At 69.9% G+C, this 48,951-nt stretch carries 46 protein-coding genes and 7 pseudogenes; 28 read left to right on the top strand and 25 right to left on the bottom strand.

Going from position 1 to position 48,951, the window contains the following annotated elements; genetic code table 11:
* The first annotated feature begins 497 nt into the window (after nucleotides 1–497).
* Nucleotides 498–1,319 (top strand): NAD(P)H-binding protein, encoded by an 822-nt coding sequence (locus ACZ6R6_RS44690; protein WP_470103112.1) that lies wholly within the window; start codon nucleotides 498–500, stop codon nucleotides 1,317–1,319.
* 690 nt (nucleotides 1,320–2,009) lie between these two features.
* On the opposite strand, the gene ACZ6R6_RS44685 is transcribed toward ACZ6R6_RS44690, so the two are convergent.
* From ACZ6R6_RS44685 to ACZ6R6_RS44675, 3 genes are all read right to left on the bottom strand, one after another.
* Nucleotides 2,010–2,336, bottom strand: coding sequence for a hypothetical protein (locus ACZ6R6_RS44685; protein ID WP_470103110.1), 327 nt, complete (start codon nucleotides 2,334–2,336; stop codon nucleotides 2,010–2,012).
* Between the two features lie 173 nt (nucleotides 2,337–2,509).
* Nucleotides 2,510–3,478 carry an AraC-like ligand-binding domain-containing protein gene (locus tag ACZ6R6_RS44680; protein ID WP_470103108.1) on the bottom strand — a complete coding sequence of 323 codons (969 nt, stop codon included), beginning with the start codon at nucleotides 3,476–3,478 and terminating at the stop codon, nucleotides 2,510–2,512.
* Between the two features lie 33 nt (nucleotides 3,479–3,511).
* Complete coding sequence (locus ACZ6R6_RS44675; RefSeq protein WP_470103106.1) at nucleotides 3,512–3,865, bottom strand: hypothetical protein; 354 nt, start codon at nucleotides 3,863–3,865, stop codon at nucleotides 3,512–3,514.
* A gap of 380 nt (nucleotides 3,866–4,245) precedes the next feature.
* On the opposite strand from ACZ6R6_RS44675, the gene ACZ6R6_RS44670 reads away from it, so the two are divergent.
* The 3 genes from ACZ6R6_RS44670 (at nucleotide 4,246) to ACZ6R6_RS44660 (ending at nucleotide 7,033) form a co-directional block, all read left to right on the top strand.
* On the top strand, nucleotides 4,246–4,758 hold the full coding sequence (locus ACZ6R6_RS44670) for a hypothetical protein (RefSeq protein ID WP_470103104.1): 513 nt from the start codon (nucleotides 4,246–4,248) through the stop codon (nucleotides 4,756–4,758).
* A 240-nt stretch (nucleotides 4,759–4,998) separates the two neighbouring features.
* Nucleotides 4,999–5,793: a hypothetical protein gene (locus tag ACZ6R6_RS44665; RefSeq protein WP_470103103.1), complete on the top strand. Its 795-nt coding sequence runs from the start codon at nucleotides 4,999–5,001 to the stop codon at nucleotides 5,791–5,793.
* A gap of 25 nt (nucleotides 5,794–5,818) precedes the next feature.
* The gene (locus tag ACZ6R6_RS44660; protein ID WP_470103101.1) at nucleotides 5,819–7,033 is read left to right on the top strand and encodes a low temperature requirement protein A; all 1,215 of its coding nucleotides are present in this window, start codon (nucleotides 5,819–5,821) and stop codon (nucleotides 7,031–7,033) included.
* A gap of 89 nt (nucleotides 7,034–7,122) precedes the next feature.
* Here ACZ6R6_RS44660 and ACZ6R6_RS44655 read toward each other — a convergent pair whose 3' ends face one another.
* Nucleotides 7,123–8,052, bottom strand: coding sequence for an RNA polymerase sigma-70 factor (locus ACZ6R6_RS44655; RefSeq protein ID WP_470103099.1), 930 nt, complete (start codon nucleotides 8,050–8,052; stop codon nucleotides 7,123–7,125).
* Nucleotides 8,053–8,333: 281 nt separating this feature from the next.
* Here ACZ6R6_RS44655 and ACZ6R6_RS44650 point away from each other — a divergent pair, with 281 nt between their 5' ends.
* The gene (locus tag ACZ6R6_RS44650) at nucleotides 8,334–9,089 is read left to right on the top strand and encodes an SDR family oxidoreductase (protein ID WP_470103097.1); all 756 of its coding nucleotides are present in this window, start codon (nucleotides 8,334–8,336) and stop codon (nucleotides 9,087–9,089) included.
* Between the two features lie 43 nt (nucleotides 9,090–9,132).
* Nucleotides 9,133–9,570, top strand: a complete 438-nt coding sequence (locus ACZ6R6_RS44645) for a cupin domain-containing protein (protein ID WP_470103095.1) — start codon at nucleotides 9,133–9,135, stop codon at nucleotides 9,568–9,570.
* Nucleotides 9,571–9,680: 110 nt separating this feature from the next.
* Here ACZ6R6_RS44645 and ACZ6R6_RS44640 read toward each other — a convergent pair whose 3' ends face one another.
* The 3 genes and pseudogenes from ACZ6R6_RS44640 to ACZ6R6_RS44630 form a co-directional block, all read right to left on the bottom strand.
* Entirely contained in the window at nucleotides 9,681–10,574 is an 894-nt protein-coding gene (locus ACZ6R6_RS44640; RefSeq protein ID WP_470103094.1) for a GlxA family transcriptional regulator, read from the bottom strand.
* 11 nt (nucleotides 10,575–10,585) lie between these two features.
* Nucleotides 10,586–11,170: a cysteine hydrolase family protein gene (locus tag ACZ6R6_RS44635; protein ID WP_470103092.1), complete on the bottom strand. Its 585-nt coding sequence runs from the start codon at nucleotides 11,168–11,170 to the stop codon at nucleotides 10,586–10,588.
* Nucleotides 11,171–11,448: 278 nt separating this feature from the next.
* A pseudogene (locus ACZ6R6_RS44630) lies at nucleotides 11,449–11,685 on the bottom strand (PucR family transcriptional regulator); the annotation flags it as partial.
* Between the two features lies 1 nt (nucleotide 11,686).
* Between ACZ6R6_RS44630 and ACZ6R6_RS44625 the strand changes: the two are divergent.
* The 7 genes and pseudogenes from ACZ6R6_RS44625 to ACZ6R6_RS44595 form a co-directional block, all read left to right on the top strand.
* Nucleotides 11,687–13,640, top strand: a pseudogene (locus tag ACZ6R6_RS44625) (molybdopterin cofactor-binding domain-containing protein); the annotation flags it as partial.
* Between the two features lie 143 nt (nucleotides 13,641–13,783).
* Entirely contained in the window at nucleotides 13,784–14,725 is a 942-nt protein-coding gene (locus ACZ6R6_RS44620; protein WP_470103117.1) for a solute carrier family 23 protein, read from the top strand.
* A 114-nt stretch (nucleotides 14,726–14,839) separates the two neighbouring features.
* Nucleotides 14,840–15,184 (top strand): annotated as a pseudogene (locus tag ACZ6R6_RS44615) (XdhC family protein); the annotation flags it as partial.
* A gap of 17 nt (nucleotides 15,185–15,201) precedes the next feature.
* Nucleotides 15,202–15,456: pseudogene (locus ACZ6R6_RS44610) on the top strand (allophanate hydrolase-related protein); the annotation flags it as partial.
* 28 nt (nucleotides 15,457–15,484) lie between these two features.
* On the top strand, nucleotides 15,485–15,874 hold the full coding sequence (locus ACZ6R6_RS44605; protein WP_470103090.1) for a TIM barrel protein: 390 nt from the start codon (nucleotides 15,485–15,487) through the stop codon (nucleotides 15,872–15,874).
* A gap of 62 nt (nucleotides 15,875–15,936) precedes the next feature.
* Nucleotides 15,937–16,518 (top strand): annotated as a pseudogene (locus ACZ6R6_RS44600) (NAD(P)-dependent oxidoreductase); the annotation flags it as partial.
* 59 nt (nucleotides 16,519–16,577) lie between these two features.
* Nucleotides 16,578–17,907 (top strand): annotated as a pseudogene (locus tag ACZ6R6_RS44595) (thiamine pyrophosphate-dependent enzyme); the annotation flags it as partial.
* Nucleotides 17,908–18,029: 122 nt separating this feature from the next.
* Here the strand turns inward: ACZ6R6_RS44595 and ACZ6R6_RS44590 are convergent.
* Nucleotides 18,030–18,377 (bottom strand): winged helix-turn-helix transcriptional regulator, encoded by a 348-nt coding sequence (locus ACZ6R6_RS44590; RefSeq protein WP_470103088.1) that lies wholly within the window; start codon nucleotides 18,375–18,377, stop codon nucleotides 18,030–18,032.
* 65 nt (nucleotides 18,378–18,442) lie between these two features.
* Here ACZ6R6_RS44590 and ACZ6R6_RS44585 point away from each other — a divergent pair, with 65 nt between their 5' ends.
* The 3 genes from ACZ6R6_RS44585 (at nucleotide 18,443) to ACZ6R6_RS44575 (ending at nucleotide 21,589) form a co-directional block, all read left to right on the top strand.
* A complete protein-coding gene (locus ACZ6R6_RS44585) occupies nucleotides 18,443–19,015 on the top strand; it encodes a carboxymuconolactone decarboxylase family protein (RefSeq protein WP_470103086.1) in 573 nt (190 codons plus the stop codon).
* Nucleotides 19,012–19,881 carry a PhzF family phenazine biosynthesis protein gene (locus tag ACZ6R6_RS44580; protein WP_470103085.1) on the top strand — a complete coding sequence of 290 codons (870 nt, stop codon included), beginning with the start codon at nucleotides 19,012–19,014 and terminating at the stop codon, nucleotides 19,879–19,881. The genes ACZ6R6_RS44585 and ACZ6R6_RS44580 overlap by 4 nt, the downstream gene beginning before the upstream one ends.
* 388 nt (nucleotides 19,882–20,269) lie before the next feature.
* Complete coding sequence (locus ACZ6R6_RS44575; RefSeq protein ID WP_470103083.1) at nucleotides 20,270–21,589, top strand: aminotransferase class V-fold PLP-dependent enzyme; 1,320 nt, start codon at nucleotides 20,270–20,272, stop codon at nucleotides 21,587–21,589.
* Between the two features lie 65 nt (nucleotides 21,590–21,654).
* On the opposite strand, the gene ACZ6R6_RS44570 is transcribed toward ACZ6R6_RS44575, so the two are convergent.
* From ACZ6R6_RS44570 to ACZ6R6_RS44560, 3 genes are all read right to left on the bottom strand, one after another.
* Nucleotides 21,655–22,941, bottom strand: a complete 1,287-nt coding sequence (locus ACZ6R6_RS44570) for an MFS transporter (RefSeq protein WP_470103081.1) — start codon at nucleotides 22,939–22,941, stop codon at nucleotides 21,655–21,657.
* On the bottom strand, nucleotides 22,938–24,089 hold the full coding sequence (locus ACZ6R6_RS44565; RefSeq protein ID WP_470103079.1) for a PLP-dependent cysteine synthase family protein: 1,152 nt from the start codon (nucleotides 24,087–24,089) through the stop codon (nucleotides 22,938–22,940). The genes ACZ6R6_RS44570 and ACZ6R6_RS44565 overlap by 4 nt, the downstream gene beginning before the upstream one ends.
* Nucleotides 24,090–24,203: 114 nt before the next feature.
* The gene (locus ACZ6R6_RS44560) at nucleotides 24,204–24,659 is read right to left on the bottom strand and encodes a hypothetical protein (protein WP_470103077.1); all 456 of its coding nucleotides are present in this window, start codon (nucleotides 24,657–24,659) and stop codon (nucleotides 24,204–24,206) included.
* Between the two features lie 361 nt (nucleotides 24,660–25,020).
* Between ACZ6R6_RS44560 and ACZ6R6_RS44555 the strand changes: the two genes are divergently transcribed.
* Both ACZ6R6_RS44555 and ACZ6R6_RS44550 read left to right on the top strand, forming a co-directional pair.
* Entirely contained in the window at nucleotides 25,021–25,995 is a 975-nt protein-coding gene (locus tag ACZ6R6_RS44555) for a GlxA family transcriptional regulator (protein WP_470103075.1), read from the top strand.
* Between the two features lie 85 nt (nucleotides 25,996–26,080).
* A complete protein-coding gene (locus tag ACZ6R6_RS44550; protein WP_470103073.1) occupies nucleotides 26,081–26,683 on the top strand; it encodes an isochorismatase family protein in 603 nt (200 codons plus the stop codon).
* 293 nt (nucleotides 26,684–26,976) lie between these two features.
* Here ACZ6R6_RS44550 and ACZ6R6_RS44545 read toward each other — a convergent pair whose 3' ends face one another.
* On the bottom strand, nucleotides 26,977–27,726 hold the full coding sequence (locus ACZ6R6_RS44545; protein WP_470103072.1) for an SDR family NAD(P)-dependent oxidoreductase: 750 nt from the start codon (nucleotides 27,724–27,726) through the stop codon (nucleotides 26,977–26,979).
* 127 nt (nucleotides 27,727–27,853) lie between these two features.
* On the opposite strand from ACZ6R6_RS44545, the gene ACZ6R6_RS44540 reads away from it, so the two are divergent.
* Entirely contained in the window at nucleotides 27,854–28,597 is a 744-nt protein-coding gene (locus tag ACZ6R6_RS44540; protein WP_470103071.1) for a TetR/AcrR family transcriptional regulator, read from the top strand.
* Nucleotides 28,598–28,946: 349 nt separating this feature from the next.
* On the opposite strand, the gene ACZ6R6_RS44535 is transcribed toward ACZ6R6_RS44540, so the two are convergent.
* From ACZ6R6_RS44535 to ACZ6R6_RS44525, 3 genes are all read right to left on the bottom strand, one after another.
* Nucleotides 28,947–29,078 (bottom strand): hypothetical protein, encoded by a 132-nt coding sequence (locus ACZ6R6_RS44535; RefSeq protein ID WP_470103070.1) that lies wholly within the window; start codon nucleotides 29,076–29,078, stop codon nucleotides 28,947–28,949.
* A gap of 418 nt (nucleotides 29,079–29,496) precedes the next feature.
* Nucleotides 29,497–29,844 carry a hypothetical protein gene (locus tag ACZ6R6_RS44530; RefSeq protein WP_470103069.1) on the bottom strand — a complete coding sequence of 116 codons (348 nt, stop codon included), beginning with the start codon at nucleotides 29,842–29,844 and terminating at the stop codon, nucleotides 29,497–29,499.
* A 352-nt stretch (nucleotides 29,845–30,196) separates the two neighbouring features.
* Nucleotides 30,197–31,363: an FAD-dependent oxidoreductase gene (locus tag ACZ6R6_RS44525; RefSeq protein WP_470103068.1), complete on the bottom strand. Its 1,167-nt coding sequence runs from the start codon at nucleotides 31,361–31,363 to the stop codon at nucleotides 30,197–30,199.
* Nucleotides 31,364–31,416: 53 nt separating this feature from the next.
* Between ACZ6R6_RS44525 and ACZ6R6_RS44520 the strand changes: the two genes are divergently transcribed.
* Nucleotides 31,417–32,109 (top strand): TetR/AcrR family transcriptional regulator, encoded by a 693-nt coding sequence (locus ACZ6R6_RS44520; RefSeq protein WP_470103066.1) that lies wholly within the window; start codon nucleotides 31,417–31,419, stop codon nucleotides 32,107–32,109.
* A gap of 506 nt (nucleotides 32,110–32,615) precedes the next feature.
* Here ACZ6R6_RS44520 and ACZ6R6_RS44515 read toward each other — a convergent pair.
* Both ACZ6R6_RS44515 and ACZ6R6_RS44510 read right to left on the bottom strand, forming a co-directional pair.
* Nucleotides 32,616–33,764: a serine hydrolase domain-containing protein gene (locus tag ACZ6R6_RS44515; protein ID WP_470103064.1), complete on the bottom strand. Its 1,149-nt coding sequence runs from the start codon at nucleotides 33,762–33,764 to the stop codon at nucleotides 32,616–32,618.
* Nucleotides 33,765–33,862: 98 nt separating this feature from the next.
* Nucleotides 33,863–34,357: an FBP domain-containing protein gene (locus ACZ6R6_RS44510; RefSeq protein ID WP_470103062.1), complete on the bottom strand. Its 495-nt coding sequence runs from the start codon at nucleotides 34,355–34,357 to the stop codon at nucleotides 33,863–33,865.
* Between the two features lie 75 nt (nucleotides 34,358–34,432).
* On the opposite strand from ACZ6R6_RS44510, the gene ACZ6R6_RS44505 reads away from it, so the two are divergent.
* The 4 genes from ACZ6R6_RS44505 to ACZ6R6_RS44490 all read left to right on the top strand — a co-directional run bounded on the left by ACZ6R6_RS44505 (nucleotide 34,433) and on the right by ACZ6R6_RS44490 (nucleotide 38,490).
* A complete protein-coding gene (locus tag ACZ6R6_RS44505) occupies nucleotides 34,433–35,038 on the top strand; it encodes a TetR/AcrR family transcriptional regulator (RefSeq protein WP_470103061.1) in 606 nt (201 codons plus the stop codon).
* Between the two features lie 105 nt (nucleotides 35,039–35,143).
* Nucleotides 35,144–36,223, top strand: a complete 1,080-nt coding sequence (locus ACZ6R6_RS44500; RefSeq protein WP_470103059.1) for an NAD(P)H-dependent amine dehydrogenase family protein — start codon at nucleotides 35,144–35,146, stop codon at nucleotides 36,221–36,223.
* Nucleotides 36,220–36,732, top strand: coding sequence for a carboxymuconolactone decarboxylase family protein (locus tag ACZ6R6_RS44495; RefSeq protein WP_470103057.1), 513 nt, complete (start codon nucleotides 36,220–36,222; stop codon nucleotides 36,730–36,732). The genes ACZ6R6_RS44500 and ACZ6R6_RS44495 overlap by 4 nt, the downstream gene beginning before the upstream one ends.
* A 114-nt stretch (nucleotides 36,733–36,846) precedes the next feature.
* Entirely contained in the window at nucleotides 36,847–38,490 is a 1,644-nt protein-coding gene (locus ACZ6R6_RS44490) for a GMC oxidoreductase (protein ID WP_470103056.1), read from the top strand.
* Between the two features lie 223 nt (nucleotides 38,491–38,713).
* Here ACZ6R6_RS44490 and ACZ6R6_RS44485 read toward each other — a convergent pair whose 3' ends face one another.
* The gene (locus ACZ6R6_RS44485; RefSeq protein WP_470103054.1) at nucleotides 38,714–39,391 is read right to left on the bottom strand and encodes a hypothetical protein; all 678 of its coding nucleotides are present in this window, start codon (nucleotides 39,389–39,391) and stop codon (nucleotides 38,714–38,716) included.
* A gap of 755 nt (nucleotides 39,392–40,146) precedes the next feature.
* Here ACZ6R6_RS44485 and ACZ6R6_RS44480 point away from each other — a divergent pair.
* A complete protein-coding gene (locus ACZ6R6_RS44480) occupies nucleotides 40,147–40,707 on the top strand; it encodes a cysteine hydrolase family protein (RefSeq protein WP_470103052.1) in 561 nt (186 codons plus the stop codon).
* A 608-nt stretch (nucleotides 40,708–41,315) separates the two neighbouring features.
* Here the strand turns inward: ACZ6R6_RS44480 and ACZ6R6_RS44475 are convergent.
* From ACZ6R6_RS44475 to ACZ6R6_RS44465, 3 genes are read right to left on the bottom strand one after another with little or no spacing between them, the layout of a single operon-like run.
* Complete coding sequence (locus tag ACZ6R6_RS44475) at nucleotides 41,316–42,239, bottom strand: SGNH/GDSL hydrolase family protein (protein ID WP_470103050.1); 924 nt, start codon at nucleotides 42,237–42,239, stop codon at nucleotides 41,316–41,318.
* Nucleotides 42,236–42,811, bottom strand: coding sequence for a PadR family transcriptional regulator (locus ACZ6R6_RS44470; RefSeq protein ID WP_470103049.1), 576 nt, complete (start codon nucleotides 42,809–42,811; stop codon nucleotides 42,236–42,238). The genes ACZ6R6_RS44475 and ACZ6R6_RS44470 overlap by 4 nt, the downstream gene beginning before the upstream one ends.
* 4 nt (nucleotides 42,812–42,815) lie before the next feature.
* Nucleotides 42,816–43,205, bottom strand: coding sequence for a hypothetical protein (locus ACZ6R6_RS44465; protein ID WP_470103119.1), 390 nt, complete (start codon nucleotides 43,203–43,205; stop codon nucleotides 42,816–42,818).
* Here ACZ6R6_RS44465 and ACZ6R6_RS44460 point away from each other — a divergent pair.
* Nucleotides 43,131–43,505 carry a helix-turn-helix domain-containing protein gene (locus ACZ6R6_RS44460; protein ID WP_470103115.1) on the top strand — a complete coding sequence of 125 codons (375 nt, stop codon included), beginning with the start codon at nucleotides 43,131–43,133 and terminating at the stop codon, nucleotides 43,503–43,505. The genes ACZ6R6_RS44465 and ACZ6R6_RS44460 overlap by 75 nt on opposite strands.
* Nucleotides 43,506–43,507: 2 nt before the next feature.
* Nucleotides 43,508–44,731, top strand: a complete 1,224-nt coding sequence (locus ACZ6R6_RS44455; RefSeq protein WP_470103113.1) for a serine hydrolase domain-containing protein — start codon at nucleotides 43,508–43,510, stop codon at nucleotides 44,729–44,731.
* Nucleotides 44,732–44,833: 102 nt separating this feature from the next.
* Here the strand turns inward: ACZ6R6_RS44455 and ACZ6R6_RS44450 are convergent, their stop codons facing one another.
* Together ACZ6R6_RS44450 and ACZ6R6_RS44445 are read right to left on the bottom strand one after the other, a co-directional pair.
* Nucleotides 44,834–45,751, bottom strand: coding sequence for an aminoglycoside phosphotransferase family protein (locus tag ACZ6R6_RS44450; protein ID WP_470103048.1), 918 nt, complete (start codon nucleotides 45,749–45,751; stop codon nucleotides 44,834–44,836).
* Nucleotides 45,752–46,158: 407 nt separating this feature from the next.
* A complete protein-coding gene (locus ACZ6R6_RS44445) occupies nucleotides 46,159–46,995 on the bottom strand; it encodes an NmrA/HSCARG family protein (protein ID WP_470103047.1) in 837 nt (278 codons plus the stop codon).
* Between the two features lie 87 nt (nucleotides 46,996–47,082).
* On the opposite strand from ACZ6R6_RS44445, the gene ACZ6R6_RS44440 reads away from it, so the two are divergent.
* Complete coding sequence (locus ACZ6R6_RS44440) at nucleotides 47,083–47,721, top strand: TetR/AcrR family transcriptional regulator (protein WP_470103046.1); 639 nt, start codon at nucleotides 47,083–47,085, stop codon at nucleotides 47,719–47,721.
* 402 nt (nucleotides 47,722–48,123) lie between these two features.
* Here ACZ6R6_RS44440 and ACZ6R6_RS44435 read toward each other — a convergent pair whose 3' ends face one another.
* Together ACZ6R6_RS44435 and ACZ6R6_RS44430 are read right to left on the bottom strand one after the other, a co-directional pair.
* Entirely contained in the window at nucleotides 48,124–48,663 is a 540-nt protein-coding gene (locus tag ACZ6R6_RS44435; RefSeq protein ID WP_470103044.1) for a DUF1062 domain-containing protein, read from the bottom strand.
* Between the two features lie 117 nt (nucleotides 48,664–48,780).
* A pseudogene (locus ACZ6R6_RS44430) lies at nucleotides 48,781–48,951 on the bottom strand (IS5/IS1182 family transposase); the annotation flags it as partial.

Here is a 48,951-nt window from a genome sequence, read left to right as displayed (position 1 = left end):
GCGCTGTTCCTGACCACCGAGGCCGTCATCGCCGAGAAGCCCGAGAAGGCCGGTGCCGCTCCCGCCATGCCCGGCGGCGGCGACATGGACTTCTAGACCGGGTCACCCGGGGGATCCGCGCCCCCGGGGCCGGGTAGGACCGCCGCGGCGCCAGGTGGTCCTGCCCGCCCTGGACCAGGCGCGGTACGGCGAGCTCACCCGGCTGGTCCACCGGGCTCTGTTCCGTGGATCACTGAACGTCGGACGGCGCGGGCCGCGGCCCCGTCCCGATCATGCGGTCGCCGACAGGGGCCACAGCGCCCGCGCCGGCCGTACCTGTCCGCACCGGCGCGGGATCGGCGCGACCGTCCCCGATCGGCCGTGACCATCGTCTGGCCGCTGCTGTGGCATCAGACGACGCACAGAGCAGCATCTAGGACTGAAACTGTCCTAGTGGACCTCTAATGTCTTGGGCAGAGCGAAAACCAACCCGTTCCGCATAACTGGAGTGCATCACCATGACTTTCCTCGTCACCGGAGCCACCGGGACCGTCGGCCGCCTCGTCGTCGCCGAGCTGCTGGAAGCCGGTCAGCAGGTGCGTGCGCTCACCCGGAACCCGGCAAAGGCCGACCTGCCCGCGGGGGTCGAGGTGGTCGGCGGCGACCTGGGCGACCCCGGCACCCTGGGCCGGGCGTTCGACGGCGTCATCGGCGTCCACCTGATCAACTTCGCCGGTGACGACTACGCGCCCCTGCAACACGGCGGGCAGATCGTGGAGCTGCTCGCCGTGGCGGGCGTCAAGCGGGTCACCGTGCTCGGCGGGCGGGTGGACGGTCCGCTGGAGGCCGCGCTGGCCTCCAGCGAGCTGGAGTGGACGCTGCTCAACCCGGTGGAGTTCATGTCCAACACGCTCAGGTGGTGGGCCGACGGCGTGCGCTACCAGGGCGCCGTCCGCGAGCCGTTCGGCGGTCGGCTCAGCGCGATGGTCCACGAGCGCGACATCGCGGCCGTGGCCGCCAAGGTGCTCGTCGAGGGTGGACACGATGGGCGCACCTACACGCTGACCGGCCCCGAGGCGCTACGCACCACCGAGAAGATCGAGCAGCTCGGCGCGGCGATCGGCAAGGAGATCGCCTTCGAGGAGCTGACCGAGGCGCAGGCCCGTGAGATGTGGGCCGGGTTCGGCATGGGTCAGGAGACGATCGAGTTCCTGATCGACGCGCTCGGCAACACCCCGGAGGTCGGCTACACCGTGGTGCCGACCGTCGAGGAGGTCACCGGGCGTCCGGCTCGGTCCTTCGCCGAGTGGGCGCGCGAGAACGCCGAGTCGTTCCGCTGAACCCGAGGCCAGGTGTCCACGGCGTACGACGTCGACGGGCGGCGGGGGGGAGGGCCGTCCTCGGCGAGGAGGTGGGGCCAGAACCCGTTGGTGCCCAAGATCCCTCGAAGATCGAGAAGTGGGGCCAAATCGGTCCGTAGGTGGGTCCAGAACTCGGATCTGGCCCACATTTCGTGACGGATACGGCTCCGAGTTCACCTGCTCTGGGTGGCGAGCAGGACTCGTTTCCGGAGGAGCGGAAGGCCGGCGCGTCCGAACATCTGTCTTTTAATAATTTTGATGTGGTTGACGCCGATGTCTCCGTGACGTGCGTGTTGCGCTCGGCCCGGGCCAAGCACGACGCACCGCCGCGTGAGGTGCCCCGCATCGGAGTGATCCCGCGTCGCTGCGTCGTGGAGCGGACATATGCCTGGCCGGGCCGCTGTCGGCGGCTGTCTCGAGATAGCTTTTCAGACACCTTTCAGGCGGAGGTCGGATTCCATGGCGGGCAGCGCGACGTTCACGATCGACAACGCACGGAGACGCGGCCTCCACGACGGCAGTTCAGGGTTTACCGGTTCACGGTCAGGCCAATCCATGACGCTCTGTACCGGCCGATGGGCGTGCATGAGGGTACCCGCCGGATGCCGGCCAGGGATTGGGAGGAGTATTTAATCTCCCCCCAATCCCTGCAGGAAAAGCCCGTTCCGGTCAGCAGTTCTTGATGCCCGTAGGCTTGCCGCCGGTACCGGCGTAGTAGTTGTAGTTCGTGTACGTTCCACCTTCGGCGTAATGGCAGGCCGTATCAGGAGCCCAGGAGATGGCGACCTTCAAATTCCTGCTGGGGCCACAGTTGAGGATTTTGACGGATCCATAGCGGCCGATGGTGGTGTAGGAAACGATCTTCCGCATCGAATGGTCGTTGAAGCACGGCGGCTGGGGGTCTGCCAGCGCAGATGTCGCCCCCAGAGCCACAATCGCGGTAGCCATGGACAGGGCGGCAGCCGAAGCGGCCAGAGTCTTTCGCAGAATCGCCACGGGGGATTCCTTTCTTGTTTGAATGGAGAGGCTTCTCCGGTTGATTCCAAAGGGAGACGCACACCAGCTTGCTACGGCGGCGCCTCGCGGTCGTTAGCGGTGACTGCAGTCTTTCGTGACACTGCGCGCACACCGGCTGAGCGCTCCCGGGCACGGTGGAGGCCCAGCGGGGATCACGGGGAGTCCGGCACGGAATGGCGGTAGTCCCTGGGGGGCATCCCGTACGCCCGGCGAAAGGAGCGGCTGAAGTCCGTGGCGTGCGTGAACCCCCATCGGGCAGCGATGTCCTTTATGGAGTGCGCTCGCAGACGGGGGTCGGCGAGGTCCGCGCGGCAGTTCTCCAGCCTGCGTTGCCGAATCCACGCCATCAGGGTGGTCTCCGGCTGCTGGAAGAGCAGGTGCAGGTAACGCACGGAGATGTGGTGGTGGGCGGCTATGGCCGTGGGAGACAGGTGCGGGTCGGCGAGGTTGTGTTCGACGAAGGCCCGGATGCGTACTCTCAACGCCTGCTGCTGGGTCTCGGGCGGGAGGCGGTCCTGCGCGTTCAGGCGATGCGCGATGAAGGCCATGGCCAGATCCAGGGTGAGCGTCCCCAGCCGCCTCACGTCCACAAGCGCCATTGAGGAAGCCTGGCGGACCAGGCTCCTGAGGTAGTGGGCGAGGATCGCCGCCATACCTGCACGTGCGGGCATACGCCGGGCGAGGAGTTCGTCGACCTTCTTCCCGGGCAGAGACAGATGGGCTCTCGGCAGGTGCAGGATCGTCGCCCGCGAGGTTCCCTCGAAGGCACCCCCGTCATACGGGTGAGAGGTCTCCCACATGACCAGATCCCCGGCATGCATTCTGGTGTCCTTGCCCGCCTGGGAGATCCACATCCCGCCTCCCGTGATGAGGGCGAGTTCGTACATCTCCGGGTCGGAGCGGCGGATCAGCGCCGGGGTGCGCTCCGATCTCAGCGCGGGAAAAGACATGGTGGTGATCCGTAGGTCGCTCAGGTCCAAGGCCCCGGCGGTGGCCCTGAAGTCGTCGGTGTGATCGCTGGTGATCCGAGTGGGGGCCACGTCATGGCTGATCAGGTCGCACCACCAGTCGAATCGCTGACCGGGGGGCAGGTCCGTGCTCTGCACGGCGATGAAGGTCATCAAGCACCTCTGAGCGGGGGTTCGTCTGAGTGGTCAGGGACGACGGATCGCGAGGTCGCCGTTACCGGTGCGAGCGCGCACTTCAACGGTCTCGTCGGACGTTCGGGGTTGTCGTCGGCGTTCAGTGCGGATCGAGGTCATGACGAGATTGCCGTCGGCCGGCAGATCGGGCGGGTCGGGAGCGATCAGGTGGGGTAGCGCCTGGGCGGTCAAGACGTGTTCGGCGTGGACGTAGTCGGCGAACGGCGCGTAGTACGGGCTTTGATGGCGCCGCCTGGCTCTTGACGGTGAGCGGGTCGGCAGCGCGTCGCTCTTTAACTCGACCAGCTCTTCCAGGCCGACCGGGGCGCGCGCCTCCCGGAGGTCTCGCACGGCGGACAGGCTCAACCCATGCATCCTTGTCTTCATCAGCGGTGTCAGCCGATCGAGGAGGACAATAAGACATTCAGGGTCTCTGAAGTCTCATCACCTCCGCGGAAAATCCCGGAGTCCCAACCGGAGCCCAAGCGGAAGGCGCAGGTGGTCGCCGGTGCTCCGCCGCGTCCGCGGCCGGGGAAACCGGCGGTCGACATCTTCGGCGGGCTGACGTGGCCCGTCGTCTCCTGTGGGGGGCGGCGGGCTCGCTCACGAGCAGCGATCAGGTCGCCCCCACCCACACGCTTGTGGTCCCAGCTTGAACTTCGGCTATTCGGCGCTGCTATGTACCGGTAGTCAGTGATACTTTATACCAGTAGTTGGCATCACTGAGTAGCTGAAGGAGGTGTTCCATGGGCAAGCAGGTGACGGAGATGCTCAAGGGAACGCTGGAGGGCATCGTCCTGGCGATCCTGTCCGGCCGGCCCGCCGACGGGCCGAGCACCTTCGCCCCGTACGCCTTGCTGCGCAGATTGCGCGAGGTCCTGGCACGGCATGTCGAGTCCAAGAAGATTCCCGGACTTGTCGCCCTGGTCAGCCGTGCCGGACAGACGCACGTCGAAGCGATGGGGACGATGCGACCTGCTGACCTCCACGTTCGGGCTCGGCATCGATCTGGCAGCGGCGGGCTCTCCGATCATGACCGCAATTGCTGGGGCTTCGGGACGGCGGTACGTACCTACTGCGGCGACTACGCATCCATCGGCCAGTTCGGCTGGGACGGCGGAGCCGGCACCTCGACCTACGCCGACCTGGACAAGCAGCTCACCGGATTCCTGCTCACCCAGGTGGGGATGTCCACCCCGGATTCGGTGCAGGTCATCCACGACTTCTGGACCACGCTCTACCAGGCGATCGACGACTGACATCGAGCCTGGGCCCGGTAGGTCAGTCCTCACCCCGCGACACCCAACGGTCAAACCCATGGCGGGGCGGACCGGTCGACGTTTCCACGCGGGGTGAGGCCTTGGCCCTGTTTACCCAAGGGCCGGGGTCGCCCGAGGGTGCGACCTCCCGAGCGACCCCACCCAAGCAATCGAGATACCCCGGGCGCCGGCAGGACCGCATTCCGGCATGTTCGCTCAGATTCAAGGGAGCACACCACCGTGTCCGTCACTCTCACCGACCAGGACAAGCTCACCCTGCGCACCGCCATGTACGGCGCCCGTGACTCGGTCCTGCTCTGGACCGCAGCGATCTCCCTTGTGCCCGCGACCGCCATCCTGACATGGCAGACCGTTCGGGCGCACGTCGCGGCGGCAGGCGGCCACCCAGAGACGCTGCCCTCGCTCATGAAGGAGGACTTCGCCGGTCAGGTGCCCTCCCACCTGGTGATATGGCCGGGCAAAGCGCCGGGGATGGTCCTGCTCGTGATACCCGGCATCCGGGCCGCCAGGCGCCGGATCCTCGACGCCCCCGAGCAGCAGATGGCCTTGCTCCGCCGCGTCACCTTCTTCCTCGCCCTGGCCGTCGCCGGCAGGCTCCCGACGGCGCTCATCTCGGCCGGCGCGTGGACGACCGACTCGACCCGGCTGCCCGCGATCACGCACACGTTCACCGGTTACGCCGGCGGCCTCGCACTGGCCGCCGCCACCGGGTCGCCACTCGCCGAGCTGCGTCGATCGTTTCGATCGATCAGGCAAGTCCGCCGATTATCACGACCTCCGGGACGAATCTTGTCGGCGGGGCATCCGCTGCCATTCGGCTACCGGTTAGGACAGGACAGCCTGGCGGCCGGCGACGGCCCTACGAGAAGCGCCTGTGTGCGGCCGGCGACGGCCCTACGAGAAGCGCCTGTGTTGCGTACCCGGTGCCGCGTTGTCACAAATAGGGGGGCTGCCCTGTCTTTCCGGCAGGACGGACCTACGGAGCGACAGGAGCGAGACCTTGCCACCAGCTGACACCACCATCCGAATCCGCGTCCGGATGCGCGCTCGGCCCATCGACGAGCCGCACCGCGTGTCGAGCCAGCTGGAGCTCCTGTTCGACCTCACCTTCGTGGTCGCGGTCGCGGCCGTCACCGCCCAGCTCGCGCACGGCATCGCCGACGGTCATGGGCTCGCCGGACTGGTCCCGTTCCTGCAGGTGTTCTTCGCGATCTGGTGGGCGTGGATGAACTTCACCTGGTTCGCCTCGTCCTACGACACCGACGATGTCGTCTACCGGCTGCTGACCATGGTGCAGATGGCCGGCGTGCTGGTCCTTGCCGCCGGTGTGCCGGCCGCGGCCGGTCACGCCGATTACGGTGTCGTCACACTGGGCTACCTCGTCATGAGGATCGGCCTCGTCGCCCAATGGCTGCGGGCCGGTCTTGAGGACCCGGCAAGCCGTCGCACCGCGCTGCGCTACGCCGCCGGCATCACCCTCGTGCAGACGGGCTGGGTGCTCCGCCTCTTCCTGGCGGAGGCGGGCGTCCTGCCCCCGTCCTCCCAGCTGCCGCTGTTCGCCTGCCTGGTCGTCCTGGAGCTCGCGGTGCCACGCTGGGCGGAACGGGTCAGGGCCACCAACTGGCACCCGCACCACATCGCCGAACGCTACGGCCTGTTCACGATCATTCTGCTCGGTGAGAGTGTCCTGGCCGCGAGCAGGGGAGTCGCAGGGGCGCTCGAAGCGGACCAGATCAGTGGCCCGTCCGTGGTCATCGCCGTCTGCGGCCTCGTCCTGCTGTTCGCGCTTTGGTGGCTGTACTTCCTCGTTCCGGCGGGGGAAGGTCTCAGTGACCGCCGTCACCGGTCCTACCTGTGGGGATACGGCCACTACGGCATCTTCGCGGCGCTGGCGGCCCTCGGCGCCGGGCTCGAAGTGGCGGTGGAGCAGAGTGGACACGCCGTCGCGGCGTCACCGCTGACACTCGGCTACGCCGTCGCCGTCCCGGTCGGTCTGTATCTCGCTCTGCTGTGGGCGGTGCACGCGCTTGCCGCCGTGGAGCCCGTCATCTCTCCCGCCGCGGTCCTGGGCTGCGTCACCGTCATCCTGTCACTGCCGCTCGCGACGCCCCGGATCGGCGTGGCCGCCGTGGTCGCGGCGATCGCAGCCGTCTGCGTCCTGCTGGTCGCTCTCACGATGTGGACCGCGGCCGTCGGGGTCCGCGCCGGAGCGCGTCGTCATCGCCCGCCGTCCCCCGGCTCTGCCGAGTCCTGAAGCGGACCGAGACCTACCGGGCCGGACAGTCAGCCCCGGAGCCGTCGGGCGGCGCGGTCGCGGTCTCCTCCCCGCACGTCGGTGCAGGGTCATGGGCCCTGCGTGGCTCGCGGTGGGTCGGTCTCGACGGACATCGTGGTGATCTTGGCCGGGTTCATCATCCACAACACCTGGTCGATGCCCTGCGCCGAGGCGTTGACCGTGAGGACCGTGAAGACCTGTCCGTCGCGGCTGAGCAGGGCCGAGGTCTGACCGTTCGTGGCCGCCCAGGCCACGTCGACCCCGGTCCAGAAGTGGCCCGCGAACGCCTTGACGTACTTCGCGACCCGCGATGCGCCCACCACGGGGAAACGAGAGGCGCGCACGCTGCCTCCTCCGTCTGAGTAGCTGGTCACGTCCGCGGCGAAGAGCTGTTCCAGCGCGGTCAGGTCGCCGGAGCGGGCGGCGGTGACGAAGGCGGTCAGCAGTCTGCGCTGCTCGGCTCCGGTCACGGGCGTGCGACGCTCGACGAGCACGCGCTTGCGGGCCCTGCTGACCAGCTGGCGTACGGCCGGCTCGTTGAGCCGGATGATGTCGGCGATCTGTCGGTAGGGGTAGTCGAACGCCTCCCGCAGCACGTACGCCGCCCGTTCGGTGGGCGAGAGCCGCTCCAGGAGCAGCAGCACCGCGAACTCCAGAGCCTCGCTCCGCTCGGCGCCGAGATAGGGATCCGCGCCGGTGTCGACCGGTTCGGGAAGCCACGGGCCGATGTAGGTCTCGCGGCGGACGCGCGCGGACTGGGCGGCGTTGATGGCCAGCCGCGTGGTCGCCGTCGCCAGGAACGCGGTCGGGCTGTCCACCGTGGCACGGTCGTAGCCCTGCCAGCGCAGCCAGACCTCCTGCACCAGATCCTCGGCCTCGGCTGCGCTGCCCAGCATCCGGTAGGCGATCCCGAACAGGCGAGGTCGCGCACCGGCGAACACCGCCGCGGCCTGCTCGAGATCTTCCGGACCGCCTGATCCGGCACCCGCCACCGCCATCGCCCCCTGCCGGGCCGGTGTCCCGCGCTCCGTCGGCAGGCCCGTTCTCCGGCCCCACCCTGGACTGCCACCTGCCGTCTGCTCACTTGAGCAGCAAGGATAACCCAGCGGCAGATGACAGCCCGGGTGCCGCTCCTCCCCGCGGAAATCTCGATCGTTGTCGATGGCATCGTCCGCGGCCCGGAAAGAATCTCGCGGCGGCTGTCACAAGCGGGGAGGCTGCCCGGTCTTAGCTGGTACCGGTTGGCAGTAGATGCCCCGGCGGACAGAAAGGGTTTGTCATGAAGATCGTGGTGATAGGCGGAACCGGCCTGATCGGGTCGAAGCTCGTGACGGGGCTGGGCGAGCACGGTCACGAGGTGGTGGCCGCGTCGCCGAATACCGGCGTCAACACCCTCACCGGCGAAGGGCTGGCCGAGGTGCTGGTAGGCGCGCAGGTGGTGATCGACGTGTCGAACTCGCCGTCGTTCGAGGAGAAGGCGGTGCTGGAGTTCTTCGAGACCTCCACCCGCAACCTGCTCGCCGCGGAGGCCGCGGCGGGCGTCAGCCACCACGTCGCGCTGTCGGTCGTGGGAACCGAGCGGCCGCCCGGCAACGCCTACTTCCGGGCGAAGACCGCCCAGGAGCAGCTGATCGAGAAGTCGTCGATCCCGTTCTCGCTCGTGCACGCCACCCAGTTCTTCGAGTTCGTCCGGAGGATCGCCGACGAGGCCACGGACGGCGACAAGGTGCGGATGGCGCCTGTGCTCTTCCAGCCCATCGCGGGCGACGACGTCGCGCAGGCGGTCGGCAGGGTCGCGGTGGGGACGCCGTTGCACGGCAGAGTCGAGGTGGCCGGGCCCGAGCGGTCCCGGATGGACGAGTTCTTCCGCGACGTGCTGGCCTCCTGGGGCGATCCGCGCCAGGTGGTCACCGACCCGCACGCGCACTACTTCGGGGCCGAGCTGCTCGAACGGTCGCTGGTGCCGGACGACGGCGCCACCCTCGGCCGGATCCGCTACCGCGACTGGTCCGCCCGGAACGCGGCCGGCAAGTAGCACACCCGGCCCGAAGCCTCCACAGGCACGAAAGGTGACTCCGATGTCCGACAACGACCCGGGACCCGCCGGGGCCAAGCCGAGATCGACCGCGTGGCAGACGGCGCTGACCATGCTGCAGGAGGCCGAGCCGCCGTTCATCCCGCAGGGCGCGCACGCCATGACCGTGGTGATCGAGTTCCCGCCCGGCGACCCCGGCACGCCGCCGCACCGGCACTCGGGGCCGGCGTTCGGCTACGTGCTGGAAGGCGAGATGCTGCTGGAGGTGGAAGGCGAGCCGGAGCGGGTCGTACCCGCCGGGGAGGCGTTCTGGGAGCCGGGCGGCGACGTCATCCACTACCAGGACGGCAACAACCGCGACGACGTCCCGCTGCGGTTCATCGTCACCATGCTGTGTGAGCCCGGCAAGCCGATGCTCACCCTGGTGGAGGAAGAGGAGCTCGCCCGGCGCAAGGACCGCCGCGCCCCTCGCCCGTCCTGAGCACGGATGGATCTCTCGCCGCATGACGACGGCAGCGCGGGTCCGGCCGAGGCGTGCGAGCTGTTTCCGGGAAGGAGGCTGCTGGGCGTGGGTGCGGAACCTCTGCCGGCCTATGTCCGGGCGCGCAGGCGACGCAGCATCCGTGGGTCGCCGAAGCCGGCCTCACGGGCGGCCGTCTCAGCCGTCGCGCCTTGCCCGAGGAGGTGTTCGGCCCGTTCCAGCCGCAATGCGGTCTGGTAGGCCAGAGGCGTGAGGCCGGTCGCGTGCCGGAAGAGCCGGGTGACGGTCCGTTCGCTGCATCCACTGGCGTCGGCAAGCATCGAGAGCGTGAGCCGTTGGGTGAAACGCGCGTCGATCAGGTCCTGGATGTGGTGCACGGTCTCGTCGTTGTGACTGCGGTGCCGGAGCATCGCGCTGATCTGTGGCGAGGCTCCTTGCCGGGGGGCGTACACCACCATGGCGCGGGCCACCTGGCTGGCGGCGTACGGCCCGCGCCTGGTGCTCAGCAGGTGGAGCGCCACGTCGACGCCGCTGGCCACGCCCGCCGAGGTCACCACCCGCTGGTCCTCGACGTAGAGCGCGTCGCGCACGACCTCGGCTTTCGGATAGAGACGGGCGAGCTGGTCCTGGGTCGTGTGGTGGGTGGTGCAGCGGCGGCCGTCGAGCAGGCCGGCTCGGCCGAGCGCGTCGGCGCCCGCGCAGATGCCCGCCACGGTGCCGCCGGCCGCGTGGTGCTCGCGTAGCCGGTGCAAGGTGTCAGCCGTGGCCATGCGCGCCGGGCCGCGCCAGCCCGGCACGATGACGAGATCGTCTGGTTCCAGGCGGGGCCATGCACGCTCGGCGTGCAGGGGAAGTCCTTGCACGGTGGCGACGTGCGTGTCCTCGGCCACATACGACAGGGAGTGCTCGTAGCCGAGGTCGGCCGCCGTGGAGAAGACCTGGGCCGGCCCGGCCACGTCGAGTAGGTGCACTCGCGGGATGAGCAGGAAGACGACCCGGGGCATAGTCACCGAGCCTATGCCCCGGCCAGTTCGTCCACGGTGCGGATGGCGGCGAACCGGCCCGCGAGCGCGTATTCGGTGCGCGCGATGACATCGGCGACGCCCAGCGTCCGCGGGTCGCTCACCAGCCGCGAGAACGGCAGATCCTGCGGCGCGTCGCGGTGCGGGATGGGGGTGGTCGCGGTGGCGTCGGTGGCGAAGACGACGTCGAAGCCGAGGTCGGAGGCGACCCGGGTGGTGGTTTCGCAGCACTGCTCGGTACGGATGCCGCACACTGTCAACCGCCGGATCCCGCGGCTGGTCAGGATCTGGTGCAGGCTCGTGGTGGTGAAGGCGTTGTGCGCGGTCTTGGTGATGAGCGGCTCGCCCAGGTGAGGCTCGAGTCCGTCCATCAGGCGGACGTGTCCCCGTGCCGGATCGAACACGGTGCCGGATCCCGGCCGTGAGCCGAGCACCCACACCACCAGGTGGCCCTGGGCGCGGGCCGCGGTGACCAGACGGTTGACCTGACCGACGATGTCCGGCTGCGATACGAACTCCCAGTCCGGCAACTGCCGAAAGGACTCCTGGACGTCGATGACGACGAGTGCGTTGTTCACCCCTCAAGAGTGGAGCGGCGGAGGCGGGGGCTGAAGGTGTGAACCGGTCAGCCTGCGGAACGATCTGGTCAGCCACTCCGCTGCGGAGTGTTCCTGAAGACGCGGCGGGGGAGTCCAACCGCCCCCGGCGCCCGCTGACGGACGATTCCACACTCCAGCGGTACCTCCAGCGCCGATGCGCCCTGGCCGGCCCTCTCGCGGGCACCGTCACCGGGTCCGTGACGCTCCGGCTCCGCCGGGCCGAATCGCCAGGCAGGCCCCAGGCCCGTGCGAGCGTCTCACCCCAGTCGCAGCGCCAGGAAGGAGTCCACCCGATCCTCCAGGCGGGACAGGTTGCGGCCGGTCAGGTCCTGGATCCGCTGGATCCGGTAACGCAGCGTGTTGACGTGGACGTGCAGAATCTCCGCGCACTTCGTCCACGACCCCGACACCAGCAGGAACGCCTCCAGCGTGCGGACCAGGTCGGCCCGGTGCACCTGGTCGTAGTCGCGCAGCGGGTCCAGCAACCGGACCCGCCACCCGGAGACGGCCCGCCGGGCGCTGGAGAGGATCCGGATCGAGTACGAGGTCCTGGAGCCGCTCACCGACGCTCGCCGCGCTGCCTTCGACCCGGCGTATCCGCAGGTCCAGCCGCGTGGCAACCTCGCCCGTCACCAGCCCGTCCGGGCCGGTGACGTGGCGGCGGCCAAGACGCGGGCCGAGGTGGTGGTCCGCGGCGAATACCGGGTCGGCATCCATGGCCAGGCTTTCCTCGGCCCGGAGTCCGGCCTCGCCGTCCCGGCCGAAGACGGCGGCGTGGATCTCTACGTCGCCACCCAGTGGATGCACAACGACCTCAAGCAGATCGCCCCCTGTCTCGGCCTGCCCGAGGGGAAGGTCCGCATGACGCTGTCAGGCGTCGGCGGCGCCTTCGGCGGAGGTGAAGACCTGTCGATGCAGATCCACGCCGCGATGCTCGCCCTGCGCACCGGCAGGCCCATCAAGATCGTCTACAACCGGTACGAGTCGTTCTTCGGCCACGTGCACCGCCACCCGGCCGAGATGCGCTACGAGTACGGCGCCACCCGCGACGGGAAGCTGCTCTACGCCGATGTGGAGATCCTCCTCGACGGCGGCGTAGAGCAGCTTCGCGACGATGAACGTGGTCGGCAACGCGGCCTCGCTCGGTGTGGGACCGTACGTCATCCCGAACATCAGGATCGACGCCTACGGCGTCTACACCAACAATCCGCCCTGCGGAGCGATGCGCGGCTTCGGCACGGTCCAAGCGTGCTTCGCCTACGAGTCGATGATGGACAAGCTGGCCGACGCCTGCGGGCTCGACCCGGTCACGGTCCGGCAGCTCAACGCCGCCTCGGAGGGGAGCCGGCTGGCCACCGGCCAGGTGATCCGGGCTCCGCTGCCGATGGCCGAGATGCTCCAGCAGGGCCGTGAGCTGCCGATGCCCGCCCCGCTGGACGCCGGCGACATCCGCGACCTGCCCGGCGGCGCCTCGCAGACCACCCATGGCGAGGGCGTACGGCGCGGCGTCGGATACGGGGTGGGGCTGAAGAACATCTGCTTCTCCGAAGGCTATGACGACTACTCCACCGCCCGGGTCCGCCTGGAGGTCGTCGGCGGCCGGGCCACCGCGTCGGTGCACACCGCCGCCGAGGTCGGCCAGAGGCTGGTGACGTTGCAGGCCCAGATCGCCCGTACCGAGCTGGGCGTCGAGCGGGTCGTCATCCAACCGGCCGACAACCAGGTCGGCGACGCCGGCTCGAGCTCCGCCTCACGCCAGTCCTACATGACCGGCGGCGCGGTGATGACGGCCTGCCGGGCCGTACGCGAGGGTGTGCTCACCCTGGCCGCCGCCCGGTCCGGCCGTCCCCGCGACGGCCTGTCGCTCGTCGGCGGCGAGGTCGTCTCCGACGGCGAGGGCGTGCTCGCGACCATCGAGAACGTCCTCGGCGACGTCGTCGTCGAGGAGACCCGCGAGTACCGCCATCGGCCGACCACGGGCATGGACGCCGTGACCGGAGAGGGCGGCTCGCACACCCAGCTCGCGATGTGCGTCCACCGGGCCGTGGTGGACGTCGACGTCGAGCTGGGCCTGGTGAAGGTCGTGGAGCTCGCCGCCGTTCAGGACGTCGGGAAGATCCTCAACCGTCTCTCGCTGGAAGGTCAGATCCACGGCGGCAGCGCGCAGAGCCTCGGCCTCGCGATGATGGAGGAGATCGTGGTCTCCGGCGGAAAAGTGCGCAACCCGTCATTCACCGACTACCTGATCCCCACCATCCTCGACATGCCGCCGATGCGCCTGGAAATCCTCGAGAACGCCGACCCGCGCGCCCCATACGGGCTGCGCGGAGCCGGAGAGCCACCCACGCTCTCCTCGACCCCCGCGATCGTCGCGGCCATCCGCGACGCCACGGGCCTGGCACTGACCCGAGTGCCGGTCCGTCCGGAGCACATCACCGCAGGCCGTTGACCACCAGGGATGACCCCCACCTGAGAATGCATGGTCTTTCCGTGTTCAGGCGGACTGCCGTGCGTCTGTGACCCCACGCGGGCGGCTGCGACGCCCCCCCGCGACCGCACCCCCCTCGAACCGCGGAAGACCCGGATTCGGCCATCGGGGCCCCTCCCCGGGTCGACTACGCCCTTGGGAGGGCCCGACCATGTCCCAGCTGCAGACCAGGCCCTCCGGCGAGACCCCCGAGGCCTCCCGGACCTGGATCGACCGCTTCTTCGACCTCACCGGCCGCCGTGGCGCCCGTGGTGGCCTTCCAGGCCGCCCCGCACATGAGGTGGGACCAGGCCATGGGCCTGGTCGTGCTGGAGGGCGTGGTGATCGTGATCTTCGCGCTCACCGGCGTCCGGCAGCTCATCATGGACGCCATCCCCACCCCGCTCAAGCACGCCATCGGCGTCGGCATCGGCATGTTCCTCGCGCTGATCGGCCTGGTGAAGGCCGGGTTCGTCAGCCCGGACGGGGCGACGCCGCTGTCCATGGGCGCGACGGGCCACCTCGGCGGCTGGCCCGTCGCGGTGTTCTGCGCCGGCCTGCTGCTGATGTTCGCGCTCTTCTCGCGGGGGATCCCCGGCGCGATTCTGCTCAGCATCGTCGTGACCACCGTGCTCGCCATCGTGATCAACGCGGTCGCGGTGATCGACCCCAGGGCGTGGGATCTGATCGTCCCGAAGATGCCCGACCAGATCATGGCGGCGCCCGACTTCAGCCTGCTGTTCCAGGTGGACCTGTTCGGCGGCTTCGGCGCGGCCGGAGTGCTCACCGCGACGGTCGTACTGTTCACCCCGGTGCTCTCCGGCTGCTTCGACGCGATGGGGACCATCCTCGGCGTCGGCGAGGAGGCCGGTCTCGCCAAGGACGGCAGGATCCACAACCTCGGCAGGATCCTCACCATCGACGGCATCGGCGCCGTCGTCATCGCCTACGTCCTGATCAAGACCGCCCGCGGCCGGTTCGACCAGATCCACTGGCTGCTCTGGGTGATCAGCCTGGTGTTCGTCGGCTACTTCGGCATCGGCGTGATCGAGCAGCTCTTCAGCTGACGCCGTCCGCCCGGGCCGCGTCCCGCCGCCGTACGGCGGGCGGCCCGCCCCCGTCAGAGAATGGAGTCTTCCCCGATGCGTGAACTCGCCGACGACCTGCTCGGCTGCGGCGAGGAGGAGGCCGTCGTCTTCGTCGAGGCCCGCCCCCCGCCCCGCCTGCTCGTCTTCGGGGCCATCGACTTCGCCGCGGCGCTGACCCGGATCGGCCGCTTCCTCGGCCACCACGTCACCGTCTGCGACGCCCGGCCCGTCTTCGTCACCTCGCGCCGCTTCCCCGACGCCCACGAGGCCGTGGTCGACCGGCCGCACCGCTATCTCGCCCGGACCCGGGCGGACCGCCGGACCGTGGTCTGCGTGCTCACCCACGACGCGAAGTTCGACGTGCCGCCGCTGGAGGTCGCGCTCCGGCTCCCGGTGGCCTACGTGGGCGCCGTGGGCTCGCGCCGTACGCACTCTGACCTTGGGAGGAGCCTGCCATGGCCCTGATATTCCTCAACGGCGGCGCCATGCGGGGCGGCCCGCTGCACCATCTGCTCGACGACGCCCCGCTGGTGGCCGAGACCGTCACCGCGCCCAAGTACCGTTTCCACTCGGTGGCCGACCGCTGCCCCGGCCTGGCGCCGGTCTCGCACGGCGGCGCCGCCATCGAGGGCGAACTCTACGACGTCCCGATGGACGTCCTGCGGGACCGGCTGATGCCCGCCGAACCTCCCGAGCTGGAGCTGGGCGTGATCGAGCTGGTGGCCGTTCGCGGAGGCCGTGCCGGCGGACAGGGACGTGGACGCCTTCGTCGCCGCGGTCCAGGACGCGGGCGTCCAGCTCGTCGGCCTCAACTTCGCCGACGACATCGCAGCCGGAGGCCGCGGCCGCATCTCCCGTCCCGCCGACAGCGCGCGCTTGCACGACAACGTCGACGTCCTGGCCCGGATGGGCGAGGACCTGGAGGCTGTGATCGCCGAGCACGCGGCCCGGATCGGCCACGTACAGATCGCCGACGTCCCCGGCCGCGGCCGCCCCGGCACGGGCGACCTCGACTTCGGCACGCTCCTGTCCGTCCTGGAGCGGCACGGCTACGAGGGCCGGGTCGGCCTGGAGTACAAGGACGCCGAGCCGGACTTCGGCTGGAGCAGGGAGTTCGCCCGTGACTGAGCGGGCCGACGGGCACGGCGACGACGCGAACGCCCTCACCAACCGCTGGGCGAGGAGAGCACATGAGCAAGATCGGCTTCATCGGGCTCGGCGTCATGGGGTCACCCATGGCCGGGCACCTTGTCAGGGCGGGGCACGACGTCACCGGCTTCGATCTCAGCGAGGACTCCCTCGCCAGGCTTCGGGCCGCCGCCGGCAGCGTCGCCGAGGCCGTCGGGGACGCCGAGGTCATCGCCACGATGCTCCCGGCCGACCCGCAGGTCGAGGCCGTCGTGTTCGGCGAGAACGGCGTGCTCGACAACGCCGAGCCGGGCACGCTCTTGATCGACTTCTCCTCGATCACCCCGCAGACCTCGCGGAAGGTCGCCCACGAGGGCGCGGCCAGGGGCCTGCGCGTGCTGGACGCCCCGGTCTCCGGTGGAGAGAAGGGCGCGGTCGACGCGGTCCTGTCCATCATGGTCGGCGGATCGCAGGAGGACTTCGACGCCGCCGTTCCGATCTTCGAGACGGTCGGCAAGACCTACAGGCTGGTCGGTCCCGCCGGAGCGAGGCAGTACGTCAAGGCCGCCAACCAGCTCGTCGTAGGCGGCACCTACGCTCTCGTCGCCGAGGCCATCGTGCTGATGGAGGCCGCGGGCGTGAACGCCGCCGCAGGACTGGAGGTGCTCGCCGGCGGGCTGGCCGCCGGCCGCATCCTCGACACATCGTCGAGGTCGCCAAGCCCGTCACCAAATGGGCGGTGCAGATCAAGGAGGCCGCGACGGCCCCGTGGATCTTCCGCGAGGCTTTCCGCGTCGCGCGGTCGGGCCGTCCGGGCCCGGTCCTGATCGACATCCCGATTGACGTGGCGAGGGAGCTCATCGAGTACGATCCCGCGCTCGACGCCCCGCTGCCGATCGCGGCCGTCGAGCCGCACCCGCCACGCGTCGAGAAGGCACTGGACCTGCTGCTCGCCGCCGACAGGCCGCTGATCCTCGCCGGCGGCGGCGTGATCATCGCCGAGGCCGCCGACGTGCTGCGCGAACTCGGCCGAATACCTGAACGTCCCGGTTCAGGTCACCCTCATGGGCAAGGGCGCGATCGACGAGAACCACGAGCTGTTCTCCGGCATCACCGGCGTGCAGACCTCGCAGCGCTACGGCAACGCGTCCTTCCTGGAGTCGGATCTGGTGCTGGCCGTCGGCGCCCGCTTCGGCGATCGGCACACCGGCCGGATCGACGTCTACCGCGGTGAACGCACGTTCATCCACGTCGACATCGAGCCGACCCAGCTCGGCAGGGTCTTCGAGCCGGGCCTTGGCGTCGTCTCCGACGCCAAGCTGTTCCTGCAGGCCATGATCCAGGCCGCCAGGAAGCGTGGGGCGGGCCGCGCAGCGGGCGCCTGGGCCGCCAGGGTCCGGGAGCTCAAGGCGGGCCTGGGGCGCCGTGAGGACTTCGACACGATCCCGATCAAGGCCCCTCGCGTCTACAAGGAGATCAACGAGGTCTTCAACGAGGAAACCTACTTCGTCACCGCGATCGGCCTCTACCAGATCTGGGGCGGCCAGCACCAGAAGACCCACAGGCCGCGGCACTACCAGATCTGCGGCCAGGCCGGCCCGCTGGGCTGGGAGATCCCGGCCGCGATCGGCGTCAAGAAGGCGCTCAAGGACACCGAGCCCGGCGCCGAGGTCGTGGGCGTCGTCGGCGACTACGGTTTTCAGTACATGGTGGAGGAGCTCGCCGTCGGCGCACAGTACAACGTGCCGTTCGTCCTGATCATGATCAACAATGAGTATCTGGGCCTCATCCGCCAGGCCTCGATCCCCTACGACATGAACTACCAGGTCGACATCCACTACGACGGGTACGGCACCGACAACATCAAGATCATGGAGGCGTACGGCTGCTCCGGCCGCCGGGTCGTCGACCCCGCGGACATCCGTGAGGCCCTCGAATGGGCCCGGAAGCAGGCGCAGTCGACCAGCCGTCCGGTCCTCGTCGAAATCATGATCGAGCGGGAGGCGAACACCCCGCACGGCACGGCCATCGACGGAGATGTTCTACTCCTCCTGCCTGCGACGGCGCTCTCCACCTTGTCGGGAGGGCTTCCTCCGGCAGGGCTCACCGGCGTGCCCGCCTCGGGGAGCGGGTGATCCCGTCGGGCTCGACGCGGTCATTGCGCGGTGCCGCTGCCCATCTCCCCGGCCCATCGCCGGCTCCAGGCGTTCAGCGGCCCGAGCGCCTCGACGAGGTCCTCGCCGAGCCGGGTGAGGCGGTAGCCGTCGTCGTGCGGGGCGACCAGCAGGGAGCCTGTCAGCTCCTCGAGCCGGGTGCTGAGCACACTGGAGGACATGCGCTCGCATCGGCGCTGCAGCTCGCGGAAGCCGGCCGGGGCCTGGCTCAGCTCCCACAGGATGCGCATCGTCCAGCGCCGCCCGAGCAGATCGAGGGCGGCCATGACCGGGCGGCCCGACTCCGATCCCCGTACCGGCGTGCCCGGCCGAGGTGTCCTGGCTTCCATGTCGCCTCCTTGCGCTTCGCTTGTCGAAGCAGCATAGTGGTTCGAAAATCGAAGCAGGAGACCGAATGCCGCGCATCGAACCGCTCAGCCCGCCCTATCCGCCCTCCGTCGAGCAGGCGCTGCGCCGCTGGATGCCGCCCGGCGTGCCGCACGAGCCGCTCACGTTGTTCCGGGTGCTGCACCGCAATCCGGAGCTGGCTTCGCGGATGTTCGCACTCGGGGCCGGGCTGCTGGGCCACGGGCTCCTGCCGGCCGTCGACCGGGAGATCGTCATCGCCCGGGTGACCGCCCGCGCCGGCTGCGGCTACGAGTGGGGCGTGCACGCCGCGACCCTCGCCCGGCAGGCCGGGCTCAGCCCGGAGCAACTGCGCGCGACCGCCGTCGCGGGCGTCGACGCCTCGTGGCCGCCGCGCCACGCGGCGCTGCTCGACGCGGTAGACGAGCTTCACGAGACCGCGCGGCTGTCGCAGCCTGCCTGGGACGCCCTGCGTGTCCATTACGAGGACGCGCAGCTGCTCGAATTCCTCGTGCTGACCGGCTGGTACCGGACCATCAGCCACCTGGCGAACGGACTCCTCCTGGAGGAGGAGTCCTGGAGCACTCCCTTCCCGGCAGCTCACGGAGGGGACTGTCGATGAGCGGGTACGGCCTGCCCGTCGCGATCGTCCACTCGTGCCTGCGCGACGGCGGAGGCGGCAGTCCCACCGCGGTCATGGAGGAAGCGCCCTTGACCGACGACCAGCGCCGCCGCATACCGTTCCTGACGGGAACCTCTCACGCGGTCTTCGTCCGCGCCCACCACGGCCGAGCTGAAGATCCCGAGGTCTCCCTGCGCTTCTTCACCGCCGAGGGGGAGCTGCCCGCGTGCGGTCACGGGACCCTCGCCGCCCTGGCCTTCCTCGCCGAGCGTGCCGGGATCGAGGACTACCGGGCAACCCTCCACACGTCGGGGCGCGCCTTCGCCGGCTGGGCCGCGCGGGAGAACGGCCGGGTCAACGCCGTCTTCGACGCCGGGCCCGTCAGCCTGCGCGAGCCCACCGTGGCCGAGTGCGACCTCGTTCTGCGTGCGCTCGGCGTCACCTCCGACGTGCTCGCCCCCGGCGCCCGCGTCGCCGCGGTGGGGCGGCCGCGGCTGCTGATCCCCGTCACCACGCGCTCCGCTCTGGCCGCGCTGGTCCCGGATCTCGTACGGCTCCGCGCCGCCTGTGACCGGCTCGGTCTCCTGGGCTGCTACGTCTACTCCACTCCGACACACACCGGCCGGGCCGCGGCCCGCATGTTCGCCCCGTCGATCGGTGTCGCCGAGGACATCGCCAACGCCAACAGCACCGCCTGCCTCGCTGCGCACCTGGCTGGTCAGGGAGTCGCCGACCTCACCGTCGACATGGGCGACTCCCTCCGCACCCCCTCCACGATCACCGCCACCGCCCGGCACGGCCAGGCGGGCCCGCTGGTCCGGCTGGGCGGCGCCGCGGAGATCACACGCATCGTCCGCCTGCCGTAACCCCGCAGGCGCCATCCCCGTGCCGGTCTGCACGGCGGGACGACCGGCACGATTCCAGTGGATGCAGCTGGATGAATCAGATTGTTAATCTACAATGTAAAGGGATTCGGACTCCTGGCCGGGTTCCACCCACCGCGACGACGCTCGACCTCTCGCCGAGCGGCTCAGACGCCAGTTCCCAGCCGATCCCGCCGACTCCGCCGCACGTGCCCGGTCCACGACGGCGTCCACCTCGCCTCCGGCCGAACACCATTTCCGCCCACGCCACGCCCGTGCGGCGCGGGTGCTCACCGGAGCAAGGAGGTCGGCTGCACACTGGAACTCCGTCGTCGGCGCAGGTGGGGGCCACCGCGTGGCGGGTTTCGACCGATCGGTGCGGGGTGGTTGGATGAGCTTGTCCAGGCGTGAGATGGTCGCTGGGCTGGGCGCGCTGGTCGCGCCCCTCGCCCTTCCCCGGGCGGTTGCGCCGCCATCGGCCTCAGGCGGCGAGCCGCTCGTCGTTCCCGCCGGTGTCGCACCTGAACGGCTCGCCCGGGACGAGGATTTCTGGCGTTCGGTGGCACGGCAGTACCGGGTCAGCACTGACTTCGTCAATCTGGAGAACGGCTACTACGGGATCATGCCCGAGCCGGTGCGCCGCGCCTACCACCGCAACACCGACCACCTCAACGAGCGTAACTCGCACCTGCTGCGCACCGCCTACAAGGCGCAGGCCGAGCAGGTCAGGCAGCGCGTCGCCGCCGTCCTGGGCGTGCGCGCCGAGGAGATCGCCCTGACGCGGGGCGGCACCGAGGCCCTGCAACTGCTGATCGCCGGCTACCGGCGGCTACGGCCGGGGGACGCGGTGATGTACGCCGACCTGGACTATCACAGCGGGCAGTACGCGATGAACTGGCTGCGCGACCGGCGCGGGGCGCGGGTGGAGCGGCTGGTGATCCCGGAGCCGGCGACCCGCCAGGCGGTGCTGGACGCCTACGCCGCGGCGCTGCGCGAGCACCCGCGGGTCAGGCTGCTGCTGCTCAGCCACATGAACAACCGCACCGGGCTGGTGACCCCGGTACGGGAGATCGTCGCGATGGCCCGTGAGCGCGGCGCCGACGTGATCGTGGACGCCGCGCACTCCTGGGGGCAGCTGGACTTCACCATGGCCGATCTGGAGGCCGACTTCGGGGTGTTCTCCCTGCACAAGTGGATGGGGGCGCCACTGGGTGCGGGCTTCCTCCACATCCGCAAGGAGCGTCTGGCCGACATCGACCCGGCCTTCCGCGACGAGACCTACCCCGCCGACGACATCCGCTCCCGGGTGCACTCCGGTACCCAGGACGTCGCCCCCTTCCTGACGGTGGACATCGCTCTGGACTTCCACGAGGCTCTGGGCGGCGCGGTCAAGCAGGCGCGGCTGCGCTTCCTGCGGGACCGCTGGGTGCATCAGGTGCTCGACGTCCCGAATGTGGAGATCCTCACCCCCGAGGAGCCCGCCATGTACGGCACCATCACCGCGTTCCGGATCACCGGCCGCACCTCGGAGGCCGACAACGTCGCCATCACCACGGAGCTGATGGAGCGGTATCGGATCTTCACGGTGCGCCGCGGCGGGCCCGCCCGCGGTGACTGCGTGCGGGTGACACCGGCGCTGTTCACCTCGCGTGACGAGGTCGACCTGCTGGCGGCGGCGGTAGGCGACCTCGCGCGGCGGATGGGCGCCTGAACGGCCGTCGCCGGGACCGTTACGGGGTGCCGGACGGGCAGGCGTCCGGCACCCCGTGCGGGCGCCTACGTGGGCGCGGTCGCGGTTTCGGCCGAGGCCGTCAGGTATCCCGACCGGTCCAGGGCGCGGGTGGCCGCGGCGCAGCCGAGGCCGATCAACCCCAGCGCCAGCCAGGGCAGGCTGGGCAGGCCGGCGTGCGTGCCCAGATCCAGCGCCCACCCGGTGAGCAGGTTGCCCGCGGCGACGCCGATCCCGGCCAGGGTGCTGTAGAGGCCGTAATAGGTGCCCACCATGCGCTGGCCGCCGAAGGCGGCGATGGTCGCCATCTCGAACGGGTAGACGATCATCGTGGCCAGGCTGAGCAGCACCGCCGTCGCCAGGACCGGTATCAGCACCAGTGCCTGGGCGGCGCCGTCCGCCCCGCCGGCCGTGCTCGCCCACGGTGCGGCCACGGCCGGCGGGACGAACGACAGCCCCATCACGCCCAGGCCCCGGGTGATGGCCTGCGAAGGCCGCCAGCGGGCCTTCGCCCATGCTGTCAGGCGCGCCTGCCCGGCGATGGTCGTCACCGCGGAGATCACGAAGATGAGCGTGACGCCGAGCTCGCCGCCGCCGACCCGGCGCACCTCCAGCGGCAGGCTCAGATACACCTGGAAGTTCAGCACGTAGGAGCCGATCATGGCCAGGGAGAACAGCAGGAAGGGCCGGTTGCCGATCACCCGGCGCCAGTCGAGCAGCACGCCGCGCTTTTCCGGCGCCCCTTCCTGCGCTCCCGGTGCCGCTCGCGCGGGTAGGGTCCGAGCCTGGGCGACCGTCAGGACGGCGAACATCGCGCTCGCGCTCAGGCAGACGAGCTTGAAGCCCGCGACGTTGAGCAGCAGGCCGATCAGCGGCCCGATCAGGATGCCGAGCTGGTAGAAGGCGTTGAACACGGCGAACGCCTCAACCGTGCGGGAGCCGGCCTCGCAGGCGAGATGGGCGCGCACGGCGGGATTGAACAGCGCGCCGGCCAGACCGATCAGGCCTGAGGCGACCAGCAGGGCGGGCAGGGAATCGGCCACCGCCAGCAGCGCGAAGGCGACGGTGCGCAGCCCGCACCCGGCGACGATCAGGGGCTTGCAGCCGAGCCGGTCGGCCAGGGTGCCGCCGAGGAGGAACATGCCCTGCTGGCTGAGGTTGCGGACGCCCAGGATCAGGCCGACCAGCGCCGCCGGCAGCGCCAGCGTCCCGGACAGGTGACCGGCCAGATACGGCATCAGCATGTAGAAACCGGTGTTGATGGTCAGCTGGTTGACCAGCAGCAGCTTCACCGGCCGGTCGAAGGAGCGGGCCAGGGCGAGTGTGCCTGTCACCGCTGGGCTCCTCGCGCGGTGGGCGCCTGTCCGCCGGTGCCGGTGGGATCGAGCACCGTCGCGCAGCGCGTCCAGCGCGCTGGCTCTCGCTCGGCGGGGTGGCCGATCTCGTCAGGGCCGGCCGCCGGCGCCCAGGCGAGGCCGTGGGCGCGGCAGTAGTCGTCGTTGAAGACGGTGTCGAAGTAACGGTGCGGGCCGTCGGGGAAGATCGCCGCTATCCGGGTGTGGCCAGGGAGGGTCCGGGCCAGCCAGGAGGCCACCAGGGCCACCGCGCCGACGCTCCAGCCACCGGTGGCGTAACGCAGCGCGGCCAGGCGCCGGCAGGCCCAGACCGCTTCGGCGGGTGCGACCCAGTGCACCTGGCTGAAGGCCTCGTAGGCCACGTTGCGCGGGTAGATGCTGCTGCCCAGGCCCCGCATGAGCCGGGGGCGCGCGGGCTGGCCGAAGATGGTCGAGCCGATCGTGTCGACGCCGACCAGGCGCAGGTCGGGGTAGAAGCGCCGCAACGCGGAGAAGACGCCCGCGCTGTGGCCGCCGGTGCCCACGGCGCACACCAGGACGTCGATCCGCCCCAGCTGGCCGGCCAGCTCCATGGCCAGCCCGGCGTAGGCGGCGACATTGTCGGGGTTGTTGTACTGGTCCGGGCAGTAGGAGCCGGGCTGCTCGGCCAGCAGTTCCCGCACGCGCTGACGGCGGGCCTGCTGCCAGCCGCCGGCTGGGTGCGGCTCGGTGACGGTGACGACGCGCGCCCCGTAGGCCGCCAGCAGGCGGCACATCAGCGGCTCCATGCCTGGGTCGCTCACCAGCGTGACCGGGTGGCCGTGGACGATGCCGGCCAGCGCCAGACCCAGGCCGAAGGTCCCGCTGGTGGACTCGATGATGTGCGCACCCGGCCGCAGTTGCCCGCGTTCGCGCGCCCGCTCGACGATGTAGAGCGCGGAGCGGTCCTTGATCCCTCCTGGGTTGCCGCCCTCCAGCTTCGCCCAGAAGCCGTGCCCGGATCCCGCGGCGATCTCCGGGATCCACAGCACCGGCGTGTTGCCGACCACGTGCTCGGGGGCGTGGCAGGTGTTACCGGTGATCAGTCGGCTGAGCGGCGACGGCGTGGATGAGTTAGCTGTTTCTGCTGTTTTAAGCGTATATGTCATGATTCGTCCCCTGAGAATGCGATCTGGTTGACTCGCTTCTGGGCACGCTTGAGCGACGGCTCACGCCGGTCATACGGGGCGCGGAGTCGCCGGCGGGCGTGCCCGCGGGACGGCCTATATGCGGGAGACGGATTTGAGGATCAGCAGGGCCGCCCCGGACGGCGGGCGGACCGGCTGTTCGCGGCGCCAGAGCGGCACCGGTGGCGATGCCGTGGATTCCGGCTGGACCACCAGATGGCCGATGGCGGGCCCCGCCGGCAGGAGGGGGCGCGCGTCGGTGATCGGTGCCCCCGCCGCCGCGCCGCACAAGCTGTGATCATGCCCCGTGGGGGCGCAGGGGAGCGGCATGTGGTCGTGCGGTGCGGCCGTATCGACCGTGGTCGGGCGCTCGATGGCGATACCGGTGGCCGACTGCTGCGCACCTGGCGCAGAATGGTGCACCGCATGGCCGTGGGCGAGCACATGCAACGCCAGATGCAGCACCACGACGCTGCCGAGCACGGCCAGGCACAGCGCGAAGGCAGTGCCTCCGTGCTGAACAACCGGCCGCCTCGGGATGATCACGACCACAACCGTATATTACTCTAAGTAGTATGACAACTCCAGAAAGTTAATATGCATCGGCGGGTCGCCCTGCGGGCTGCGTGGTGTTTCGGAGGGGCACCGGCCGGGGTGGGGTGCGCTCGCTCGCGCGGTGCCTGGTCGACGCGGTCGGCAACGTCGACAGCCCGCTGGGAGGTGTCCCGCCTCGCTGGAGTCGGGACGGTCACGCTGATCGCGGGGCATCCGGCGGCTCGATGTCACCGGTCCGAGGCCCGGGTCGAGGAGCGCCGTAACAGCCTCGGCCTGGTCCGGGATGCCGCGGACGGTGTCCGGATGTGACAGAACCTCGTCATGGCGGTCACGAGGGTGTATTGGTGACAATTGGTGCATGTCCGCTCCGCACCGTGTCGTTGTCGCCGTGTTCCCCGATGTCGATCTCCTCGATGTCACCGGGCCCGCAGAGGTGTTCGCGGTCGCGAACCGGGAGATGTCCGGCCAGAGGCCCTACCAGGTGCTGCTGGCCGGGCCGGACGGCGGCCAGGTGCGCACCAGCGCCGGGGTCCGGCTCGCCACCGACCTGACCTTCGACCAGGTCGAAGGCCGGGTGGACACCCTCCTGGTGCCCGGCGCGGTGGACGGCGGCGGCGTGCCGATGATCGATCCGGACCTGGTCGACTGGATCGCCGGCACCGCCCGGCACGCCCACCGGGTCGCCTCGGTGTGCGTCGGCGCGCACCTGCTGGCCGCCGCGGGGCTGCTGGCGGGCCGGACGGCGACCACGCACTGGGCCACCGCCGACCGGCTGGCCGCCGACCACCCCGACGTCATCGTGGACCCCGATCCGATCTACGTCCGGTCGGGGAAGGTGTGGACGGGCGCGGGCATCAGCGCGTGCATGGATCTCACGCTCGCTCTGGTCGCCGAGGACCACGGCGAACGGCTCGCCCTGGCGGTCGCCCGGCAGCTGGTGATGTACCTCAAGCGGCAGGGCGGGCAGAGCCAGTTCAGCGTCCCGCTGTGGCAGGCCCCGGCCGAGCGCCGCGACATCGACGAACTGAGGGTGTGGATCACCACGGACCTCACCGCCGACCTGTCGGCGGCGGCGCTCGCCGAGCGGATATGCCTGAGCGAGCGGCACTTCACCCGGGTCTTCCGCAAAGAGACCGGCGCCACCCCGGCCGCCTACGTCGAGGCGGCCCGGGTGGAGGCGGCGCGCCGGTTGCTGGAGGGCACCGACGAGCCGCTCGACCGGGTCGCTGCAGCGTGCGGCCTGGGGTCAGTGGAGACGCTGCACCGGGCGTTCCGGCGGCGGCTCGGCACCACCCCGGCCGCCTACCGGCGGCGCTTCCGCACCGCCGCCTGATCTCTCTCCCTTCGGCCCGCCCGGCCCGACTCGGGCCGGCCGGTGATTCCCCATGCCCGGCTTTCCGAATTCCAAGGAGGACAAGATGACCGTTTCGACGACCTTGCGCGAGGTGATCGGCCTGGACGGCGCACTGCCGGCGCTGTCCGCCGGCACCCTGATCATGATCGACTTCCAGAACACCTACCGCACCGGCGTCATGGCGCTGCCGGACGCCGACCGTGCCCTGGACGCCGCGGCCCGCCTGCTGGAGCGCGCCCGCTCCGCCGGAACCCCGGTGGTGCACGTCGTCAACGACGGCGGCGAAGGCAGCCCGTACGACATCCGCGCCGAGATCGGGCGGATCGAGGCTCGCGTCGCGCCCCGGAACGGCGAGCCGGTCGTGGTGAAGGGCTTCCCGAACTCCTTCCACGAGACCGACCTGCTGGAGGTGCTGCGCCGGCTGGACGCCGGGCCGGACCTGGTGCTGGCGGGCTTCATGACCCACATGTGCGTCCAGTTCACCGCCCAGGGCGCGTTCAACCTCGGCTACCGGCCCACCGTCGTGGCCGAGGCATGCGCGACCCGGCCACTGATGGGCCCGGACGGCGCGCCGATCCCGGCGGACACCCTGCACGCCGCCGCCTTGACCACGATCGGCGACCTGTTCGGCCCGGTCGCCGCCCGTGTGGCCGACCTGACCGCCTGACCCACCCCGCCGAGCCGTCCCGGCGGCCCGGAGCCACCGGATCACCGGGACAGTGGCCCTTCCGCGTAGCCGCTAGGGAAGGCAAGGAGAACTGTGCCGCGTTCCTGGTCGACCTCGAATCGCCCGGCTGCACCGTCCGCGACGCCTCGACTCCCATGTCCGGGCGGCACATCGAAAGCGACATCGTCCTCGACGTTCGAAGCGATCAAACGCTACGCCCCCTACTCCTGGCGCCGGTCCATCACCACACCCTGGTCCGTGCGCAGCGCGCGGTCCGCCTCGGGTGGGTGGGGTCACATGGTTGTTCCGCCCGAGACGTCCAGGCGGTGTCCGGTCACGTAGCGGCTGTCGTCCGAGGCCAGGAACGCCACTGTGCCGGCGACGTCCTCCGGCGTGCCCAGCCGGTGGAGCGGCGTTTGGGACGACAGCCAGGCCAGCGCCTCGCCGACCAGACGCCCCTGGTGCATGTCGGTGTCGATGACCCCGGGTGCCACGATGTTGACCGTGATGCCGCGCGGCCCGAGCTGTCTGGCCAGCGCGGTGGTGAGCACGTCGAGCGCCGCCTTGGACATGGCGTAGTCGATCGCCCGGGGCATGGCCGCGCCCCGGGTGAGCATCGTGCCGACGGTGATGATCCGGCCGCCGTCCCGCAGCCGCGGCAGGGCGAGCTGCGTGATGAAGAACGGAGCGGTCGTATTGACCGCGAACAGCCGCTCGAAGCCCTCCCGCGTCACGCCGTCGATCTCGGTCTGGTCGCCGAGGATGCCCGCGTTGTTGACCAGGATGTCCAGGCCGTCGGCGTGGGCGTCGAAGCCGGCCCACAGCGCTTGGGCGTCTGCCGGCACGCCCAGCTCGGCCCGGACGGCAAAAGCCTGCCCTCCCGCCGTTTCGATGGCCGCGACCGTCTCCTTGGCCGCCGTCTCGTTGCTGCCGTAGTGGACCGCGACCCGGGCGCCCTCCCGGGCGAGCCGGATCGCGACGGCCCGGCCGATCCCTCGGCTGCCGCCGGTCACCAGCGCCGTCTTGCCGGTCAATGTCGTCATGTCGATCGTGCCTTCCTGCTGTGCGACAGAGGTCGGTTCTCCCGTTCCCCTAATTGCGTACTTCGTACTTGAAACGGGACCATACTCATTCGAGTACCATGTACGCAAGTAGGGGAGGGGTGGCGGGATGCCCGACGAGGAACTGATCAGCATCTGGATGCGGCCGGAACGCCGGGAGCGCTCGGGGCCCGGGCGGCGGCCCGGCTACAGCCGCGCACAGATCACCCAGGCGGCCGTCCGGGTCGCCGACGCCGAGGGGATCGACGCCGTCACCATGCGGCGCGTCGGCGGCGAACTGGGCACCGGCGCCATGTCCCTCTACCGCTACGTGCCCAGCCGCGACGACCTGTTCGACCTCATGATCGACACGGTGATGGGCGAGCTCGAGCTCCCGGAGAAGCCGTCCGGCGACTGGCGCTCCGATCTCTCCCTCCTCGCCCACCGGACCCGAGCCGCCGGCCTGCGCCATCCCTGGCTGATCATCCTTCTCGCCGGCCGCCCCACCCTGGGCCCGAACCTGCTGCGCGTGCACGAGTTCGCCCTGGGCGCGCTCGACGGGCTCGGTCTCGACATCGACGAGATGGCCGGTTTTGTCGGGATGGTGAGCGACTATGTCCACAGCGCGATCCGCCGCGAGATCGGCTGGCTGGAGGAGGCCCGCCGTACCGGCCTGGATCCGGAGCGGTGGAAACGCGACTACGTCGGACCATACGTGCGGCAGGTCGTCGAGTCGGGTGCCTATCCTCTGTTCGGCCGGTCCGTGCTGGAATCCGAGACCGCGCACCTCGCCCCCGCCGAGCGCTTCCAGCACGGGCTGGATCGCGTACTCAACGGGGTCGGCGCGCAGATCGCGCCGGACATCCCTCGATGACCGCGAACGCGGTGGGGGAGCGGGGGGTCATCCCCATCCGCGGAGCCGCCGTCCCGGCCTGCGGCACGAGATCCGATCGCGGCGCTGTCAGAGCGGGAGCGGCTACGGCGACGCCCGTGACCGGGGTTCAAGCCGTCCGTGGCGGGGTTCAGGAGGCGGGCCTCTCCCAACGTTATAAATCTACTTTGTAAAGGCGTGGCCGTCGTTCGAAAAATCAGTATTCGTAACCAAAACCTCAACCAACAGACGCAGCAGGAAACCGGGAGCGATCTATTGCGTCGCGTGCCGCGCCGGCCCGGGGTGTGGATCCCGGGCGGCTGTGCGGAGACCTCCGAGGTTCGTGATCTCGCTAGGCGGTACCGGCACGTAGGAAGAGCTCGCCCGGGTCGCGGAGGTGGTGGTGGAAGCCGAGGGGATGGGTGACGTCGAATTCCGCGCCCACCGCGGCGAGGATGAGCACCGGCCAGTCGAAGGCGTCCACCTGCGGTCGCGGGTGGCAGGAGCGGTCGTCGACGGGCTCAGCCCGGCCGCCGGGGCCGTATGCCCGGCCCGCGGTCGCCGGCGGCGCGTCAGCGCCGGGCGGTCGCCCGGCCTTGACCCCTGTAAGCGATTCGGCAACTGCTCGGCGGCCGGACACCAGGCGGAGAGCCGGAGACCGAGTCGGCGGACACGCAGTGCATGGCGGGCCGCGTGTCCGGCGGCAAGGGGTTGCTGGGGGCCGGGCTTGTCGGGCATCTCAAAAAGCTGCTGCATGATGTGCCCGGAAAGATTTCCTGATTGTGAATGAGCATCCGGCGCATTGGTCTGCTCGGACCAATGCGTTCGTCAAGTCGACGAAAGGCGGTTGAAGTTGTTTCTTCCGCCGTGCCCGGCCCCATACTCCGGGTCCGGTTGCCTTCTCAGTAATACATGAACGTTGCCAGCAGGCCGTTGCTCATGATCTGGGTGAGAAGCTCCCCTGGCCCGGCCCCCCATGCATTGGCGGCGTTGGCCAAGGCATAGACGTCCCCGTAGTTGCCCATCCAGTGCCATCCCGGGACCGCGGCTGCATTCGCTGCGGAGCACGCCTTGAAGAGCTCGATGCCCTGTTGAGTGGTCAGGACCTGATCACGAGCCGGCTCATAGCAGGTAGGGCTCGCGCTTGTCGACGCCTTCGGGGCAGGTGCGTCGGCCGACGCGGAAGCCGACAGGCCGATCAGTAACGCGGTGGAAACGGATACCAGAGCGAGTACGCGTAACCGGTTCAAGGTTTGACCCTCCTGTGAAATCCCGAGTGTTCGAGCCCGGACACCGGAATAATCTAACGACGGGCTGCCCGACGTCGATATCGCAACTCGAAAAAGAAACCAGTGAGACAAAACAATTTGGTGGTGCAGTTGGGGCGGACATCAACTGCACACCGATAACGCGGCGTCCACCAAAAATCAGATGGGTCGATCCCGGAAATGAGTCCCGGCACGGACTTCCGAGATTCGGCAGGAGAGGCCCGTAGAGATCCGGGTCCACTTCATGGCGGGGGTATCCGCCGGAAGGAACCGCGGCGGTGCCGTGCTGCCCCGTGAGGCCGTGGCGAGTTGCTGGTGCTCTCGCGCTTGGCAGTCAGGATGGCTGAACTTCGTCGAAGAGGGCGAGGGCTTCGGTGGGGTCCGGGCTCACGAGGCGTTCCAGACCGGCCGCCGTGATCTTCGCCCACCTGCCGGCCCGTGCCCACATCTGTTCCTCGAAGGCGCGGACGGCCTCGTCCAGATCGCCGGGGGCGGCGGCGACGGACTCGGCGAGTTCGGCGCCTTCCAGCATCGCGAGGTTCGCGCCCGCCCCCAATGGGGGCATCAGGTGGGCGGCGTCGCCCAGCAGCGTCACCCCGGGGACGTGGGCCCAGGTGTGGGACACGGGCAGGACGTAGAGGGGGCGGTGGACGAAAGCGGTGCCTTGGCGGAGGAGGTCGAGGACGGGGGCGGCCCAGCCGTCGAACAGCGCCAGCAAACTTGATCGCAGGGCCTCGACGTCGGCCAGGTCCAGGCCCGCGTCCAGGCCCGCGCGCCGGTTCAGACCCATATGCCGGTCCGGGTCCGTGTGCCAGTCCAGCGGCGCGCGGAACTGGGCGTACACCTTGACGTGGCCGCCGCTGTTGCGCTGGGCGACGAGGGCGCGGTTCACGCCGTACACAGCCACGGAACCGTCGCCGATCAGCCGGGCGAGGTCGGGGTGGCGGGTGTCGACGTCGTCCAGGGAGGTCTCGACCAGGGTGACGCCGGTGTAGTGCGGCGTCGCGGACGAGACCGCCGGGCGGACCCGGGACCAGGCGCCGTCCGCGCCGACCACGAGGTCGAACGTCTCCTGTCGCCCATCCGCGAAATGGACCAGCACGCCATCCCGGGTCCCCGGCACTACCTCCGTCACGCCCCGCCCCCACTGAACGTCCAGGGGGCCGAGCAGCAGGTCACGGAGTTGCCTGCGGTCGATCTCGGGATTGGCCCGGTCATCCGGACGGGGTTGCCAGTCGCGGAGCACGGTCCCGTCCGTGTCCAGGATGCGCATGGCCTGCCCCTCGGGGCGGGACAGCGCCTGGAACTCCGCCAGCAGCCCCGCCTTGTCCAGCGCGAGCTGGCCCAGCTTTTCTTGCAGGTCCAGCGTGCCGCCCGGAGGACGGGCGTCGGGGGCGGGATCGCGTTCGAGGACGGTGACGGGGTGATCGTGGCGGTGCAGGACGCGGGCGAAGGTAAGGCCGGCGGGGCCGCCTCCAATTACGGCGATGCGATGTCTCATGTCGATACACTGTATTTTGCCGAGACGGTGTATCGCAACAGTACGATGCATCCATGACTGTGTGGGACCGGCCGGAGCCGCCGACTCGCCCCGCGCCGCTCGACCGGGAGCGAATCGTTGCCGCCGCCATCGCGCTGGCCGACGAGGGCGGGCTGGAGGCGGTGTCGTTGCGCAAGGTCGCCGCCCGGCTGGACGTCGGCCCGATGCGGCTGTACGGATACATCTCCACCAAGGAGGAGCTGTTCGACCTCATGGTGGACGAGGTCCACGCCGAGATCCTCCCCGAGGAGCAGCCCGGTGACTGGCGGGAGGCGCTGCGCATCCGCGCCGACCGCACCAGGCAGGCCACTCTCCGTCACGAATGGCTGGCCGACCTGCTCGGCGGCCGTCCGACCCTGGGCCCCAACGCCCTCGCCGTGACCGAGGCCACGCTGGCCGCCCTCGACGGCCTCGCCGACCTCGACACCGTCATGCGCGCCGTGGAGACCGTCAGCGCCTACTTCACCGGCGCGATCAGGCGCGAGATCGCGAACCTGCGGGCCGAGCGCGCCACGGGCCTGTCCAAGCGCGACTGGCAGCGCGCCTACGGCCCGCATGTGAGCAGGATGCTGGCCACGGGCCGCTTCCCGGCGCTGGCCAAGGTCGTGCACGACGGCACGGAGGTGGACGCCGAGGCGTCCTTCGCGACCGGCCTGGACTGGGTCCTCGACGCGGTGGCCGCCAAACTCGCCCGGCCGCCGGCGTGACGCTCAGGATTTCCAGGTGACATCCGTGGCACTGCATGACGCCGCCAGACTGCGCACCTACCTGCCCGACTGGTTCAGAGGCAGGCTCTGCCGCCGGACGACCGGGCGGCGCTGATGCGGGCCTGGCCGGATGCGGAGCAGGTCATCGGGCGCGCCTCGCGCAGCTACGCCGAATGGGCTCGCGATCATATTGCGGACTTCCGCTGACCGGAGCGGCTTTTCTCGGGCGCCCCGCCCTATCTCGTATGGGGCGCCCTATTTCCGGCTGCACGTCCAAGACCCGCCGGGCCGCTCCTTCACGTCCATGACAGGGGTGGGGGCGAGCGGCCTCGGCGGGTTACCGCTGCGCAGGCGGTGGGCCGGCCGGAACGCGATCATCGGAGGCGGCGTCGGCCCTGCCCTCGTCCGCTGATGCCGGGCAGAGGGCTTTCGGCCTGCCCGCGAGCGTCCCGGGTGGCTCACCCGCGGGCGTCCCGGGTGGCTCACCCGCGGGCGTCCCGGGCGGCTCATCGGCCGGTCAGGTGCTCCCGTAGCGCCGTGATGAGCCGGTCGGCACGCGCGTCGCCATGGCCGATCATCCGGTTGGCGACATAGCCGAAGCCCACCCCGAACTCGTCGTCGCCGAAGGCGAACTGGCCGCCGGCGCCGTCGTTGCCGAAGCTGCGCCGGCCGAGCATGGGCCGGAACCGGGGCGCGTCGAGGAGGAAGCCCGCCCCCCACCGGGCGCCCAGGTCCGGGAACCCCGACCACGAGGCCCCGGCCGACAGCTCCCGCACCGCGTCGGTGACGGTGTCGGATGTGAGCAGGCGCGCCGAGCCGTTGACCCCGGTCGCGGCCGCGGCGTACAACGCGGCCAGGCCGCCCGCCGACGAGACCGCGCCCGCCCCGGGGAACTCGGCACTGAGCAGCGCGGGGTCGTTCCAGCCGTGCGGCTCCTGCAGGCCGGGGAAGGCGAGGGCGCCGTTCATCGTCACCGTGCGCATGATCAGCGACTCGGGGCCGGGCATCGCGGGCCGTCCCGCGGCCTCGACGAGCCGGGCCAGCCGTCCGGTCTCCTCCTGCGGCAGGCCGATCCAGGTCCTCAGCCCCAGTCCGTCGCCGACGGCTCCGCGGAAGTACGCGCCCGGGGTGAGTCCGGTGATCCGCCGGATCACCTCACCGATGAGGAAGCCGAAGACATGGCCGTGGTACTCGTGGGCGGCGCCCGGCTCCCACAGCGGCTCCTGCTCCTCGATGGCGCGGACCACCGGTGTCCACTCGACGATCTCCTCGAAGCTCAGTGTGCGGTCCAGGGCGGGGAGTCCGGCGCGGTGTCCGAGCACCATGCGCGGTGTGATCGCCTCCTTGCCGCGCTGCGCGAACTCCGGCCAGTGGCGGCTCACCGGAGCGTCGAGGTCCAGCCGTCCCTCCTGCGCCAGGAGGTGGGCGCAGACGCTGACGACGCCCTTGGCGCAGGAGAAGACCGGCACGACCGTGTCCTCCTCCCAGGGGCGGCCGCTGCGCTCGTCCGCGGTCCCGCCCCACAGGTCCACGACCTTGCGTCCGTCGACGTACACGGTGACGGCGGCGCCGAGTTCACCGTGTTCGGCGAAGTTGTGGGAGAACGCGTCCGCGACCGCTCCGAATCCTTCGTCGGCCCATCCGCTGTGCTTCACTGTGTCTCTTCTTTCTCATGATGCCGTTCTGCGGTTTCGGCAGGTTCCTGCGCGCACCCGTCAGGGCCCGGAGCCGTGGCCGTCCGGGGCGCCCCGGCTCAGGCCAGGACCTTGTCCAGGAAGGCGGACAACTTGGCCTTGGTGCGATCGATCTGCTCCTCCATCGTCAGGGTCTCTTCGAGACGCCCTCCCAGGTCCGGGAGCTTCTTGCCCCGCACGTACAGCGGGCAGGCGAGGTCGGTGCACACGTACACGCCGACCGAGTTGCTGTCGCGGCCGGCCTGACCCGCTCGCCGGGCGGTCATCAGCGAGACGCCGCTGCCGGGGTGCGTGGTCAGGCACAGGGAGCACATGCCGCGGTGGAGGTGCCCGCGCCGGCGGGCGGACAGGCGTAGCGCCACGCCGACGACCTCGCCGCCGCGCTCGGTGACGAGGTAGCCGCGGTCCGGTGCGCCGGGGTCGCGCCATCCCAGGAAGTCCAGGTCGTCCCAGGGCTGCTCGGCCAGATCCCGGGGCAGTGCCAGCCGCTTGGCCTCCCCCTTGGAGCAGTTGGCGAACGACGCACGGATCTCCTGCTCATTTACTGCTTTCATGGCGTGGAACGCTACACTTCCCTACGTGCGTTAAGCAATTGGTTAATGGGTCTAGGCAAGCGGGAAGGTTGACGGATGGCTCGTGCGGGGCTGACGGCGGAGCGGGTGACGGAGGCGGCCGCGGATCTGGCGGATGCGGTCGGGTTCGAGAACATCACCGTGTCCGCGCTGGCGCGGATCTTCGGGGTCAAGGACCCGAGCCTGTACTCGCATGTCAAGAATCTTCAGGATCTGCGGGAACGGGTCGCGCTGCTGGCCGCGGGCGAGCTCGCCGACCGTATCGCGGCGGGGGTCGCGGGCCGGGCCGGGAAGGAGGCCATGGTCGCGTTCGCCAACGCCTACCGGGATTACGCGCTGGCCCACCCCGGCCGCTACGCGGCGACCCAGGCGGTCCAGCTGGACCCCGCCGTCCTGGCCGCGTCCACCGTCCACATCCGCACCGTCGAGCTCACCCATGCGATGCTGCGCGCGTACAAGCTGGTCGAGCCGGACCTGACCGACGCGGGCCGCCTGCTGCGCAGCGCCTTCCACGGCTACATCACCCTGGAGGCCAACGGCGGATTCCGCCACTCCCGCGAGGTGCAGAGGTCCTGGGATCGGGCTCTCGACGGCCTCCACGTCATGCTGGAGAACTGGCCCGCGGATCCGTCACGTCACACGGTGGAGGGGGAGGGGGAGTGATGCCCGGCCGGGTCCGGGGGGCGAGAGCCGGCCGGGGTGCGGAAGCGGCCGTACGGGATCGCGGCGGCACTATACACTAAACCAAGCGCTTGCTACGCTCCGGCCATGAGGTCCACGATCGTCTGGGGCACCGGCAACGTCGGCCGCGCGGCCATCCGTGCCGTCGAGGCCCATCCGGCGCTGAAACTCGCGGCCGTGCTCGTCCACAACCCCGAAAAGGTCGGCCGCGACGCGGGCGATCTGGGCGGGCTCGGCCACGATCTGGGGATCGCGGCGACCGACGACATCGACGCGGTGCTGGCCACCGCTCCCCAGGCGGTGGTGTACGCGGCCTCCGGCGACATCCGCCCCGACGAGGCCCTCGCCGACATCATCCGGGCGATCCGGGCCGGAGCCGTGGTCGTCACCCCCTCGATGTACGCGCTTTACGACCAGCGCAACGCCCCGCCGGAGCTTCGGGAGCCGGTGCTGGCCGCCATCGCGGAGGGCGGCGGCTCGCTGTTCGTCTCCGGCGTCGACCCCGGCTGGGGCAACGACGTGCTGCCGCTGCTGATCAGCGGACTCGGCACCGCCGTAGAGGTGATCCGCTGCCAGGAGATCTTCGACTACTCCACCTACGACCAGCCCGACTCGGTCCGCTACCTGGTCGGCATGGGCCAGCCGATGGACTACGAACCGCCGATGACCGCGCCGACGGTCCCGACCATGGTGTGGGGCGGGCAGATACGGCTGATGGCCAGAGCCCTCGGCGTCGAACTCGACGAGATCCGCGAAACCCTGGATCGGCGCCCGCTCGACGCCACGGTGAGCACCAGGACGATGGGGGAGTTCGAGGCCGGCACCCAGGGCGCGGTCCGCTTCGAGGTGCAGGGCATCGTCGAGGGCGAACCTCGCATCGTCATCGAGCACGTCACCCGCATCCACCCCTCCTGCGCGCCGGACTGGCCGACGCCGCCCGACGGTGACGGGGCGCACCGGGTGATCATCGAGGGCCGCCCGCGCATCGAGGTCACGGTCGAGGCCACCGACGAGGACGGCAACCGGTCCGCGGGCGGGAACGCCACCGCGGTCGGCCGGCTGGTGAACGCCATCGACTGGCTCGTGGACGCCGGACCCGGACTCTACGACGCGCTCGACGTCCCGCTGCGCCCCGCAGTCGGCAGACTCGGAAGGAAGCAACCATGAACATCGACATCCCCGAGGGAAAGGACGCGATCGAGTACGTGTGGGGCGAGATGGTCCCCGGCATCGGGATCGCCGCCTCGAAGTTCTCGCTGTCGGTGTACGCCAACACGACCCTCGGGCTCCGTGAGTTCGAGGCCGCACGGCTGCGGATCGCGCAGATCAACGGGTGTGTCTTCTGCCTCGACTGGCGGACCGAACGGGACGGGCGGAAGGTCGAGGAGGACTTCGCCGACGCGGTGACCCACTGGCGCACCACCGACGCCTTCGACGACCGCACCCGGCTGGCCGCCGAGTACGCCGAGCGGTACGCACTGGATCATCACGGCCTCGACGACGAGTTCTGGACCCGGATGACCGCGCACTACAGCCAGTCCGAGATCGTGGAGCTCAGCATGAGCATCGGTTCCTGGCTGACCTTCGGCCGGCTCAACCACGTGCTGGGCCTCGACACCGTGTGCATGCTGACCGGCGGCCCATCGCCCTCCGCCAAGCGGACAGACGCGCCATGACCCGGCGCGCCCGGCATGCGATCGAACACAAAGTCACTCATGGGTGTGCGGTGACTGATCGTGTGAGCAACATGTAGAACCCGTTCTCATTTCAATGAGAGTGAGGAACGCGACATGAGGGACAACACCTCGGGCGTTACCGGCTCGACCGGCGTCTCACGCCGTGGGTTCATCACCGGAACCGGCTCCATCCTGGGAGTCGTGGCCCTCACGGGCCGCGCCCCCGCGGCCCGCGCGGAGGCCGTCTCCGCGACCGCTCCGATCGCCACCGGGGCCCACGTCCCGGCCCTGGTGATCGGCACCGGATACGGCGGCTCCGTCGCCGCCCTGCGTCTCGCCCAGGCGGGCGTCGACGTGCACATGATCGAGATGGGCATGGCCTGGGACACCCCCGGCCCCGACGGCAAGATCTTCTGCAACACACTGGAGCCGGACCACCGGTCCTACTGGCTGCGGACCAGGACCAAGGCGCCCCTCAACTACTTCCTCGGCTTCCCGATCGACAGGAACATCTCCCGCTACACCGGGATCCTGGACGCCGAGGATTTCGGCGGCATCACGGTCTACCAGGGCCGCGGTGTCGGAGGCGGTTCGCTGGTCAACGGAGGCATGGCGGTCACCCCCAGGCGCGAGAACTTCGGCGCCGTCCTCCCGTCGGTGAACGCCGACGAGATGTACGACATCTACTACCCGCGCGCCAACGCCGGGCTCGGGGTCGGCACCGTCGACCCGGCCTGGTTCGACTCCGCCGCCTGCTACCAGTACGCCCGGGTAGGCCGCAAGCACGCCCAGCGTTCCGGCTTCCCGTTCGTCTTCGTGCCCGACGTGTACGACTGGGACTACATGGAGCAGGAGGCGGCCGGAACCGTCACCAAGTCGGCGCTGGCCGGGGAGATCCTCTACGGCAACAACCACGGCAAGAAATCACTGCAGCAGACCTACCTCGCCCGGGCCAGGGCCACCGGCAGGGTCGCCATCTCGCCGCTGCACAAGGTCACCTCGGTCGCCCCGGCGGCCGGCGGCGGCTACACGGTCGTCATCGACCAGATCAACACCAGTGGTGACACCACGGCCACCAAGACCGTGACCGCGGACCGGGTGTTCTTCGCCGCCGGCAGTGTCGGCACCAGCAAGCTGCTGGTCAAGCTGAAGGCCACCGGTGCGCTGCCCAACCTGAACGACGAGGTCGGCAAGGGCTGGGGCGACAACGGCAACGTCATGTGCGGCCGTGCCAACCACCTGTGGGACCCGACCGGCAAGCTCCAGTCGGCCATTCCCTGCTCCGGCATCGACAACTGGGCCGCCGGCGGCGCGTTCGCCGAGGTCGCGCCGCTGCCCACCGGGATCGAGACCTACGCCTCGTTCTACCTGTCGATCACCAAGAACCCGAACCGCGCCCGGTTCTCCTGGAACGCCGCGACGGGCAGGGTCGACCTGGACTGGCAGACCTCCTGGAAGCAGCCGTCCATCGACATGGCCAAGACGATCTTCGACAAGATCAACGCGAAGGAGGGGACGATCTACCGGACCGACCTCTTCGGCATCTACAAGATCTGGGGCGACCACCTCACGTACCATCCGCTCGGCGGCGCGGTCCTGAACAGGGCCACCGACGGCTACGGCCGCCTCACCGGCCACCCCGGCCTGTACGTCATCGACGGCTCGCTGATCCCCGGCAACACCAGTGTCAACCCGTTCGTCACCATCACGGCGCTCGCCGAACGGAACATCGAGAAGATCATAGCCACCGATCTGTGACGATGGCCCGCTGTGATAGTCGGCCACGGGCGCGTGTGGCCGACCTTCCCGCGGGATGAACACCGGGAAGCGACCCACACGAGCGTCAACGGGCGACTGCTCCGCTCATCACCTCGCGGCCCGATCGCCACGCCGGACGGCGGAGCCGGAAGCCCGTGACCGGACGGCACCGGCCAGGCCGGAGATCGGCGTCGCGGCACAGGCGCTTCCGTGCGGCCGGTAGTCACGTCTCGGGGTCCTCGATCTCCGGGGCCGAGGTCTCGGGAGTCACGGTCTCGGGAGATTCGGTCCTCTGAGTCACAGTCTCGGAAGGCGAGGGCTCGGAAGGCGAGGGCTCGGAAGGCGAGGTCTTGGAATCCGGGCTCCCGGAATCGTCACTCCTGCCAGGTCCGACAATCGCCGTTCCGGATGAATGGCCTTCTCCCGGGGGAGTGGTGACAATGGCGGCCTCCTTCGCGCGGAGCCCTTTCTTGACGAGCCGCTCCCGCAACTCGGCGAGGCTTGGTGTCGGGCACCGGGAGTCCACGCATATGTTGAACGCCGGATACATCAGCACGGCTCTCATGATGAGCGGCTCCGGCGGGTGCGAGAGGCGCCACTCCACCTTCCATTTTCCTCCGTACACCGTGGCCGGCTGAGAAACATGCGTCATGTTCTCCTCTGATTCGCCGGCCACCAGGAAGATTCCCCCGAGGCCGAGGTTCTCTACCGAACCGCTCCCGCTGAGCTTCTTCGCCGGACGTGGATCGGCGTCCTTGATGCTTCTTTCGCTGAATGTCAGTCGAGCCACTCTGGGGGCATCCGGTTCAGGCGCGTGCCCGTCGTCACCTCCCCTTGTCTGAATATATGCAGAAATCAGCGCGAAACAGCCTGTCACGACAGCGATTGCGAGACCGCTCATAAACGCCGGCTGCCTGTACCAGGGCCGGCCCCGCCCATTGGATCCGCCCGGGGCGGTGGGCTTCCTTCTTTTTGATGTCATGCACGACACATTGGCACACCAAAGGTCAAGTTTCGGGCCGGCACCACTTCCGCCTCCGCCCAGAACGGGATCTGTCCCACTTGGCTCATGGTGTCCCGGACATGAGCAACGACGCCGGGATTCCGCGGGTCGGCGGGGCGGTTCCCACAGTCCGGACCGAGTTCCGCGGCCCCGGAAATGCCGGTGCCGGCCGGCATGATGGGATCATGACTGACGCGCCTCCATCACGATGATCGCCGATGAGACCGCCTACGCCGAGGCGGTCCGGCTCGCGGTCGACGCCGCCGCGGCCTACTACGCCGACGGCACCTCAGCGCTGGACGACGACGCCTACGACCGGCTGGTGCACGGCGTCGCCGCCTACGGGGAGGCCCATCCCGACCAGGTCCTGTCATTGCGTTGGAAGGTCTCAGACCTTGTCGCCGTGGAGCCGGCCATCGGCGGATGCGCGCCTGGCCATGACGGCGTCCGGGGGATCTGGATCGAAGTCCGTGAAGCCGTGACCGTGCGTGACGATCACTGGCAGGTGGGGAGCGCGCGTTTCCAGCCGCCTGCGACGCGGCCGATGCCCCGTATGCGAATCTGTTCCACTATCGTCGTACTAGATCGACAACAGCGCCAAGGATACGACCGCGAGGATGGCCGATGGCACGCCGTACAGTCAAGGAATCCGTATGACCACCACCGCGCTCATCATCGGCGATCTACAGGCGGGCATCGTGGACAACTACCCCTTCGCCGCCGAGGTGGTTCCCGTCGTGGAAAGGGTTCTCCCTGCGGCCAGAGCCGCCGGAATCCCGGTGATCTTCGTACGGTTCGGGCTCCGGGTCTCAGGCCTTGACGTGGCAGCGGGAAACCAGGTGATCAACGCCCTGCACGGGGCGGGGACGCTGTTCCACGAAGAATCCCCCGAGACGCTCGTGCACCCGCGCATCGAGCCGTTGCCGGGTGAGGCCGTCGTCCTCAAGCGCCGCGCCAGCGCGTTCTCGGGGACCGACCTCGATCGGCTCCTGCGCGCCCAGCGCATCGACTCGATCGTGCTGGCCGGTGTTGCGACCGGGGCCATGGTCGCCGCTACGTTCTACGACGCCGCCGACCGCGACTACCGCCTGACCGTGCTCAGCGACGCCTGCGCCGACGGGGAACCGGACGTGCACGACTTCCTGATCAACCGCGTCTTCCCGGCCAGAGGCGCTGACGTCCTCACTGGCGACGAGTGGGCCGCCCGGCTGTGACCGGCCGTTCTCGCCAGGCACGTCCGCTCCTTCGCCATCGTGCTCACCCGGCGCCAGGGCCAGGATCTTCCGGGCCGGCTTCGCCCTCCTCCGCAAACGCGTGCTCCTCACCTGCTGGTGATCGTCACGCGCGGTCACCGCTTCGCGGACTTTGATCCGGATCCAGTAGGGCGTTCACGCAGGCCACGAGCGCCTCAGAATCGCCTCTCAAAACGCTGAGGTTGTGAGAGGAGTTCTGCGGACGGCGACCTGCAGGAACGCCTCACTGGACGTACGGCGTGCTGACCTCGCACAGCCGGTCCGTTCGTGAGAGGCCCTGCTGCTCCCGCTTTCCTCCAGGGCCGGCGCGAGGGGCCGGTTGTCGAGTTTGAAGCACAGGACGGCGTCGAGCAGGGCGGGCACGCGCTTCTGCGGTGGGGTGTCGGGACCCAAGGGGGCCGGCCGGCTTCGACGGCCTTCCGGTTGCGGGCGGCGTCGCGCTCGGACATGCCGCTCCTCTGTTTACGGATCGGCCCCGGGGTTCATAGCTTATGCGGGCCGCCTCCCCACTGGTTCTTCGCCAAGCGCTCACCGCCAAGATGGCCGGGGCCGTGCACCGCGAAAAGCGGTTACGGCGACCGGTGATCAAGGCCAGGGTCCCGTTCCGGGAGTTCCTCTCCGGGCGGCACGACCTGCCGTCCACCCGCTGCGGGCGCCGGCACCGCTGAGCCCGTCGCCGCTCCGGCCGGGGGAGCGGGCTGCGGCGCGCCGGGGCTCGCGGCCGGCTGGGTCCACGGCGTGAGCTCCGGCCGCTTGGCCGTGCGGCCGTCACCCGAGGAGCGGCCGCGGATGCGGCGGCCGATCCACGGGCCCGCGAACGTGGTGAGCCAGCGCAGCTCGGCCGCCGCCACCCGCCACGCCGCCGCCGGGGGCAAGGGCGGGAAGGGCAGCATCCACGTGTCGTCGTTGCCGGGCAGGCCGAGGGAGTGGGCCATGGCGGCGGCGATGCGGGCGTGGCCCGCCGGGCTCGCGTGCAGCCGGTCCGTGCCCCACATGCGCGCGTCGGTGACGAACTCCATCGCGAAGGTGTCCACCACCGTGACCCCGTGGCGGGCCGCGGCGGCGCGGATGCGGGCGTTGAGGTCGAGCACCTTGGGCCGGAGCGGCCGGGCTATCGGGGCGATCTTCCCGATATCCGGAAAAGTCACGGTAACCACGTGCGCGCCCGACTCGGTCAGGGCGGCGTACATCTCCTCCAGCACCTCCGCCACGGCGGCGGGCTCGCAGCCGGGGCGGATGAGGTCGTTCATGCCCGCCATGACCGTGGCCAGGTCGGGGCGTAGCGCCAGCGCGGGGGCCAGCTGCTCGGAGCGGATCTGGCCCGCGAGCCGGCCGCGGACCGCGAGGTTGGCGTACAGGAGACCAGGGTTGGCGCGGGCCAGGTGCTCGGCGAGGCGGTCGGCCCAGCCGTGGTGGCCGTTGACGTCGTCGCCGTCGCCGAGGCCCTCGGTCTGGCTGTCGCCGAGCGCGACGTAACGCGTGTAGGCGGTCATGAGGTCTCCCTTCCGGCGCGGGCCATGCGCTCGCCGAGTGTCCGCGCCGTCTCCAGGCACCAGGCGCGGGTCTCGCGCTCCAACCTGCATCCGGCCAGGCAGGATAGGTAGGGGCCGACGTGCTCGCCCTGGCGCAGGAACGTCTCCTCGTCCAGCTCGCCGCGCAGGCGCAGCAGGAGCTGCTCGAACACCTCCAGCTTGGCGGCGGCCTCCCGGGCCCGGTCGTGCAGTTGCTCGATCACCGGCGCGGGGTCGAGCAGGTCGACGGCGTGCACCTTGACGGCCAGGTCGTCGCGGATGAGCAGGGGCTTGGCCGGTGTGGCGGCGAAGGCGGCCAGCTCGCCGAGCCCGGCCTCGGTCACCTTGAACACGCGCTTGTTGGGGCGGCCCCGCTGGACCACCTCCCGGCCCGTGACAAGGCCGTCGGCCTCCAGCTTGGTCAGCTCGGCGTAGAGCTGCTGCGGGGCGGCATACCAGAAGTTGGAGACGCCGATGTCGAAGATCTTGGTGAGCTGGTATCCGCTGTATTCGCCGTCGAGCAGCGCCGCCAGCACCGCGTGTCTGAGGGCCATCGGCTCAATACTCATGAATATGAGTAGTCATGGATATGACTATATGCTGCCGGGCACCTCGGTGCCAGAGGGCCGCCCCGGAGCGCGGGGCCAGGCCCGCGGCCGGCAGGACGGCCATGGCGGCGGTGCCCGGCGGGGCCAGGCCCGAGACCCGGGCGGCCAGTCGGCGGCCGGCCGGGGCGCGCCGCCCCAGGCGGTCCACCAGCTTGAAAACCACCCCGAGATGACCCGCTTGAACGGCGGCCAGGCGGCCTTGTCGATTGGAATCCGGCACCGTTGTGCCACTGACAGATGTGACAGAACCGTCCTGGTCATATTGATGATCGTCAGCGGTGTGTTGTCCGCCGGAATCGGCTCTGCCGCTGACGTCGGTGACACGATGCAGGAGGGTCACGTGGCGTTACGGTCTCGGCATGCTCGGTTTCGCCTACCAGGCGAGCCGGGAGCTTCGCGCGGCCGGCGGGACCGACGCCCGCCGGCACGGCGGCGGCCCGGAAGCCTGCCCCCGCAGGAACTCCAGGTCGCCCGTCTGGCCGCCGAAAGCCTGTCCAACCGCCAGGTCGCCGGGAAACTGTTCCTGCCGCCCCGGACCGTCGGATCGCATCTGCACCACGCGTTCCCCAAGCTCCACGTCACCGCTCGAGGAGATCTGAGCAGCGCACCGGCGTCACCTCAGGCTCACGGCCCGGCTTGACGGTGGTCGTCTCGTCGCGCAGGAAAATCCGAGGAATCGGACAGTCCGCCTTGTTAGCGTGCCCGTATGCGTTCTCAGCCGGCCTTGCTACCGCGCTCGACACCGGCGGCTTCGGGGTCTCGTCCCGTTCGATCGCCGCGTTGCTGGACCGGCTCGAAGCACAGTCCGTCGAGCTCCACTCCATCATGGTCGTACGCCACGGTCACGTCGTGGCCGAAGGCTGGTGGGCGCCGTACTCGGCCGGGCGCCCGCATCTGCTCTATTCGCTGACCAAGTCGTTCACCGCGGTCGCGGTGGGGCTCGCGATCGCCGACGGGCTGCTTTCGCTGGACGATCGGGTGGTGGACGTGCTGCCCGACCACGTTCCGGCCGAGATCTCCGCGCAGGGACGCCGCATCACCGTGCACCACCTGCTGTCCATGACGGCCGGGCACAGCATGGACAGCCTCGCCGAGGCCTGGCAGCTGGAACCGGACGATCTGGTGAAGGGCTTCCTGCGCGTACCGTTCTCCGAGCCTGAGGGAACTCGGCACACCTATGACAACGCGACCGCTTTCGTCCTGGCCCGGATGGTGGAACGGGTCACGGGCCGCGGCCTGCCGGAGCTGCTCGACGACCGCCTGTTCCAGCCGATGGGCGTCGACCACGCCGAATGGGATCGGGTGGCGAGCGGTGCCGCCTTCGGATTCCACGGGCTGCACCTCACGACCGAGGCCGTCGCCGTTTTCGGTGAACTGCTGCTGCGCGGAGGCCTTTGGGGCGACCGCCGCCTCGTCCCGCGCGAATGGGTGGAGCTGGCGACCAGACGGCACATCGATACCCTGCCGTTCGAGGACGGATCGGGGGACGCCGACTACCTTTGCGGGTACGGCTACCAGTTCTGGATGTCGCGTCACGGTCACCACGGTGACGGCTCCTTCGGCCAGCAATGCGTGGTCGTCCCGTCGCACGATCTCGTAGTCGCCGTGACCGGCGCCCATACGCAGGCACAGGCAATGCTCGACGCCATATGGGAGTGCCTGCTGCCCGGCCTGGACCACGCGGGAAGGACCCGGGACGACGAGATCCTCGCCGATCGGCTGCGGCGGCTGTCACTCGCGCCGGTGCCGGGTCCGGCTGGTGCTCGACGCCGACGCGGGGACAGCGGTGGCGACGTGGAACACCGTGCCCCTGACCAGCCCCAACCTGGAGTTGCATCTACGGTCGCCGCTGATGTCCCGGCCTGACGTCGCCTAGGGATGGTGACCGGGGCGTCCTGTGATGCCCGGCGCCGCGCTGGCCAGCCACCCCGAGGACGACGGTCCTCTGGCGCGTGGGGAAGCGGTTGATCAGCGGTGGGCCGTTGCGATGAGGCGGCGCAGTGCGGCGTGGGCGGGTGGGCCCCATGTGGCCTTGCCGCCTGGGCGGCCGCGGACGCCGGCGTCTCCGATGAGGACGCCGCTGAGGGCGCGTCCCACCGCCCATCCGCGGGCGCGGCGCAGGGTCGCGGCGTCCGGGGCCGGCTGGTAGGCGTCATGGAGGCGGTCGGCGGTGCCGTCCGGCAGCAGGATCCAGGCGGCAGCGAGGTCGCAGGCCGGATCGCCCGCGAAGAGGTCACCGAAGTCGATCACGCCGCAGATCGTGCCGTCCGCGGTGAGGACGTTGGCTGGATGCAGGTCGCCGTGGAGCCATAGCGCCGGGCCTGCCCAGTCGGGCGCGGCGGCGGCGTCTTCCCAGACCGCGCGGACGGCGTCGGGGTCGGGGATGAGCCCCAGCTCGGTGGCCGAGGCGAGCTGGTTGGCGAACCCCTCGGAGTGGTCGGCCAGCGGCCCTCCGCGGCCCCGGCCGGTGGGCGCCTGTTCGGGGGCGGGTTGGTGAAGTGCCGTCAGGAAGGCGGCCAGGGCGGTGGCCGCCTCCGCTGCGCGTGTGACGGGGGCAAGGTCGGCCGGCGCGCCCGGCACCCAGGTGGTGACGGTCCAGGGTCGCGGAAACCGTGCGGAGGGCTCGCCGAGGCGCTGTGGGACGGGAACCGGCAGAGGAAGGCGTGGGGCGAGGGCGGGCAGCCAGGTGTGCTCCTTGCGCAGCAGCGCGTCCGCAGACTCCGTCGCCCAGGGCAGCCGGACGGCGAGGTCGTCGCCGAGCCGCCACAGCTGGTTGTCCCAGCCACGCGCGCCGAGCCGCAGAGGGTAATCGGCCAGGTCGGGGTGTTGGTCGCGCAGCAGATCCCGCACCAACTCCGCGGTGATCTCGATCTCGGTGTGCGTCATGCGGATCAACGGTAGCCGGATGGCAGCCGACCCGTTCCAGCTGCTGGAGGGGGACCGGGTCATGGAGGCGCAGGCGTCTGGACCTCGCTCGAACGGTGTTCCCAAACGCCCACGCCTCAGACCGGGAGACCCCGGGTTTCGGGCGTTTCCCAGGCCGTCAGATGCCGGTCAGGGGCGGTTTCCCCCCGCGCGCACTGATTGATCAGCTCGAACGAGGGCTCGCCGGTCCTGATCGGGGAGATCCTGCAGAAGGGCGACCACCGGCTCCAACACCGCCATCGTGGCCTCGTGTCGGCGTACCGGCGAATGTGCGAAGGCAAGTACGCGCAGATATGCAGAGGGCGGCGGAGGGGTCGGCCGGAGTGTCGCCGCGTCGCCGGGTGTGGACCGGGCCGAGGCGGGAAGGGTCAGGGCCGGCCCGGGCACAGTCGCTGGGTCAGGAACTGCTCGAAAGTCAGCAATTTTGGGTGCTGTCGGCGCAGGGCCGGGATGTCGGCCTGGTAGCCCTCTTCGGCGAACCACTCGAACATGCGCTCGTCGATCGGCAGCGCCTCGAACCTGGTCGGGGTGGCGGTGACACGCTCGTAGATCTGGGCGACCTCGGGGAAGGTGAGCTCGTCGCCGGCGAGTTCGATCTGTCGGCCGATGAAGTGCTCGGGGTTGTCGAAGGCGTCCGCGGCGAAGGTTCCGATGTCGTCGCTGGCGATGAACTGCATCGGCTTGTCCGGCTTGACCGGCAGGGACAGGAGCCGCTCGCCTTCGGCGCCGGCGTAGTGCAGCAGGTTGTTCATGAAGAACACCGGCCGCAGGATGGTGGCCGGTACGCCCAGCGCCAGAATGTGCCGCTCGATCTCGGCCTTGCTTTCGAAGTGGTCGATGCCGGTGCGGCGTTCGGCGCCGCCGACGGAGCTGTAGACCAGGTGGGCGATGCCGCTGTCACGGGCGATGTCGGCCACGGCCTTGCCCTGGCGGACCTCGGCGGCGAGGGTCTCGGGCTCGTAGGCCAGCGCCTGGACGCTGAAGACGCCGTACACGTCGCGCATCGCTTCGCGCACGGAGGCGGGGTCGTCGAGATCGCCGCGGACCAGCTCGGCGCCTTGGTCGCGCAGTGCCTGGGCGGCGGGCTTTCCGGGATCACGCACCAGCGCACGGACCGCCCAGCCGCGGGCAAGCAGTTGGCGGGCGGTGGCTCCGCCCTGGTTGCCGGTGGCGCCGGTGACGAGAACAACACGGGAAGTAGACATGGTGGGACAACCGCCTCTTATTCGGAGCGTTTTGCTCCGGGTAATTTAACTCGGAGTGGAACGCTCCGCAAGCGGTATCCTGCATCCATGTCCGACCCCGTGACACCGCGCAAGCGAGGGCCTCAGGCGTTGGCGGCCCGCAACGACCAGGCGCTCATCGAGGCTGCCCGCCACGTGTTCACCACTCAGGGATTCGACGCGCCCGTCGCGGCCGTCGCCGAGCGCGCAGGCGTGGGTATGGGCAGCCTGTACCGCCGCTACCGCACCAAGGAAGAGCTCCTCCAACGTTTGTGCGTCGACTCGATGGAACGCGTCGCGACCGCTGCCCAGGACGGCCTGGCCCACGAGGACCCCTGGCGGGGACTGGCCCACTACATCCAGCAGTGCGTGGCCTTCGGCTTCGGCGTCCTGGCCCCGCTGGCCGGCGCCATCGACGTCACGCCCGAGATGCGGCAGGCCAACCAGCGAGCCCAGCACCTGGCCGACGAACTCATCGCCCGCGCCCACCGCGCAGGAGTGCTTCGCACGGACGTGTCCACCATGGACATCTCCCTGCTCATCGGCCAGTTCAGCCGCACAGCCCCACCCCCGCCCGGGCACGGTGAGAAAGAGATCCGCTCCCGGCTGCTGGCCATCGCCCTGGACGGCTTGAAAGCCCACAACACCGGCCCGCTGCCCGGCGAACCACCCAGCGCTCAGCGCTACCAGGCCCTGTGGGAGAGCTGATGAGCACAGCACCTGACGACGGTAGGAGCCCCTTGATGTCTGCCCTTGCCGCGACATGTCGCTCACGCCTCGGCCAGGAGCTTCCGATCACATCTGCGTGGCGGGCAGATACAAGGTGGTCGACGTCGGGGCCGCCCGCCTCGCTGACGACCGTGTCGTCGTAGTAGTAGGAGTGCCAGACCCCTCCGCGTGTACCTGGTGACACGGCTCTTGACGGCACCCCGGTCCTCGGCATCGACAAGGTCGGCCCGCAGGTGATCCGGTAGGCGAACACCAGCCTGCTGACCCGGATGATCGCCGACCTGGAAGCCCGGCTCGCCGAGCCGGCAGCGGGCTGACCAAGGCGGAACACGGCACAACCGTGTTCCGCCTTGGCGGAGAGCGTCGTACCGATACCTGGACCTACTGAACCGGCCGCACCAGGACGAATGAGAAATCCAGTCCCGTCCTGCGGTTCAGCGGGATATCGATCTTGACTCTGTGAGCGATCTCATTACGGCTGATGCCTAATCCATGAGCGATGAGCCATTCGGGACGGACCGGCACGGGGTCGTCGAAGGTGGCCGTGATCTGAAGGGGCCACGGATTCTCGGGAACGGGAGGTGCGTGGAGTTCCCAGCACCCGTCCCAGTCGAGCGCGAACCGGTTGCGCCGGGCGACCAACGGGTCGAGAAGGGTATCCACGACGAGGGAAGGCGAGTTGGCCGAGTAACCGGCCAGAAGGCCGGCGGGCAGTGAGCGGACCGGGACGCGATCGTGGACGGTGAGCTTGCTGGTCCGGCCACAGGAAACGCAGTTGACCAGGAGCCAGACGTCGAGAAGTTTGCCGTTGGCGTTGACGCGGAACCTGCCGTTGCCGATGGTGGCGCGGCCGGAAGGGCAGGCCACGCACCGGAGGGCGAGCAGGGGCAGGCAGGTGCGCCGCACCACCCAGGGCAGCACGATATGAGGATGTGAAGACATGATCTCTCTGAAGACCTGACGGAGAGCACGGAAAACAGAGCCGACGGCGTCGTCGGCGACCGATGCGCAGGGAAGTGTCAGGTCTAAGACCGTGTCCTACATGGTGAGTTTGAGATGTCGCCTATGGCAGGTCATGGCTGCAACGAGGGTGAGAAAGGCCAGGTAGGCGTAAGGGTGACGCTCGTAACGGGGTGACAGGCGCCGGTAGCCGAACAGCCAGGAGATAGTTCGTTCGATCACCCAGCGATGGCGGCCCAGTCGCTGGCT

It is taken from the genome of Streptosporangium sp. NPDC048886, assembly GCF_055586905.1.
Note: the sequence above shows the minus strand (reverse complement) of the source record. Positions and strands in the feature narration are given on the sequence as shown.

Bases quoted from the DNA above. Each gene is read 5' to 3' on its own strand.
- ACZ6R6_RS44445 (WP_470103047.1), bottom strand. From the start codon at position 46,995: ATGTCTACTTCCCGTGTTGTTCTCGTCACCGGCGCCACCGGCAACCAG.
- ACZ6R6_RS44575 (WP_470103083.1), top strand. From the start codon at position 20,270: ATGAGCTTGTCCAGGCGTGAGATGGTCGCTGGGCTGGGCGCGCTGGTC.
- ACZ6R6_RS44440 (WP_470103046.1), top strand. From the start codon at position 47,083: ATGTCCGACCCCGTGACACCGCGCAAGCGAGGGCCTCAGGCGTTGGCG.
- ACZ6R6_RS44655 (WP_470103099.1), bottom strand. From the start codon at position 8,052: ATGGCGGTGGCGGGTGCCGGATCAGGCGGTCCGGAAGATCTCGAGCAG.
- ACZ6R6_RS44475 (WP_470103050.1), bottom strand. From the start codon at position 42,239: ATGACCGCCTACACGCGTTACGTCGCGCTCGGCGACAGCCAGACCGAG.
- ACZ6R6_RS44555 (WP_470103075.1), top strand. From the start codon at position 25,021: ATGTCCGCTCCGCACCGTGTCGTTGTCGCCGTGTTCCCCGATGTCGAT.
- ACZ6R6_RS44450 (WP_470103048.1), bottom strand. From the start codon at position 45,751: ATGACGCACACCGAGATCGAGATCACCGCGGAGTTGGTGCGGGATCTG.
- ACZ6R6_RS44660 (WP_470103101.1), top strand. From the start codon at position 5,819: ATGCGCGCTCGGCCCATCGACGAGCCGCACCGCGTGTCGAGCCAGCTG.
- ACZ6R6_RS44505 (WP_470103061.1), top strand. From the start codon at position 34,433: ATGGCTCGTGCGGGGCTGACGGCGGAGCGGGTGACGGAGGCGGCCGCG.
- ACZ6R6_RS44540 (WP_470103071.1), top strand. From the start codon at position 27,854: ATGCCCGACGAGGAACTGATCAGCATCTGGATGCGGCCGGAACGCCGG.
- ACZ6R6_RS44510 (WP_470103062.1), bottom strand. From the start codon at position 34,357: ATGAAAGCAGTAAATGAGCAGGAGATCCGTGCGTCGTTCGCCAACTGC.
- ACZ6R6_RS44525 (WP_470103068.1), bottom strand. From the start codon at position 31,363: ATGAGACATCGCATCGCCGTAATTGGAGGCGGCCCCGCCGGCCTTACC.
- ACZ6R6_RS44545 (WP_470103072.1), bottom strand. From the start codon at position 27,726: ATGACGACATTGACCGGCAAGACGGCGCTGGTGACCGGCGGCAGCCGA.
- ACZ6R6_RS44470 (WP_470103049.1), bottom strand. From the start codon at position 42,811: ATGGCCCTCAGACACGCGGTGCTGGCGGCGCTGCTCGACGGCGAATAC.
- ACZ6R6_RS44590 (WP_470103088.1), bottom strand. From the start codon at position 18,377: ATGGAAGCCAGGACACCTCGGCCGGGCACGCCGGTACGGGGATCGGAG.
- ACZ6R6_RS44580 (WP_470103085.1), top strand. From the start codon at position 19,012: ATGAGCGGGTACGGCCTGCCCGTCGCGATCGTCCACTCGTGCCTGCGC.
- ACZ6R6_RS44645 (WP_470103095.1), top strand. From the start codon at position 9,133: ATGTCCGACAACGACCCGGGACCCGCCGGGGCCAAGCCGAGATCGACC.
- ACZ6R6_RS44490 (WP_470103056.1), top strand. From the start codon at position 36,847: ATGAGGGACAACACCTCGGGCGTTACCGGCTCGACCGGCGTCTCACGC.
- ACZ6R6_RS44565 (WP_470103079.1), bottom strand. From the start codon at position 24,089: ATGACATATACGCTTAAAACAGCAGAAACAGCTAACTCATCCACGCCG.
- ACZ6R6_RS44500 (WP_470103059.1), top strand. From the start codon at position 35,144: ATGAGGTCCACGATCGTCTGGGGCACCGGCAACGTCGGCCGCGCGGCC.
- ACZ6R6_RS44520 (WP_470103066.1), top strand. From the start codon at position 31,417: ATGACTGTGTGGGACCGGCCGGAGCCGCCGACTCGCCCCGCGCCGCTC.
- ACZ6R6_RS44550 (WP_470103073.1), top strand. From the start codon at position 26,081: ATGACCGTTTCGACGACCTTGCGCGAGGTGATCGGCCTGGACGGCGCA.
- ACZ6R6_RS44460 (WP_470103115.1), top strand. From the start codon at position 43,131: ATGATCGTCAGCGGTGTGTTGTCCGCCGGAATCGGCTCTGCCGCTGAC.
- ACZ6R6_RS44640 (WP_470103094.1), bottom strand. From the start codon at position 10,574: ATGCCCCGGGTCGTCTTCCTGCTCATCCCGCGAGTGCACCTACTCGAC.
- ACZ6R6_RS44650 (WP_470103097.1), top strand. From the start codon at position 8,334: ATGAAGATCGTGGTGATAGGCGGAACCGGCCTGATCGGGTCGAAGCTC.
- ACZ6R6_RS44495 (WP_470103057.1), top strand. From the start codon at position 36,220: ATGAACATCGACATCCCCGAGGGAAAGGACGCGATCGAGTACGTGTGG.
- ACZ6R6_RS44670 (WP_470103104.1), top strand. From the start codon at position 4,246: ATGGGCAAGCAGGTGACGGAGATGCTCAAGGGAACGCTGGAGGGCATC.
- ACZ6R6_RS44485 (WP_470103054.1), bottom strand. From the start codon at position 39,391: ATGAGCGGTCTCGCAATCGCTGTCGTGACAGGCTGTTTCGCGCTGATT.
- ACZ6R6_RS44680 (WP_470103108.1), bottom strand. From the start codon at position 3,478: ATGACCTTCATCGCCGTGCAGAGCACGGACCTGCCCCCCGGTCAGCGA.
- ACZ6R6_RS44480 (WP_470103052.1), top strand. From the start codon at position 40,147: ATGACCACCACCGCGCTCATCATCGGCGATCTACAGGCGGGCATCGTG.
- ACZ6R6_RS44585 (WP_470103086.1), top strand. From the start codon at position 18,443: ATGCCGCGCATCGAACCGCTCAGCCCGCCCTATCCGCCCTCCGTCGAG.
- ACZ6R6_RS44690 (WP_470103112.1), top strand. From the start codon at position 498: ATGACTTTCCTCGTCACCGGAGCCACCGGGACCGTCGGCCGCCTCGTC.